This window comes from Streptomyces sp. NPDC037126 (genome assembly GCF_055605965.1).
Genome location: NZ_JBVJTD010000008.1, coordinates 213,171 through 270,841, shown reverse-complemented (window position 1 = coordinate 270,841; position 57,671 = coordinate 213,171). Strand labels below are relative to the sequence as shown.

The 57,671-nt window shown below is 72.2% G+C and carries 29 protein-coding genes and 2 pseudogenes (1 of these 31 only partly in view); 13 read left to right on the top strand and 18 right to left on the bottom strand.

The window, feature by feature from the left end; all coding sequences use genetic code 11:
* From ACZ7FF_RS20250 to ACZ7FF_RS20240, 3 genes are all read left to right on the top strand, one after another.
* Positions 1-1,214, top strand: partial view of a ribonuclease D gene (locus ACZ7FF_RS20250; protein WP_470813604.1) — the 3' portion only. 82 nt of this gene lie to the left of the window's left edge; the window shows 1,214 of its 1,296 coding nt (coding positions 83-1,296); its start codon lies beyond the left edge, outside the window; it ends in the stop codon at positions 1,212-1,214.
* 616 nt (positions 1,215-1,830) lie between these two features.
* Positions 1,831-3,048, top strand: coding sequence for a thiolase family protein (locus ACZ7FF_RS20245; protein WP_470813603.1), 1,218 nt, complete (start codon positions 1,831-1,833; stop codon positions 3,046-3,048).
* Positions 3,045-5,174, top strand: coding sequence for a 3-hydroxyacyl-CoA dehydrogenase NAD-binding domain-containing protein (locus ACZ7FF_RS20240; protein ID WP_470813602.1), 2,130 nt, complete (start codon positions 3,045-3,047; stop codon positions 5,172-5,174). The genes ACZ7FF_RS20245 and ACZ7FF_RS20240 overlap by 4 nt, the downstream gene beginning before the upstream one ends.
* Before the next feature lie 51 nt (positions 5,175-5,225).
* Here ACZ7FF_RS20240 and ACZ7FF_RS20235 read toward each other — a convergent pair whose 3' ends face one another.
* Positions 5,226-6,242: a DUF8189 domain-containing protein gene (locus tag ACZ7FF_RS20235; protein WP_470813601.1), complete on the bottom strand. Its 1,017-nt coding sequence runs from the start codon at positions 6,240-6,242 to the stop codon at positions 5,226-5,228.
* 167 nt (positions 6,243-6,409) lie between these two features.
* Between ACZ7FF_RS20235 and ACZ7FF_RS20230 the strand changes: the two genes are divergently transcribed.
* Both ACZ7FF_RS20230 and ACZ7FF_RS20225 read left to right on the top strand, forming a co-directional pair.
* A complete protein-coding gene (locus tag ACZ7FF_RS20230; protein WP_470813600.1) occupies positions 6,410-7,375 on the top strand; it encodes a hypothetical protein in 966 nt (321 codons plus the stop codon).
* A 22-nt stretch (positions 7,376-7,397) separates the two neighbouring features.
* Complete coding sequence (locus tag ACZ7FF_RS20225; protein WP_470813599.1) at positions 7,398-7,805, top strand: NTP pyrophosphohydrolase; 408 nt, start codon at positions 7,398-7,400, stop codon at positions 7,803-7,805.
* 14 nt (positions 7,806-7,819) lie between these two features.
* Here the strand turns inward: ACZ7FF_RS20225 and ACZ7FF_RS20220 are convergent, their stop codons facing one another.
* From ACZ7FF_RS20220 to ngcE, 9 genes are all read right to left on the bottom strand, one after another.
* Positions 7,820-9,334, bottom strand: a complete 1,515-nt coding sequence (locus tag ACZ7FF_RS20220) for an amino acid permease (RefSeq protein ID WP_470813598.1) — start codon at positions 9,332-9,334, stop codon at positions 7,820-7,822.
* 152 nt (positions 9,335-9,486) lie between these two features.
* Positions 9,487-11,415, bottom strand: coding sequence for a 1-deoxy-D-xylulose-5-phosphate synthase (gene dxs / locus ACZ7FF_RS20215; protein WP_470813597.1), 1,929 nt, complete (start codon positions 11,413-11,415; stop codon positions 9,487-9,489).
* 126 nt (positions 11,416-11,541) lie between these two features.
* Positions 11,542-12,834, bottom strand: a complete 1,293-nt coding sequence (locus tag ACZ7FF_RS20210; protein WP_470813596.1) for a sugar ABC transporter permease — start codon at positions 12,832-12,834, stop codon at positions 11,542-11,544.
* Entirely contained in the window at positions 12,831-13,622 is a 792-nt protein-coding gene (locus tag ACZ7FF_RS20205; protein WP_470813595.1) for an ATP-binding cassette domain-containing protein, read from the bottom strand. Before ACZ7FF_RS20205 ends, ACZ7FF_RS20210 begins: the two co-directional genes overlap by 4 nt.
* A gap of 190 nt (positions 13,623-13,812) precedes the next feature.
* The gene (locus tag ACZ7FF_RS20200; RefSeq protein WP_470813672.1) at positions 13,813-14,910 is read right to left on the bottom strand and encodes a sugar ABC transporter substrate-binding protein; all 1,098 of its coding nucleotides are present in this window, start codon (positions 14,908-14,910) and stop codon (positions 13,813-13,815) included.
* Positions 14,911-15,044: 134 nt separating this feature from the next.
* Positions 15,045-16,244, bottom strand: coding sequence for an ROK family transcriptional regulator (locus ACZ7FF_RS20195; protein ID WP_470813594.1), 1,200 nt, complete (start codon positions 16,242-16,244; stop codon positions 15,045-15,047).
* Between the two features lie 185 nt (positions 16,245-16,429).
* Positions 16,430-17,350, bottom strand: coding sequence for a carbohydrate ABC transporter permease (locus ACZ7FF_RS20190; RefSeq protein WP_470813593.1), 921 nt, complete (start codon positions 17,348-17,350; stop codon positions 16,430-16,432).
* Positions 17,351-17,365: 15 nt separating this feature from the next.
* Positions 17,366-18,301, bottom strand: a complete 936-nt coding sequence (locus tag ACZ7FF_RS20185) for a carbohydrate ABC transporter permease (protein WP_470813592.1) — start codon at positions 18,299-18,301, stop codon at positions 17,366-17,368.
* 121 nt (positions 18,302-18,422) lie between these two features.
* The gene (gene ngcE, locus ACZ7FF_RS20180) at positions 18,423-19,868 is read right to left on the bottom strand and encodes an N-acetylglucosamine/diacetylchitobiose ABC transporter substrate-binding protein (protein WP_470813591.1); all 1,446 of its coding nucleotides are present in this window, start codon (positions 19,866-19,868) and stop codon (positions 18,423-18,425) included.
* A 340-nt stretch (positions 19,869-20,208) separates the two neighbouring features.
* Between ngcE and ACZ7FF_RS20175 the strand changes: the two genes are divergently transcribed.
* Entirely contained in the window at positions 20,209-24,012 is a 3,804-nt protein-coding gene (locus ACZ7FF_RS20175) for a GH92 family glycosyl hydrolase (protein WP_470813590.1), read from the top strand.
* 63 nt (positions 24,013-24,075) lie between these two features.
* On the opposite strand, the gene ACZ7FF_RS20170 is transcribed toward ACZ7FF_RS20175, so the two are convergent.
* Positions 24,076-27,330: a GH92 family glycosyl hydrolase gene (locus ACZ7FF_RS20170; protein WP_470813589.1), complete on the bottom strand. Its 3,255-nt coding sequence runs from the start codon at positions 27,328-27,330 to the stop codon at positions 24,076-24,078.
* 407 nt (positions 27,331-27,737) lie between these two features.
* Here ACZ7FF_RS20170 and ACZ7FF_RS20165 point away from each other — a divergent pair, with 407 nt between their 5' ends.
* Positions 27,738-30,449, top strand: coding sequence for a SpoIIE family protein phosphatase (locus ACZ7FF_RS20165; protein ID WP_470813588.1), 2,712 nt, complete (start codon positions 27,738-27,740; stop codon positions 30,447-30,449).
* Between the two features lie 60 nt (positions 30,450-30,509).
* Here the strand turns inward: ACZ7FF_RS20165 and acnA are convergent, their stop codons facing one another.
* Positions 30,510-33,227, bottom strand: a complete 2,718-nt coding sequence (acnA, locus tag ACZ7FF_RS20160; protein WP_470813587.1) for an aconitate hydratase AcnA — start codon at positions 33,225-33,227, stop codon at positions 30,510-30,512.
* Between the two features lie 360 nt (positions 33,228-33,587).
* Between acnA and ACZ7FF_RS20155 the strand changes: the two genes are divergently transcribed.
* Positions 33,588-35,117 (top strand): helix-turn-helix domain-containing protein, encoded by a 1,530-nt coding sequence (locus ACZ7FF_RS20155; RefSeq protein WP_470813586.1) that lies wholly within the window; start codon positions 33,588-33,590, stop codon positions 35,115-35,117.
* Positions 35,116-35,430: pseudogene (locus tag ACZ7FF_RS20150) on the top strand (DUF7008 domain-containing protein); the annotation flags it as partial. The gene ACZ7FF_RS20155 and the pseudogene ACZ7FF_RS20150, both read left to right, overlap by 2 nt.
* A 64-nt stretch (positions 35,431-35,494) precedes the next feature.
* Here the strand turns inward: ACZ7FF_RS20150 and ACZ7FF_RS20145 are convergent.
* Positions 35,495-35,704, bottom strand: coding sequence for a DUF397 domain-containing protein (locus ACZ7FF_RS20145; protein WP_470813585.1), 210 nt, complete (start codon positions 35,702-35,704; stop codon positions 35,495-35,497).
* Positions 35,686-36,528 carry a helix-turn-helix domain-containing protein gene (locus ACZ7FF_RS20140; RefSeq protein WP_470813584.1) on the bottom strand — a complete coding sequence of 281 codons (843 nt, stop codon included), beginning with the start codon at positions 36,526-36,528 and terminating at the stop codon, positions 35,686-35,688. The genes ACZ7FF_RS20145 and ACZ7FF_RS20140 overlap by 19 nt, the downstream gene beginning before the upstream one ends.
* 200 nt (positions 36,529-36,728) lie before the next feature.
* On the opposite strand from ACZ7FF_RS20140, the gene ACZ7FF_RS20135 reads away from it, so the two are divergent.
* The 3 genes and pseudogenes from ACZ7FF_RS20135 to ACZ7FF_RS20125 all read left to right on the top strand — a co-directional run.
* Complete coding sequence (locus ACZ7FF_RS20135; protein ID WP_470813583.1) at positions 36,729-37,019, top strand: hypothetical protein; 291 nt, start codon at positions 36,729-36,731, stop codon at positions 37,017-37,019.
* Positions 37,016-37,267 (top strand): hypothetical protein, encoded by a 252-nt coding sequence (locus ACZ7FF_RS20130; RefSeq protein ID WP_470813582.1) that lies wholly within the window; start codon positions 37,016-37,018, stop codon positions 37,265-37,267. Before ACZ7FF_RS20135 ends, ACZ7FF_RS20130 begins: the two co-directional genes overlap by 4 nt.
* 210 nt (positions 37,268-37,477) lie before the next feature.
* Positions 37,478-37,695: pseudogene (locus tag ACZ7FF_RS20125) on the top strand (ATP-binding protein); the annotation flags it as partial.
* Positions 37,696-37,769: 74 nt separating this feature from the next.
* Here ACZ7FF_RS20125 and ACZ7FF_RS20120 read toward each other — a convergent pair.
* The 4 genes from ACZ7FF_RS20120 to ACZ7FF_RS20105 form a co-directional block, all read right to left on the bottom strand.
* The gene (locus ACZ7FF_RS20120; RefSeq protein WP_470813581.1) at positions 37,770-38,909 is read right to left on the bottom strand and encodes an alpha/beta hydrolase; all 1,140 of its coding nucleotides are present in this window, start codon (positions 38,907-38,909) and stop codon (positions 37,770-37,772) included.
* Positions 38,906-41,359: a thioester reductase domain-containing protein gene (locus ACZ7FF_RS20115; protein WP_470813580.1), complete on the bottom strand. Its 2,454-nt coding sequence runs from the start codon at positions 41,357-41,359 to the stop codon at positions 38,906-38,908. The genes ACZ7FF_RS20120 and ACZ7FF_RS20115 overlap by 4 nt, the downstream gene beginning before the upstream one ends.
* Positions 41,360-41,486: 127 nt before the next feature.
* On the bottom strand, positions 41,487-55,175 hold the full coding sequence (locus ACZ7FF_RS20110) for an SDR family NAD(P)-dependent oxidoreductase (protein ID WP_470813579.1): 13,689 nt from the start codon (positions 55,173-55,175) through the stop codon (positions 41,487-41,489).
* A 147-nt stretch (positions 55,176-55,322) separates the two neighbouring features.
* Positions 55,323-57,044: a fatty acyl-AMP ligase gene (locus ACZ7FF_RS20105; RefSeq protein WP_470813578.1), complete on the bottom strand. Its 1,722-nt coding sequence runs from the start codon at positions 57,042-57,044 to the stop codon at positions 55,323-55,325.
* A gap of 386 nt (positions 57,045-57,430) precedes the next feature.
* Here ACZ7FF_RS20105 and ACZ7FF_RS20100 point away from each other — a divergent pair.
* A partial coding sequence (locus tag ACZ7FF_RS20100; protein WP_470813577.1) for a PAS domain-containing protein occupies positions 57,431-57,671 on the top strand: 241 nt, incomplete at its 3' end.

The window sequence follows — 57,671 nt, the reverse complement described above, 5'->3', positions numbered from 1 at the left end:
TGATGGGGGCGCCGACTCCGTTGCTCGAACCGCGCGAGGGCATTCCGCCCGTGGTCACGGACGCGGCCGTCCTCGCCGAGGTGACCGCCGCGTTCGCCGCCGGCTCCGGTCCGGTCGCCGTGGACGCCGAGCGCGCCTCCGGCTACCGCTACGGCCAGCGCGCCTACCTGGTGCAGCTGCGCCGCGAGGGCGCCGGCACCGCGCTGATCGACCCCGTCGCCTGCCCCGACCTGTCCGGGCTCGGCGAGGCGCTGTCCGGCGTCGAGTGGGTGCTGCACGCGGCCACCCAGGACCTGCCCTGCCTGCGCGAGATAGGCATGCTCCCCACCAGCCTGTTCGACACCGAGCTGGCGGGCCGGCTCGCCGGGTTCCCCCGGGTGGGCCTCGGCGCCATGGTCGAGGGCGTCCTCGGCTTCGTCCTGGAGAAGGGCCACTCCGCCGTCGACTGGTCGACGCGCCCGCTGCCCGAGCCGTGGCTGCGCTACGCGGCCCTGGACGTGGAGCTCCTGGTCGACCTGCGGGACGCCCTGGAGAAGGAGCTGGACCGCCAGGGCAAGCTGGAGTGGGCCCTGCAGGAGTTCGACGCGATCGCGACCGCGCCGCCGGCCGAGCCCCGCAAGGACCCCTGGCGCCGGACGTCCGGGATGCACAAGGTGCGGCGGCGCCGGCAGCTGGCCGTCGTCCGGGAACTGTGGGAGACGCGGGACCGCATCGCCCAGCGACGGGACGTGTCGCCGGGCAAGGTGCTGTCTGACGCGGCCATCGTGGAGGCCGCGCTGGCGCTGCCGGTCAACGTGCACGCGCTGGGCTCGCTGAACGGCTTCGGGCACCGGACCGGGCGGCGACAGCTGGACCAGTGGCAGGCGGCCGTGGACCGGGCCAAGGCCCTGCCGGACACCTCGCTGCCCCAGCCGGGCCAGCCGGTGACCGGTCCGCCGCCCCCGCGGGCCTGGGCCGACAAGGACCCGGCCGCCGCGGCGCGGCTGTCGGCCGCGCGGGCCGGCGTGTCGGCCCTGGCCGAGCGGCTCACCATGCCCCAGGAGAACCTGGTGTCGCCGGACACCGTGCGGCGCCTGTGCTGGGAGCCGCCCGCCGTGGCCGACACCGCTTCGGTGGGGGCCGCGCTGGCCGGATACGGCGCACGGCCGTGGCAGGTGGAACTGGTCACGCCGGTGCTCGTCGCGGCACTGACCGGAACCGGCACGGGCGCCTAGGACGCGGGCGCCCAGGGCGCGGAAGTCCAGGGCGCGGAAGTCCAGGGCGCGGAAGTCCAGGGCGCGGAAGTCCAGGGCGCGGGCGCCGGGCCCTGACCGGCGGTTCCCGCCGCTGCGGGGCCGCCGCGCCCGCCCACGCCACGACCGCCCGCCGGGTCCGCCACGCCGGGCCCACCGGCCCCGTGCCCGTGACACGCCGTCGTTCTCCCGCGACCTGGCCCGGCCTGGGCGCTCCGGCCCGACCCGGGGTGCTCCGGCCCGGCTGCCGCCCGATCAGGGGCCCCGGGCGCGCGCCTGGGTGCCTCGACCGGACCAGGGGTGCCCCGGGCTCGATCAGGGGCGCCCCGGCCAAGGGCGCCTTGGCTCGATCCTGAGGTACTCCGGCCCGGTCCTGGGTGCCTCGGCACGTTCTGGGTACCTGCGGTCCGGCCGGGGTGCCGGCGGCCCGTCGAGATCTCGCCAAGATGGTCGGCCGCTACGCCGTTCGGTGTGACGTTCGCCGCTCCCCCCGGCAGGACTGTGCAGCTACGTTACTCATAAGTAGCATGGGTCCTGAGCGCGCGCTCAGCGCAGCGCCGCGCAGCAGTGCCATCCCGCACCCTGGAGGAGAGCCATCGTGCCTCGTACCGTCAGGGACGTCGTCTTCGTCGACGGCGTCCGCACCCCGTTCGGCAAGGCGGGCCCGAAGGGCATCTACCACGAGACCCGCGCCGACGACCTCGTCGTGAAGGCGATCCGGGAGCTGCTGCGCCGCAACCCCGGTCTGGACCCGAAGAAGATCGACGAGGTCGCCATCGCCGCGACCACGCAGATCGGCGACCAGGGCCTGACCCTCGGCCGCACGGCCGGCATCCTCGCGGGCCTGCCGCAGTCCGTCCCCGGCTACTCCATCGACCGCATGTGCGCCGGCGCCCTGACCGCCGTGACGACCACCGCCGGTTCGATCGCCTTCGGCGCCTACGACGCCGTCATCGCCGGTGGCGTGGAGCACATGGGCCGCCACCCGATGGGCGAGGGCGTGGACCCGAACCCGCGCTTCGTCAGCGAGAAGCTGGTCGACGAGTCCGCCCTGTTCATGGGCATGACCGCCGAGAACCTGCACGATCGCTACCCGAGCATCACCAAGCAGCGCGCCGACGAGTACGCGGTGCGCTCGCAGGAGAAGGCCGCCAAGGCGTACGCCAACGGCAAGATCCAGCAGGACCTGGTGCCGATCTCGGTGCGCCGCACCAGCCCCGAGGCCGGCGAGACCGGCTGGGGCCTGGTCACCGCCGACGAGCCGATGCGCCCGGGCACCACGCTGGAGAACCTGTCCGGCCTCAAGACGCCGTTCCGCGTGCACGGCCGGGTCACCGCGGGCAACGCGGCCGGTCTGAACGACGGCGCCACCGCGTCGATCATCGCGAGCGAGGACTTCGCCCGCGAGAACGGTCTGCCGGTCAAGATGCGCCTGGTGTCGTACGCCTTCGCGGGCGTCGAGCCCGAGGTCATGGGCTACGGCCCGATCCCGGCCACGGAGAAGGCGCTGGCCCAGGCGGGCCTGTCCATCTCCGACATCGGCCTGTTCGAGGTCAACGAGGCCTTCGCCGTCCAGGTCCTGGCCTTCCTCGAGCACTACGGCATCGCCGACGACGACGCGCGCGTCAACCAGTACGGCGGCGCCATCGCCTTCGGTCACCCGCTGGCCTCCTCCGGCGTCCGTCTGATGACGCAGCTGGCCCGCCAGTTCGAGGAGCAGCCGCAGGTCCGCTACGGCCTGACCACCATGTGCGTCGGCTTCGGCATGGGCGCGACGGTCATCTGGGAGAACCCGCACTTCGAGGGGGACAAGTGAGCACCACCGCTGAGCTTTTGAAGGGTGCGGCCGAGCTGTTCCCCGACGAGGTCGTGACGTCGGCGCACGTACGCCACTTCGACCTCCCGTTCGGTGCCGGGCGCTTCGCGCTCATCACGCTGGACAACGGCCTGGACCACACCAAGCCGACCACCTTCGGACCGGCCTCGCTGGCGAACCTCAACGCCGCGATCGACCAGGTCGAGAAGGAGGCGGCCGAGGGCACCGTCGTCGGTGTCGGTGTCACCGGCAAGCCGTTCATCTTCGCGGTCGGCGCCGACCTCAAGGGCGTCGAGCTGCTGAAGAGGCACGAGGACGCGCTGGCCATCGGCAAGGGCGGCCACGAGGTCTTCAAGCGCCTCGCGAACCTCGCCGTGCCGACGTTCGCCTACTACAACGGCGCGGCGATGGGCGGCGGCGTCGAGGTCGGCCTGCACTGCACCTACCGGACCGTCTCCAAGGCGATCCCCGCGTTCTCGCTGCCCGAGGTCTTCCTCGGGCTGGTCCCCGGCTGGGGCGGCTGCACGCTGCTGCCGAACCTGATCGGCGCCGACAAGGCCGTCTCGGTCGTCATCGAGAACTCGCTGAACCAGAACAAGCAGCTCAAGGGCAAGCAGGTCTTCGAGCTCGGCATCGCCGACGCCCTCTTCGAGGGCGCCGACTTCCTGGAGCAGTCGCTGCTGTGGACCGCGCAGGTCCTCAAGGGCGACGTCAAGGTCGAGCGCCCGGCGGTCGACCGCGGCGAGGCCTGGGACCAGGCCGTCGCCCGGGGCCGTTTCGTCGCGGACTCCAAGGTGCACGGCGCCGCCCCGGCCGCCTACCGCGCCCTCGACATCATCGAGGCCGCCAAGAACGGCGACCTGCAGCAGGGCTACGACGCCGAGGACCAGGCCCTCGCCGACCTCATCATGGGCGGCGAACTGCGCGCGGGCATCTACGCGTTCAACCTCGTGCAGAAGCGCGGCAAGCGCCCGGCCGGCGCCCCGGACAAGAACCTGGCCCGCCCGGTCACCAAGGTCGGCGTCGTCGGCGCCGGTCTGATGGCCTCGCAGCTGGCCCTGCTCTTCCTGCGCCGCCTGGAGGTGCCGGTCGTGCTGACCGACATCGACCAGGAGCGCGTCGACAAGGGTGTGGGCTACGTCCACGCCGAGATCGAGAAGCTGCTCGGCAAGGGCCGGATCAACCAGGACAAGGCCAACCGCCTCAAGGCGCTGGTGACCGGTGTGCTGGACAAGGCCGAGGGCTTCGCGGACGCCGACTTCATCATCGAAGCGGTCTTCGAGGAGATGGGCGTCAAGCAGAAGGTGTTCGCGGAGGTCGAGGCGGTCGCCCCGGCGCACGCGATCCTCGCGACCAACACCTCCTCCCTGTCCGTGTCGGAGATGGCGTCGAAACTGCAGCACCCCGAGCGGGTCGTCGGCTTCCACTTCTTCAACCCGGTCGCGATCCTGCCGCTGCTGGAGATCGTCCGCGGCGAGCGGACGGACGACGCCTCGCTGGCCACGGCGTTCGCCGTCGCCAAGAAGCTGAAGAAGACCGCGGTCCTCACCAAGGACGCCCCGGCGTTCGTCGTGAACCGCATCCTGACCCGCTTCATGGGCGAGATCCAGAACGTCATCGACGAGGGCACCCCCGTCGCGGTCGCCGAGAAGGCGATCGAGCCGCTGGGCCTGCCGATGTCCCCGCTGGTCCTGCTGGAGCTGGTCGGCCCGGCGATCGGCCTGCACGTCTCGGAGACCCTCAACCGGGCGTTCCCGGACCGCTTCACCGTCTCCTCGAACCTCGCCGCGGTCGTCAAGGCCGGCAAGCGCGGTTTCTACGTGTACGACAGCGGCAAGCCGGAGCTGGACCCGGAGGTCGCCGCGCTGCTGGAGCAGGGCGACGTCGTCCTGACCGAGGAGCAGGTGCGGGCCCGGGTGCTCGACGCGGTGGCGCAGGAGATCGGGCTCATGCTCGACGAGGGCGTCGTCGCCGAGGCCCAGGACATCGACCTGTGCCTGATCACGGGCGCCGGCTGGCCCTTCCACCTGGGCGGCATCACGCCGTACCTGGACCGCGAGGGCGTCTCGGAGCGCGTGAACGGCAAGAGGTTCCTGGCCCAGGGCGTGGCCGGCGTTCCCGCGTGACACCGGTGACATGAGGAAGGGCCCCCGCGGCGGCGGGGGCCCTTTCGCATGTCAGACGGGCTGCCACGCCTCCAGTGCCAGCCCCGGTTCGTCCTTGCGGCGGGTCAGGAGGAGTTTGCCGGTGGAGGTGGACAACGTTGCCGCGACGACCCGGCCGTCCTCGTCCGTCGTCAGGGCGACCGCCGCGTCCACCGGCAGTTGCGGGCCGGACTCGGTCCACCAGGCGCCGGCCGACTCCAGCTCGGTCGGATAGGCGGCGAAGGCGACCCGGCCGTCCGCCGAGCGCTGGGCGAGCAACGTGCAGTCGTGGCCGTCGAGTTCGCAGCGGACCGCGGCGACCGGGCCGTGGCCCGCGGAGGGCAGCACGACGACGGGTCCGGTGCCGGGCCGCCAGGCGCTGACGTCACCGCCGGTGCCGGTGTAGAAGACGGTCGTGCGGTCCGCGGACGTGGCGAGGGCGTGCAGGGTGCCCGGGCGGACCTCGGCCCGCAGGGTCTCCCGGAGGACCGGCTCGGCGCCCGGCTCCTCCTGGCGCCAGTGCGCGATGCCGTCGGGCACGGCCGCGTACAGCTCGACCCGGCCGGACTCCCCCGTCAGCGCCGCCAGGCCGTCGCGCACCCCGCGGCCCCCGAGGTCCCGCCAGGGCTCCCAGCCGCCCTTCTCCTTCTGCGCGAGCAGGCTCACCCCGCCGTCGGATCCGGGGACGAAGACGTGTGCGCGGCCCTGTGCGTCGACCGCCACGGCGGGCGTGCCCGTCCGGTCGCCCTTCTGGTGCGGGTGGCCGATCGGGTGCCAGTCCAGGGCCGCGAGGTGGGGGCGGAAGTGGGTGGAGTGCACCAGCCCCGACTCGCCCTTGGCCGTGGGCCGCCAGGACACCAGGTGCGCGTAGCCGTCGGCTCCCTGACCGAGCGCCAGGACGGGGTGCAGGCGCTGCTCCCCGCCGATCCTGCGGGCGGCGGACCAGGGGCCGCCGGGCCCGCGTTCCGCCCGGCACAGTACGGCGTCGCCGGACAGCTGGTAGACACTGAGCCGGCCGTCTCGGCCGCGAAGGAGCCAGTCGCCGTTCACCGGATCACTCTAAGCCGGGGCCGCCGGGCCCCGGCCCGCCCCCTCCCCCGAGCCGCTGACGGCCGCTTCGCACCCCGGGACAACCGGGGCCGGCAGGGACAGCGGGGGCAGCAGTGTCAACAGGGCGCGGCTGAGGCGTCTGTTCACCGGGATATCTTGATGACACCATGAGAGCCACCCGCCCACGCACCCTGACGATCGCAGCAGTCCTGCTGGTTCTCGCCGCCCTGGCCGGCGGGCTCACGGTGCTGCTCCAGCACACCCGCGGCGGCTCCGGCCGGGCCGACCCGAAGGGACCCGAGCGCATCGACCTGGCGAGCACCGTCGCGCAGTTCACCAGCCGGTTCGGCCCCGGGTACGGCTACCGGCAGCCCGGCCCGGCCGACCGCCAGGCCATCGCGCAGGCGGTCGGGCAGCTGCTCGACGGACACCGCGCGCAGGCCGAGAAGCTGCTGGCGCGTGAGGACTTCAGTCTGCGCACCGTCGTCGACCGGGTCTCCGGGCGGCACCTCGCCGAGGTGGCCGACCGCACCGACGGCTCCGCGTCGCCGCGCGGCTGGGGGCGCGTCTACCTCGATCTCGACCACCGCCCGCGCTGGTCGGTCCAGGTCCCGCACCCCGTGTTCGACCGGGGCACGGAGCAGCTGGGGGTGCGGGTGCTCCGGGGCACCCCCGGTGGCGTTCTGATCATCGCTGGAGCGCACCGCAAGGCCGGAGTGGGCAACTCCGCGGACGTGGCGCACCGCGCGGACTCCGTCTTCAGCGCCGTCTGCGCCGAACTGGCCCGCCGGGGCATGCCCGGCGTCCAGCTCCACGGCTTCGCGGCCTCCGCCGCCCCGGACTACGACGCGATCACCTCCACCGGCACCGGGACGACCGGTGTCGAGGACGGCCGCAGACTCGCGGACGCCCTGACCGCGCACGGCTTCTCGGTGTGCCGGGCCTGGGCGCGTACCTGTCCGCTGGAGGGCACGCTGAACGTGCAGGGCCACATCGCCGACGCGGATCACGTGTCGTTCCTGCACGTCGAGCTCTCCCCTGTGGTGCGCGCCGGCGGGGAGGCCGCCGAACGGGCGGTCGCCGCGATCGGCGAGATCACCCGCGGGTGGGACGGGTCCAGCGGAACTCGGTGAGCCGGGGGGGAACATGGCAGGCATGACGGACGCCGCTGACACCCCGCACGCCCCGCACCCGCCGCTGCCGCTGCTCGTCGTCGACGGCGCGAACGTCGTCGGGTCGGTGCCCGACGGCTGGTGGCGCGACCGGCGCGGGGCCGCCGAGCGGCTGCGCGACCGGCTGGTGCCGTACGCGGGCTCCGGCGCGGCGGGCCTGCCGGGACCGGTGGAGCTGGTGCTGGTCGTGGAGGGTGCCGCCCGGGGGGTGCCCTCGGTTCCCGGGGTGCGCGTCGAGGAGGCACCGGGCAGCGGCGACGACCGCATCGTGGAACTCGCGGCGGCCGCCGCCGACCGCGCCTGTCTGGTCGTCACCGCCGACCGCGAGCTGCGCCGGCGGGTGGGGGAACTGGGCGCGGAGGTGGCCGGCCCGCGGGCGGTGCTCGGCTGAGGGCCTAGCGGGCCTCAGCCGGCGGGCGGCTGAGGGACGTCGGCCGCCGGGCTCGGGTCGCGCCGGGCCAGACGGCTGTGCGTGCGGCCGTAGAAGAAGTAGACGAAGAAGCCGATCACCATCCAGATGGCGAACCGCAGCCAGGTCTCGGCGGGCAGGTTGAGCATCAGCCACAGCGTGGCGCACACCGACACGATCGGCACGACCGGCACCCAGGGGGTGCGGAAGGCGCGCGGCAGGTCCGGGCGGGTCCTGCGGAGGATGATCACGCTGATCGCCACGACCACGAACGCGAACAGGGTGCCGATGTTCACCAGCTCGGCCAGCTCGGCCAGGCTGGTGAACCCGGCGACGATCGCGATGATCACGCCGAGCAGGATGGTCGGCCGGTGCGGGGTCTTGAACCGCGGGTGCACCCGTGAGAAGAAGCGCGGCAGCAGCCCGTCGCGGCTCATCGCGAAGAACACCCGGGTCTGGCCGAGCAGCAGGATCAGGCAGACCGTGGTCAGGCCGATGGCGGCGCCGAAGCTGATCACGCCCGCGAACCAGGGGTGCCCGATCGCCTTGAAGGCGTCGGCGAGCGGCGCCTCCACGGACAGCCGGGTGTACTTCTCCATGCCGGTGACGACGATGGACACGGCCACGTAGAGCACGGTGCAGACGGCCAGCGAGCCGAGGATGCCGCGGGGCATGTCGCGCTGCGGGTTGCGGGTCTCCTCGGCGGCGGTGGCGACGATGTCGAAGCCGATGAACGCGAAGAACACCACGGAGGCGGCGGTGAAGATGCCCATCACACCGAAGTTGGCGGGCGCCCAGCCGAACATCAGCTGGATGAGCGGCGCCTTGAGGTCGCCGCCCGCCGGTACCGGCTGGGGCTTCGGGACGAAGGGGCGGTAGTTCTCGCCGCGGACGAAGAAGGCACCGGCGATGATCACGATGAGCACGACGGCCACCTTGATGGCCACGACGAGCGAGGTGATCCGGGCCGAGAGCTTCATGCCGAGGACGAGGATGCCGGTGAGCACCAGCACCAGGGCGGCGGCGAGGATGTCGAAGCCGAAGCCGTGGGCGTTGTCGCGGCCCGACAGGTACGCGGGCAGGTGCCAGCCCGCGTTGTCCAGCAGGGAGCGCATGTAACCGGACCAGCCGACCGCCACCACCGCCGTGCCGAGGGCGAACTCCAGGACCAGGTCCCAGCCGATGATCCAGGCGGGCAGCTCGCCCAGGGAGGCGTAGCTGAACGTGTACGCCGAGCCGGCCACGGGGACCGTGGACGCGAACTCGGCGTAGCAGAGGGCGGCGAGGGCGCAGACCACGCCGGCCACCACGAAGGCGAGCGCCACCGCCGGACCGGCGTTGTTCTTGGCGACCTGTCCGGTGAGGACGAAGATGCCGGTGCCGATGATGACACCGACGCCGAAGACGGTCAGATCGAGCGCGGAGAGGGTCTTCTTGAGCGAGTGCTCCGGTTCCTCGGTGTCCCGGATGGACTGCTCGACGTTCTTCGTCCTGAAGAGCGAGCTGCTCACGTTCCTGCCTCCCACGCTTGTGAGACCTCGATATGGCTCAACATGATCGAGAGGGTCGGGGTGCGTATGCCCCGGCACAGGCAGGTTCACGCAGACGGGCCGGTTCCGCCACCTGGAGAAGCGGCGGAACCGGCCCGTACTTGCAAGCCGTCCTAGTCGCGCGCGGGCTCCACGGAGTCCACCGTGTCGGCCGTACGGTCGAACCGGCCGTCGAGCCGCGCGACCAGCCCGGTGACCTGACGGGCGATGTCCGGAGCGGTCAGCCCGATCTCGGCGAGCACCTCGGCGCGCGAGGCGTGGTCGAGGAAGCGCGGCGGGATGCCGAAGTCGCGCAGCGGCACGTCCACGCCCGCGTCGCGCAGGGCCTGGGCGACCGCGGAGCCGACACCGCCGACCCGGCTGTTGTCCTCGACGGTGACGACGACCCGGTGCCGCTCGGCGAGCGGTGCCATGGCCTCGTCGACGGGCTTGACCCAGCGGGGGTCGACCACCGTGGTGGAGATGCCCTGCCTGTCGAGCAGGCCGGCGATCTCCAGGCACATCGGCGCGAGGGCGCCCACGGAGACCAGCAGCACGTCCGGCCGGTCGGTGCCGGGCTCGCGCAGCACGTCCATGCCGCCGACGCGGCCCACGGCCGGTACGGCGGGGCCGACGGCGCCCTTGGAGAAGCGCACCACGGTCGGCGCGTCGTCGACGGCGACGGCCTCGCGCAGCTGCGCCCGCACCTGGTCGGCGTCGCGCGGCGCGGCCAGCCGGAGCCCCGGCACGACCTGGAGGATCGACATGTCCCACATGCCGTTGTGGGAGGCGCCGTCGGTGCCGGTGACACCGGCGCGGTCCAGCACGAACGTCACCCCGCACTTGTGCAGGGCAACGTCCATCAGGACCTGGTCGAAGGCGCGGTTGAGGAAGGTGGCGTACACCGCGAAGACGGGGTGCACCCCGGCGTGGGCGAGACCGGCCGCGGAGACGGCGCCGTGCTGCTCCGCGATCCCAACGTCGTACACCCGTTCGGGGAATCGCTTGGCGAACCTGTCCAGGCCGACCGGCTGGAGCATGGCCGCCGTGATGGCGACGACGTCCTCCCGCTCCTCGCCGAGGCGGACCATCTCGTCACCGAAGACGGAGGTCCAGTCGGCGCCGGAGGAGGCGATCGGCAGACCGGTGTCCGGGTGGATCTTACCGACGGCGTGGAAGCGGTCGGCCTCGTCCTGGAGGGCGGGCTGGTAGCCGCGTCCCTTCTCGGTGAGGATGTGCACGATCACCGGGCCGCCGAACCGCTTGGCGCGGGCCAGCGCGGACTCCAGGGCCTCGATGTCGTGGCCGTCGATCGGGCCGACGTACTTCAGGCCCAGGTCCTCGAACATGCCCTGCGGGGCGATGAAGTCCTTCAGCCCTTTCTTGGCGCCGTGCAGGGTCTCGTACAGCGGCTTCCCGACCACCGGGGTGCGCTCCAGCACCTCCTTGGTGCGGGCCAGGAAGCGCTCGTAGCCGTCCGTGGTGCGCAGCGTCGCCAGGTGGTTGGCGAGCCCGCCGATGGTGGGCGCGTACGACCGCTCGTTGTCGTTGACGACGATGACCAGCGGGCGGTCCTTGGCGTCGGCGATGTTGTTGAGGGCCTCCCAGGCCATGCCGCCGGTCAGCGCGCCGTCGCCGATGACGGCGGCGACGTGGCTGTCCCGCTTCATCAGCTGGTTGGCCTTGGCGATGCCGTCGGCCCAGCCGAGCACCGTGGAGGCGTGGCTGTTCTCGATGACGTCGTGCTCGGACTCGGCCTGCGAGGGGTAGCCCGACAGGCCGCCCTTCATTTTCAGGCGGGAGAAGTCCTGCCGGCCGGTCAGCAGCTTGTGCACGTAGGACTGGTGGCCGGTGTCCCACAGCACCTTGTCCTTGGGGGACTCGAAGACGCGGTGGAGGGCGATGGTGAGCTCGACCACGCCCAGGTTGGGACCGAGGTGGCCGCCGGTCTTGGAGACGGCGTCGACGAGGAAGGTCCGGATCTCCCCTGCCAGCTGGTCCAGCTCCTCCAGGCTGAGCCGGTCCAGATCGCGCGGTCCCCTGATGCGGGTCAGCAGCGGCACCCGTGCCTCCTTGCGTTGAGCTGATCGAGCTTTGCCGGGCCCGTCGAGTCTAATGTTCATGCTTTGCGCGACACGACAGCGCCCGGCGCCTTTCCGGCACCGGGCGCTGTCTCGAAACCGGGGGCGCTACGCGCGACCAGCGGTCTTCTGGGTCTTGCGGGTCACCGCGTCGATGACGACTGTGGCGAGCAGAACACCACCGGTGATCATGTACTGGACCGGCGAGGCGATGCCCTCCAGGGCGAGGCCGTACTGGATCGAGACGATCACCAGCACACCGAGGAGCGCGTTCCAGGTGCGGCCGCGGCCGCCGAAGAGGGACGTGCCACCGATCACGGCCGCCGCGATGGCGTTCATCAGCAGGTCACCGCCGCCGGCGCCCTGGTTGGCCGAGGCGATCTTGGAGGCGATGAAGAGACCGCCGATCGCCGCGAAGGTGCCCGAGATCGCGAAGACCGAGATCCGGACCCAGGCGACGTTGATACCGGCACGGCGGGACGCCTCGACGCTGCCGCCGAGCGCGAAGATCTTGCGGCCGTACGCGGTGCGGCGCAGCACGAAGTCCGTGAGGATCAGCACGCCGACGAAGATGACGACGGCCAGCGGCAGGCCCTTGTACTGGTTGTACACGGCGGCGGCGGCGAACGACACGATCGCCAGCAGCACGGTGCGCAGGACGGTCTCGCTCAGCGGGCGCGACGGCACGCCGGCCGCCTCGCGGCGCTTGTTGCCGAGGAAGGAGGTGAGGAAGAACAGCACGGTCACCGCGGCCGCGAGCCCGTAGGCGGCGGCGACGTCGGAGAAGTAGTAGCTGGTCAGCTGGGCGACCAGGCCGTTGCTGTCGAGGTTGATGGTGCCGCTGTCGCCCAGGATCTGGAGCATGAAGCCGTTCCAGAAGAGCAGACCGGCCAGGGTGACGGCGAACGCCGGGACACCGATCTTCGCGAAGAAGAAGCCGTGGATCGCACCGGCGGCCGTGCCCACGAGGATGGACAGCACGAGGGCGAGCCACGCGGACATGCCGTGGGTGACGCTCAGCACCGCGTACGCGGCACCCGCGACACCGGAGACCGAGCCGACCGAGAGGTCGATCTCGCCGAGCAGCAGCACGAAGACGATGCCGACGGCGATCATGCCCGTGCCCACCATGGCGACGGAGATGTCGGACAGGTTGCCCGCGGTGAGGAAGTTGGAGTTCAGGCTCTGGAAGATGATCCAGATGACCGCCAGACCGATGACGACCGGGATGGAGCCGAGGTCACCGGCCTTGATCTTGCGCTTGAACTCGGTGATGTAGCCCGCGAAGCCCTGTTCGCGCACCAGCAGGCGGGGGTCGACGGCGACATCGGCGCCGCGTGCCGCCTCGGGGTTCTCCACAGGGGTGTCCTCGGGAGGCGTGGAGGTCTTGTCGATGCTCACTTCTTGATCTCCCCATTGGTGCGCGCCGCACGACGGGTCACGGCGTTGTCCGTGGCGCCGGTGATGGCGGAGATGATCTCTTCCTGCGAGGTCGACTTGACCTCGAAGACGCCGTTGTTCCTGCCGAGACGCAGCACGGCCACCTTGTCGGCGACCGCCTTGACGTCGGCCATGTTGTGGCTGATGAGGATGACGGCGTGACCGCGCTCCCGCAGCCGTTCCACCAGGTCGAGGACCTGGGCGGTCTGCTCGACGCCGAGCGCCGCGGTGGGCTCGTCGAGGATGACCAGCTTGGGCTCTCCGAGCATGGAGCGGGCGATGGCCACGACCTGGCGCTGACCGCCGGACAGCGAGGCGATCGGGATGCGCACGCTGGGGATGCGGATGGAGAGCTGGTCCAGCAGCTCGCGCGAGCGCCGCTCCATCTCGACCTCGTCCAGCACCCCGCGACGGCGGAGCTCCCGGCCGAGGTAGAGGTTGCCGACGACGTCGATGTTGTCGCACAGCGCGAGGTCCTGGTACACCGTCGCGATGCCCAGGTTCTGGGCGTCGTGCGGCTTGTTGACCTGGACGGTCTTGCCTTCCCACTCGATGACGCCCTCATCGATGGGGTGCACGCCGGCGATCGTCTTGACCAGCGTGGACTTTCCGGCACCGTTGTCGCCCACCAGGGCGACCACCTCACCGGCGTGGACCTCAAGCTCTACGTCGGTGAGCGCCTGAACGGCACCGAACCGCTTGTGGACCCCGCGCAACGCCAGCACGGGCGTAGCGGACACGTGAACCATCTCCTTCGCCGCCTGACCCGGCGGGAGGTTGTGCAGAAGTTTGGGGGGGGGAGATCCGTCCGGCGCCCCGCGCCCGAGCTTGCGGGGCTGTCTGATTGCGCGGGGCACCGGAGGAGCTGTTGGGGCGCCTTCCTCCCGCTAGGGAAATTCAAGAGTGAATTCCCCTAGTTGGAAAGGCACGTGCGGCTGCTTACTTCAGACCGATCTTGTCGCAGGCCGCCTTGTACTGCGCGGTGCAGATGTCGGCCACCGTGTAGACGCCGTCCTTGATGACGGTGTCCTTGATGTTGGCCTTGGTCAGCGCGGTGACCGGGACCAGCACCGAGGGAACCTGCTTGGTGGTCGGGCTGTCGACCTTGTCCTTGGCGACGGAGTCGAGCGACTTGCCCTGGGCCAGGTCCACGGCCATCTCGGCGGCCGCGTCGGCCTCGGGGGCGTACGGCTTGTAGACGCTCATGTACTGGTCGCCGGCGACGATGCGCTGCACACCCGCGAGCTCCGCGTCCTGGCCGGTCACCGGCACGTTGAGGCCCGCGGCCTTGAGGGCGGTGATGATACCGCCGGCCATGCCGTCGTTGGCGGAGTAGACGCCGATGACGTTCTTCTTGCCGAGAGCCGAGATGGCCGCCTCCATGTTGGAGTTGGCGTTCTCCGGCTTCCAGTCCTTGGTGTCGTACTCCTTGCCGACGTTCACCTTGCCGTCGAGCACCTCGTGGGCGCCCTTCTTGAACTGCGCGGCGTTCGGGTCGGTCACGGAGCCGTTCATCATGACGATCTTGCCGGACTTGGCCTTGGAGCCGAGCGCCGTGAGGAGGGCCTGGCCCTGGGTCTTGCCGACGGTCTCGTTGTCGAACGAGGTGTAGGCGCTGATCGGGCCCTGCGCCAGGCGGTCGTAGGCGACGACCGGGATGCCGGCGTCCTTGGCCTTCTGGACCGAGCTCTGGATGGCTGCGGAGTCCACGGCGTCCACGATGAGCACGTCCACCTTGTTGGTGATCATCGTCTCGACCTGCTGGTTCTGCAGGGTCGCGTCCTGCTTGGCGTTGGCGTAGACGACCGAGCCCTTGCCACCGGTGAGGTCCTTGACCTTCTTCTCGATCAGCGGGCGGTCGAACTTCTCGTAACGGGCGGTCTGGTTCTCCGGCAGGAGCAGACCGACCTTGATGGCGTCGCCCTTCTTGGAGCCGGCCGACGACTTGGAGCCGCCGCCGGACTCCTTCGCGCTGCCACAGGCAGCGAGCGAGACGGCCATGGCACCAGCAGCAACGGCGAAAGCCGCACGACGCATACGCGTGTTCACTTCTAGGAACCTCCCTGACGAGGCCGCGTCGTTGCGGCCGAGGTGGCTGGAAGTCAACTCGGCCGCACGTGCGACGTCAAGAAGTAAATCCTTAACGAGATGGCAACGGTGCCATCCGTTCTCTAAGTGAAGGCAGGTGCCGCCACCGGAAGACTTCCATCCAAAAGGGTCGAATCGCCCATCTCGCTGAGAGCGAGGGCGAGCGCTCCGAGCACCTCCGCACGGCCGCCAAGTGCCCCGGGGAGAACGGAGAGTTGACGCGCCGCACTGGGGATCGCGTAGCGGCCGACGGACTCCCTGATCGGCCCGAGGACCAGCTCACCGGCCTCGGCGAGATCACCGCCGAGGACCACCCGGCTCGGGTTCAGCAGGTTGCAGAGATTGGCCACCCCACTGCCGATGTGGCGGCCGACGTCGGCGATCACCCGACGACAGCCCGGGTCTCCGTCCCTGGCCAGCCGTACGACGCCTTCCATGGTCAGGTCGGGGCCGTGGCTGGGCTGGAGCAGCGGGAGCACGTAGCGCGCGGCCGCGAAGGTCTCCAGGCAGCCACGGTTCCCGCAACGACAGACCGGGCCGGATTCATCGAGTGTAATATGCCCTATTTCCCCCGCTGTGCCGCCCGGGCCGCGGTAGATCTTCCCCTCGATGACCAGACCGGCGCCGACACCGCTCGCGACCTTGATGTAGGCCAGGTCGCGCACGCCCTTGCCGCTGCCCCAGACCAGCTCGCCGAGGGCGCCGAGGTTGGCGTCGTTGTCCACGTGCACGGGCACGCCGAGCCGCTCGCGCAGCTCCTCGGCGGGCTTGGTGCCGCCCCAGCCCGGCAGGATGGCCGTGGACCCGAGCGTCCCCGACTCCACGTCGATCGGGCCCGGCACGCCGAGCCCCACGCCGGCGATCTTGGACCGGTCGACCCCGGTCGCCGCGATCAGGCGGCTGACCAGCTCTTCCGCTCGGTCGAAGCCCTGGGCCGCGGAGGCGTCGACGTCCAGCGGTTCGGCCTCCTCGGCCAGCACCTGGTGGGCGAGGTTCCCGACCGCGACGCGCAGATGGGTGTGTCCGAAGTCGACGCCGATCACGATGCCGGCGTCCCCGCTCAGGCTGACGCTGCGGGCCCGCCGCCCGCCCGCCGACGTGGGCGTGACCTCGACGGTTCCGCCGTCCTTCAGCTCCCGCACGATGTTGGAGACGGTCGCGGCGGACAGACCGGTCGTCCGCGCGATCTCCGCCTGCGTGAGTGACCCTGCCAGGCGTACGGCCCGGACGACCCGCTCCAGGTTGGCTCGGTGCAGCGATGACTGCGACCCTGGAGTCTCCACGACGACCTCCTGAGCGCGGGGCCGCTTCGGCGAGGCCCCGTGTATCCAACTAGTGAACTCTAAGCTGAGCCGTTCGGGTTGCCTTCCGTCAAGAGGTTGAACCGTTTCCGGGTGCTCGGACACACGTGTGCACGCCGTCCCGGAGCCCGGAACGGCGTGCACACGGTCGGTCGCGCTGTGTCCCGCTACTTCAGGGTCGCCGAGGTCAGACCCGCTTGCACCTGACGCTGGAAGGACAGGTAGACGACCAGCATCGGGATCATCGCGATCGTCACACCCGCGAACAGAACCGGCAGGTCGGAGGCGTATCCCTGCTGTTGCTGCAGCTGGATGAGGCCCTGGGTGAGGACGTAGCGCTCGGGGTCGGATCCGCTCTGCGGCTGCATCAGCACCGTGGGCAGGATGAACTGGTTCCACTGGCCCAGAGTGTTGAAGATCCCGACGCTGATCAGGCCGGGCTTGGCCATCGGCAGCATCACCTGGAAGAAGGTCCGGGTGTGGGAGGCGCCGTCCAGGACCGCAGCCTCGAAGACCGCCGTGGGCAGGGTCCGGAAGAAGGCGTGCATGAAGAACACCGTGAACGGCATCGAGTAGGCGACGTAGACCAGGATCAGGCCCTGGTAGGTGTTCAGCATGTCCAGCCGCTTGACCATGAAGAACAGCGGGACGAGGGCCAGGAAGACCGGGAACATGGCGCCGGCGACGAAGAAGTAGTACAGCAGCCGGTTGCCCCAGAACCGGTACCGGGCCAGCACGTAGGCCGCCATCGACCCGAAGAGCATCGTCAGCGGCACGGAGAACACCAGTACGATCACGGTGTTCAGGAAGTAGTCCCCGATGCCCTTGTTCCAGGCCCGCCGGAAGACGCCGAGGGACCAGTCGTGCGGCCACCCGAAGGCGGAGCCGCCGATCTGGGCGTCGGTCTTGAAGGAGCTCAGCACCAGCCACAGCAGCGGCAGCACGATCAGCAGCGCCCACAGGGCGAGGAAGCCGTGCGAGAAGACGTTCAGGACCACACCCTCGCCGCGCCGGTCACCGGGGCCGGCGGGCGCCTTGGCCGCGGGCTCCTCGGCCGGAGCGGGGATGGTCTCCTTGAGTGCACTCATCGTCGATACTCCCGCTCAGAACTCGATGCGCTCGCGGCGGGTGGCGCGCAGCGTGACCACGGACAGGACGAGGGTGAGCAGCAGCATGACCACGCCCATGGCGCAGGCATAGCCGCTCTTCCCGTAGTAGAGGAAGTTGCGCATCATCACCGTCGACATCACATCGCTGTGATGGTCGGGACCGCCGCCGTACGCGCCCATGTTCTGGGTCATGGAGGACACCAGTACGAACATGTCCATGGCGACGATGCCGAGATAGACCCAGGCGGTCTGAACGGTGTCCCACAGCAGCGGCAGGGTGATGCGGAAGAAGGACTGGTTGCGGCTCGCGCCGTCGATCAGGGCGGCCTCGTAGATGTCCTTCGGAATGGACTGCATCGCGGCCGAGAACAGCACCAGATAGAAGCCGACACCCTGCCAGATCACGGCGACCATCAGTGCCCACAGCACCAGGTTCGGCTCGTTCAGCCATTCCACCGGATTCTGTGCGTCGACCAGTCCGACCTTGATCAGCACACCGTTGAGAAGGCCGCCGCCGTCACTGCGGTACACCGCGTTGAAAAGCACGGCGAGAATCGCCAGCGACAGCACCTGCGGGAAGAAGTAGACGATTTTGTAGAACGAGGATCCGGCGACCCCCCGCACCCCGCCGGCCCTGCTGCGCCCGCCCGCGTTCAGCATGAAGGCGAAGAACAGGGCGAGCAGGATCGTGATCACCGGGATGAAGATCAGGAACAGGACGTTGTGCCAGATGGCCTCCAGGAACACGTCGTCCTGGAACAGCGCCTTGTAGTTGTCCAGACCGACGAAGCTGAAGGTCTGCGACTGCCCCTTCCAGTCCGTCAGTGAATAGCCGAACGTCTGGATGTACGGCCAGATCACGAAGATCAGATAGAGCGCCACGGGAACGAAGAGGAACCCCGCGACGAACCGGTACTGCCCTTTGCGCATACCTGCCCCTGTGTTTCCGGTCAGCACCGACGCCCCGAAGGGGGCGCGGGGTACCGCGCGACGAGCCACTGCGGACCCTCACACGCAATCACACCCGCGCCCCCACGGCGCCCGGGCGGATCTACTCGTGCCGGTTCTTCTTGGACGCCGGATCCTTGGCCTGCTTGTCCACGGCCGCCTGACACCGCTTCAGCCACTCCTTCGGCTGAATGCGCTTCGCCATCAGCTCATTGGACGCGTTCTGGAGCGCCGTGTCCATCTCGCTGTACCAGTCGGGGTACAGGTACCGGAACGTGTTGGAGCCGGCCGCCTTGGAGGCCTCGACCGTGGACTGGGTGCCGGGCCGCAGCTTCACGCTGGGGTCGACGCCGTCCTGCAGGATGGTGAGGGAGTTCGCCTCCTTGGCGAACAGCGTCGACCACTCCTTGGAGAGCATGCGCCGCATGAACTCCTTGGCGCCGGGCAGGTTCGCCGCCTTGGCCGGGATGATGAAGGGCTCGCCCGAGCCGGCCCGGATCGCCTCGAACGGCATCTTGCTGCCGGACAGCAGCGGCATCGGCAGGAACTTCATGTCGAAGTCGGTCGGCGTCTGCTTCAGCTGCTCGTTCTCCAGCCAGGAACCGCAGGTGATGAACGCGGCCTTGTACTGGTTCCAGCGGGTCTGCGACTCGGTGTGGGTCAGGCCGTTGGTGCCGGGCATCAGCAGGCCCTTCTCGACGACCTCGTAGATCGCCTCGATGCCGGCCTGGGCCGCGTCGGAGCCGACGAACGCCTTCGGGTCCAGGTTGTCGATCGCCTTGACGGCGTCGATGCCGCCCTTCTTGGCGATCATGTCCATGATGGCGACATTGATGTAGTAGGGATACTTGCCCTGGTGGGCGAGACCGCCGATGCCCTGCTTCTTGGCGTCCTGGCAGATGGTGAGGAAGTCGTCCCAGGTCTTCGGCGGCGTCCAGCCCTTCTCCTTGAAGAGCTTGCCGGAGTACCACAGGCCCCACACCGTGTAGATGTAGTTGAGGGCGACGACCTTGCCCTCCTGGACACCCGGGTCGAGGGTGCCGGGGATCAGGGTGTCGCGGACCTTCTTGCCCGGGTCGTCCACGGACGGCGCGTCGAGGACCTCGGAGAGGTCGAGCAGCGAGTCGTTCTTGTACAGGACGTCGATCTTGATCTGCTGGGCGCCGGAGTCGTCGACGATGTCCGGCGGGTTGCCGGCGTTGAAGCGCGGCTGCAGCTTGCCGGTGATCTCCTGGGTGCCGGTGTGGGTCGAGGTGATGCCGAGCTTCTTGCTGAAGTCGGCCTCCCACGCCCGCGCGTAGTCGTCGCCGTAACCACCCTTGAAGACGACGACGTCGAGCTTGCTGCCGCTCTTGGCGCCGAACGGGTTGTCCTTCGACGCCTTCCCCTTGGTGTTGCCCTCGTCCGAGTTGCCGCCGCCTCCGCCGCCGCTCGCACAGGCGGACAACAGGCCCATTCCCGGCGCGGCGACCAGGCCGAGCGCGGCGGACCGCTTGATCAGATCACGGCGGCCGACGCCCTCGCCGTCTTGGTGCGCAGTGGATCCCATGCTCAAGTCCTCGCCTTCTCCAGGACTCAGGCGGTGAACCGGATCCTCCCGGCACCGCGGTCGGGTAGTGCTGGGTCGTGCAGGAAACGCCGACAGGTATAGTCCACTTCCCGCCAGCTGAGCAAGATCGAATACAGGGTTCGCGATGGGTCTTTTCCGAGTTGAGACCTCGCGGAAATATGAGCGGCCTGTGCGCGGCCCGAAGAGGAAAGTCGCACCATGAGTGCCTGAATGCCACGCCCAACACCCTTGACACAACCGGCTACTTGACCACCTACTGGTTCCTGCGCCCCGCATCTGACAACGTTGTCCACTGCCGGCGCAGGGAGGGAATCCGTAGATGCAGCGGAGATCTCGGCACAGATGGGGTCCGGCGGTCGTCCTCACGGCCGCCTTTGTCATGGCCGCCGGTGCACAGGGCGCGGCGGTCGCGCTGCCCGCCAAGGCCCCGGCCGCCGACCGGGAGTTCGCATCCTCGTTCGAGGCGGGGGATCCGGCGCCGGACTGGCTGAACACGGTGGACACCGGGCCGGACGGCGCCAAGCGCGCCTCGGGCGTCGACGGCGGCTACAGCACCGGCATACCGGGGAACGTCGACGACCATGTCACCGAGGTCCGGGCGAGCGGCGAGAACACGGGCGCGGGCGAGGTCAAGGAGAACCTCGTCGACGGCGAGCCCGGCACCAAGTGGCTGACCTTCGAGCCCACCGGATGGGCGGAGTTCGACCTCGACAAGCCGGTCAAGCTGGTGACCTACGCGCTGACCTCGGCCAACGACGACGACCAGCGCGACCCGCGGGACTGGACCCTGCTCGGCTCCACCGACGGCAAGGACTGGAAGACCGTCGACACCCGCTCGGGAGAGAACTTCACCGAGCGGTTCCAGACCAAGTCCTACGACCTCGCCCAGCCGGCCGAGTACCAGCACTTCCGGCTGGAGGTGACGAAGAACAACGGCGCCCCGGACATCCTGCAGCTCGCCGATGTGCAGTTCTCCACCGGCGGCGGGGGCGGCCCAGTGCCGCAGGACATGCTGACGCTCGTCGACAAGGGCCCGACCGCCTCGCCGACGGCCAAGGCGCACGCCGGGTTCACCGGGGAGCGGGCCCTGCGCTACGCCGGCCGGCACACGGCGGGCGGCCGGGCGTACTCGTACAACAAGGTCTTCGACGTGAACGTGAAGGTCGGCGGGTACACCCAGCTGTCGTACCGCGTCTTCCCGTCGATGGCCGACGGCGACCGGGACTACGACGCCACGAACGTCTCCCTGGACCTCGCCTTCACCGACGGCACCTATCTCAGCGGCCTGGGGGCGCTGGACCAGCACGGGTTCCCGCTGTCGCCGCGCGGGCAGGGCGAGTCGAAGTCGCTCTACGTCAACCAGTGGAACGACGTGGTCTCGCGGATCGGCTCGGTGGCGGCGGGCAAGACGGTCGACCGGATCCTGGTCGGGTACGACTCCCCCGACGGCCCGGCCAAGTTCCGCGGCTGGATCGACGACGTGGCCCTGCGGCCCGTGGCGCCGGAGCGGCCCAAGGCGCATCTGTCGGACTACGCGCTGACCACCCGGGGCACCAACTCCAGCGGAAGCTTCTCGCGCGGCAACAACTTCCCGGCGACCGCGCTGCCGCACGGCTTCAACTTCTGGACCCCGGTGACCAACGCCTCCTCGCTGAGCTGGCTGTACGAGTACGCGCACGCGAACAACGACGACAACCTGCCGACGATCCAGGCGTTCAGCGCGAGCCACGAGCCGAGCCCGTGGATGGGCGACCGGCAGACCTTCCAGGTGATGCCGTCGGCCGCGTCCGGCATCCCGGACACCGGCCGCGAGGCACGGGAGCTGCCGTTCCGGCACGAGAACGAGACCGCGCGCCCGTACTACTACGGCGTCCGGTTCGAGAACGGCCTCAAGGCGGAGATGACGCCGACCGACCACGCGGCGGTGCTGCGGTTCACCTACCCCGGCGACGACACGAGCGTGCTGTTCGACAACGTCACCGAGCAGGCGGGGCTGACCCTGGACAAGGAGCACGGGATCGTCACCGGCTACTCGGACGTGAAGTCGGGGCTGTCCGCGGGCGCGACCCGGCTGTTCGTGTACGGCGAGTTCGACAAGCCGGTGACGGACGGCGGATCGAGCGGGGTGAAGGGCTATCTGCGCTTCGACGCGGGCGCCGACCACACGGTCACCCTGCGCCTCGCGACCTCGCTCATCAGCGTCGACCAGGCCAAGGACAACCTGCGCCAGGAGATCCCGGACGGCACCTCCTTCGGCACCGTCGAGGCGCGCGCCCAGCGCGTCTGGGACACGCTGCTGGGCAAGGTCGAGGTGGAGGGCGCGACGCCCGACCAGCTGACCACCCTGTACTCCAGCATGTACCGGCTCTACCTGTACCCGAACTCCGGCTTCGAGAAGGTCGGCGGCACCTACCGGTACGCCTCCCCCTTCTCCCCCATGCCGAGCCAGGACACCCCGACCCACACCGGCGCCAAGATCGTCGACGGCAAGGTGTACGTCAACAACGGCTTCTGGGACACCTACCGGACCACCTGGCCCGCGTACTCCTTCCTGACACCCAGTCAGGCGGGCGAGATGGTGGACGGGTTCGTGCAGCAGTACAAGGACGGCGGCTGGACCTCCCGCTGGTCCTCACCCGGCTACGCCAACCTGATGACCGGGACCTCCTCGGACGTGGCGTTCGCCGACGCCTACGCGAAGGGCGTGAGGTTCGACGCGAAGGCGGCGTACGAGGCGGCCGTGAAGAACGCGACCGTCGTCCCGCCGATGTCGGGTGTCGGCCGCAAGGGCATGACCACGTCGCCCTTCCTCGGCTACACCAGCACCGACACCGACGAGGGCCTGTCGTGGGCGATGGAGGGGTACATCAACGACTACGGCATCGCCAGGATGGGCGAGGCGCTGTACCGCAGGACGGGCGAGAAGCGGTACCAGGAGGAGTCGGAGTACTTCCTGAACCGCGCCCAGGACTACGTGCAGCTGTTCGACCCCAAGGCGGGCTTCTTCCAGGGCCGCGACGCCCAGGGCCACTGGCGGGTGAACTCGGCCGAGTACGACCCGCGCGTGTGGGGCTACGACTACACCGAGACCAACGGCTGGGGCTACGCCTTCACCGCCCCGCAGGACAGCCGGGGCCTCGCCAATCTGTACGGCGGCCGGCAGGGCCTCGCGGACAAGCTCGACGCGTTCTTCGCGACGCCGGAGACCGCCTCGCCCGACTTCGTCGGCTCCTACGGCGGTGTCATCCACGAGATGACCGAGGCCCGGGACGTCCGGATGGGCATGCTCGGGCAGTCCAACCAGCCCGCGCACCACATCGCCTACATGTACGACGCGGCCGGGGAGCCCTGGAAGACGCAGTCGACGGTCCGCGAGATCCTCTCCCGGCTCTACACCGGCAGCGAGATCGGGCAGGGCTACCACGGCGACGAGGACAACGGCGAGCAGTCGGGCTGGTACCTGTTCTCCGCGCTCGGCTTCTACCCGCTGGTGATGGGCAGCGGTGACTACAGCATCGGCTCGCCCCTGTTCAAGCAGGTCACGGTCCATCTGGAGAACGGCCGCGACCTGGTGGTCAAGGCACCGCGGAACAGTGCGAAGAACGTCTACGTCCAAGGCGTGACCTTCAACGGCCGTCCCTGGACGTCGACCTCGCTCCCGCACTCGATGCTGTCCAAGGGCGGGGTGCTGGAGTTCTTCATGGGTCCCAGGCCGTCGACCTGGGGCACGGGCAAGGACGCCGCCCCGGTCTCGATCACGCAGGACGACAAGGTGCCGGCGCCCCGTGCGGACGTGCTGAAGGGCGACGGCGCGCTGTTCGACAACACCTCGGCGACGAGCGCGACGGTCACCTCGGTCGACCTGCCGGTCGACGGCGCGGTGAAGCCGCTCCAGTACACGCTGACCTCGTCGGACGACCACACGAAGGCACCCACCGGCTGGACCCTGCAGGGCTCCTCGGACGGCACCACCTGGCAGACCCTGGACCGTCGCTCCGGCGAGTCGTTCACCTGGGACCGCCAGACCCGGGCCTTCTCGATCGCCACGCCGGGCACCTACGCCAGGTACCGCCTGGTCCTCGACGGCGAGTCGACACTGGCGGAGGTGGAGCTGCTGGCCTGACCCGGACAGCGAACAGGAAAAGGGGGCGGGCCCGGCCGGGTCCGCCCCCTCTCGCGTGCCCGCTCAGCCGGTGGCCAGGGCGAACACGCGCAGGCCGGGGGCGTCGGGAAGCGTGACGCTCCTGATCCGCCGGCCCGCGGGCGCCTCGTGGGGCCTGGTCGCGAAGACGTACGCGGCGACCGGGTCCTTCCCGGCGCCGGCGAGGTTGCGGTAGGCGGCCCGGGCGACGATCTCGTTGCCGTACCGGACGGTGCCGCCGCCCCCGCCGCCGACGGTCCAGTCGGTGAGGGACAGGTCGGCGGTGCCGGTGGTGCCGTCGGTGTAGGTGACGGTCGCCGTGCCCCGCCGGTCGCCGTCGACCGCGCTGCCGATGAAGGACAACCTCGCCGCGGGCTGCGGCAGTTGGATGGTCCGGCCGTTCGCGGAGGCGTTGTCCGGGCGTCCGTCGGGCGAGTCGGGCCAGGTGAAGGCGAGGCCGCCGGGTGTGCTCCGCCTCCCCGGGGCGAGGCCGGCCGCGGCCAGGGCCTGGCGGGAGTAGCTCCAGCCGCCGCCGTCGTAGTCGGCCTCGTCGTGGTCGCCCGCGTCGTCGGAGATGCCGGTGCCGTCGTACGCGGCGAGCAGGGTGCCCGGGGCGGCCACGGTCAGCGTGATCGGCTGCCGGGCGGCGGTGCCGCCCGCGGTCACCGTGACCGTGACGTCGGCGAAGCCCTGGCGGGCGTCCCGCGCCGCGGTGAGGGTGATCTCCCGGGCGCCGCCGGTCACCGTGCCCTCGGCGGGGGTGGCGGTGACCCCCGCCGGGGTCCGCACCCGAAAGCGCGCCCCGGGCCCGGCGCCGCCGTTCAGGGACAGCGCGCGGACGACGGCCTTCGTGCTGCCGCCGGGCGCGAGGGTGGCGCTGGTGGGGCCGACGCCGACCTGGTACGGCTGCTCGCCCTCCCGGAAGGACGGCGGCGGGCTGTCCGCCCCCCAGCGGCGGTTGGGGACGGCGGACAGCGTGTAGTCGAGCCGGCCGCCGTCGCGCACGAAGGACGCGGGCAGCCAGGGCCGGTCACTGCGGCGGCCGTCGACCTCCAGGGCCTGGACGTAGGGAGCACCGGCCGCCGCCCGGGGAGCGCGCACGGAGATGTCGTTGCCCCGCGGGCGGTGGATCTCGATGCGCCGGAACAGCGGTGAGGCGAGGACCAGTTCGGCGCGGGAGGGCACCTGCGGGTACATGCCGAGGGCGGCGAAGACGTACCAGGACGACATCGCGCCGAGGTCGTCGTTGCCCGGGATGCCGCCGGGCCCGGTGGACCACAGTCTCCGCATCGCCGCGCGGACGGTCTCCTGCGTCCGGTAGGGGGCGCCCGCGTAGTCGTACAGGTAGGGGACGTTGATCGACGGCTCGTTGTCCAGCTCGGCCCTGGTGCCGCCGCTGCCGGTGAGGGCCCAGCGGCCGTCCGCGTCGTGGAAGAAGCCGTCGAGGCGGGCGAGGGCCTTGTCCCGGCCGCCGAGCGCGGCGAACAGGCCCGCCAGGTCGTGCGGCACCATCCAGGTGTACTGGGCGGCCGTGCCCTCCACGAAGCCGCCGCCGGTGCCGGGGGTGAAGCCGGGGACCCAGCTGCCGTCGGCCCTGCGGTCGGCGGCGTAGCCGCCACCGGGGTCGGCCGCGACGTCGAAGCCGTTCTGCCACCACTGGGCGCGGCGCGCGAAGACGGCCGCCGTGGCCCGCTCCCCGGCCGCCCGGGCGAGCTGGGAGAGCGAGAAGTCCGCGGTGGACATCTCCAGGGTCTCGGCGGCGCCGCCCCAGGCGTGGGACACGCTCGGCATGTAGTGCAGGCGGAGGTACTCGTCCAGCGAGGGGCGCTGGCCGGCGGAGAGCACCGGCCGGCCGGCCCCGGACAGGTCCTGCGGGGTGGGCACGGTGGCCGCCCGGACCAGGGACCGCAGGGCGCCCCTCAGGTCGAAGCCGGTGCCGCCGAAGGCGTGGATGCCGGCCAGCGCGGTCGGTGCGGGGTCGCCGTTCATGACGTGGGTGCCGCTCGCGCCGTGCAGCCAGCGGTCCCAGGTCCCCCCGTTCTGCCGGGCCAGCCCGTACAGGGACTGGGCGATGTCGGAGCCGGTGCGGGGGTCGAGCAGGGTGAGGAGCTGCACCTGGTCGCGGTAGACGTCCCAGCCGGAGAAGGTGCCGTACTGGGCGCGGTGGCCGCGGCCGGTCCGGTGGACCCGGCCGTCGGCGCCCCGGTACCCGCCGTCGGCGTCGCTGATGACGTCGGGGTGCAGCAGCGAGTGGTAGAGCGCGGTGTAGAAGGTGGTGCGGTCGGCGTCCGTGCCACCGCCGACGCGGACGGCGGCGAGGCGGTCGCGCCAGGCGCGGCGGCCCGCGTCCCGTACGGCGTCGAAGGAGCGGCCCGGCGGGTTCTCCGCGGCGAGGTTCGCCTCGGCGGCCGCGCGGCTGACGTAGGAGATGCCGACCTTGACGTTCACCGGGCCGGTACCGGGCGCGAAGCGGACGTACCCGCCCGCGCCCCTGCCCGCGACGGGCCGTCCGCCGTGCGCGAAGCCGCCGGTGCCGCCGGACGTCCCCCGGGACCCGGGGCTGAGCGTGCCGTCCCGCCAGGTGCCGGTGGCGCGGAAGGGGCGGTCGAAGTGCGCGGTGAAGTAGAGGGTGTAGTAGGCGCGCCGGCCCTCGGGGTCGAGGTAGCCGCAGAAGTCCCCGGAGGTGACGGAGCCGGAGACGGTCCGGGTCGCGGGGTCGATGGTGACCGTGGAGTCCTGCGAGCCCAGTTCGGCGTTGGCCGTGCGCACCAGCAGGGAGGCGGGCCTGCCGGCCGGGAAGGTGAAGCGGGCCGAGCCGGTGCGGGCGGTGGCGGTGAGGTCGGCGGTGACACCGGAGGAGAGGCCCACCCGGTAGTGGCCGGGCGCGGCGGTCTCGTCGGCGTGGGAGAAGCCGGCCGCGTAGACGGCGTCCCCGGTGTCGCTCGCCGGGGAGGAGGTGACCTCGCCCGCGTACGGGAAGAAGGGGATGTCGCCGCTGCCGCCCGCGCAGCCGGTGCCGGACATATGGGTGAGGCTGAAGCCGCGGACGCGGGTGGCGTCGTACCGGTAGCCGCCGGGCGCGACGGTTCTGGTGGCGTCGCCCTCGGTGTTCTCCGGGCTCCAGGAGAGCATGCCGAACGGCACGACGGCGCCCGGGAAGACGTTGCCGCCGTTCCCGGTGCCGATCAGCGGATCGACGTAGCGCGTGGGGTCGTCGACGAGATCCGGGGAGGCGGGCGGTGCGGCGCCGGCGGTGGTGAGGAGCGCGGCCAGCAGCAGGGACGTGGGTCCGAGGCGCATGATGCGGCCCTTCCTCCTCACGGACGGGCGCGCACCACAGGTCGCACAGGCCCCGGGGACAGTAACGTGCGCCACCGGTACCACAGGAGACCACTTGCGCCTCGGGGGCCCCACCGCCGGTTCACCCGACCGGAGTACCCCAAGTCGGTTGACATCGTTGTCGGTTGCCGCGGTAAAGTCATGTACAGGGCAACGACAACGTTGTCCGGCATTTTCGCCGAAGACGGTTCGAACTCGCCTCCGACAATTCCCTCCGTGCAGGTCTCTCAACCCCCCTCACCTGCACGGCTCGCGGACCCGGTGTGCACCGCCACCGGGTCCGCCCGAGGGGTTTTCTGGGCGGAACTTCTGTCCATCTCGTGGAACAGCCGTAGCCACCCGGGAAACGCCGGTGCTACAAATGCGGCATGTCGGACAGCATTGCCCGATTCAGACGCCTTCTGCTGCGATCTGTGATCGGCAAGAGCCCGCGGAGCGTCGCCGGACAGGTCTTCCTGCTCCAGGTGGCCCTCGTGGTCCTGCTCGTGCTCTGCGCCGTCCTCGCTCTCGTCGTGCAGTCGGAACGGGACACGGGTGCCGAGGCCAGGCGCCGGTCCGTCGCCGTCGCCGAGACCTTCTCCCACTCCCCCGGCATCCTGCAGGCACTGAAGACCCCTCACCCCTCGAAGGTCCTGCAGCCGCTCACCGAGGCCGGGCGCAAGGCGGCGGGCGTCGACTTCATCGTCGTCATGGACACCAAGGGCATCCGCTACACCCACCCCATGCCGAGCAAGATCGGAAAGCGGTTCGTCGGCCGGATCGGGCCGTCACTGGCCGGGAAGCTCTACACCGAGGAGGTGCACGGCCCGCTCGGGCACGAGATGCAGGCGACCGTTCCCATCGACGACGCGCACGGCCATGTGGTCGCCCTCGTCTCCGCCGGGCTGAAGGTCAAGAACGTCACCAACGAGGTGGACCGGCAGCTGCCGATCATCTTCGCCGCCGGAGCCGGAGCGTTCGTGCTGTCGACCGGCGGCACCGCGCTGGTGGGCCGGCGGCTGCGGCGCCAGACCCACAGCCTGGCCCCGGCCGAGATGACGCGCATGTACGAGCACCACGACACGGTGCTGCACTCCGTGCGGGAGGGGGTGCTGATCGTCGGTGACGACGGACGGCTGCTGCTGGCCAACGACGAGGGCCGGCGCCTGCTGAGCCTGCCCCCGGAGGCCGAGGGACGGCACGTGTCCGAGCTGCCGGGCCTGGACCCCGAGACGGTGGAGCTGCTTACCTCCGGGCGCGAGGCCACCGACGAGGTGCTCTTCGCCGGCGAGCGGCTGCTGGCCGTCAACCAGCGGCCCACCGACGCCGCCGGAGGCCCCACGGGCACCGTGGTGACCTTGCGGGACACCACCGAGCTCCAGGCACTGTCCGGCCGCGCGGAGGTCGCCCGGGAGCGGCTGAAGCTGCTCTACGACGCCGGCCTGGGCGTCGGCACCAGCCTCGACGTGGCCCGCACGGCGGAGGAGCTGGTGCGCGTCGCCGTCCCGCGTTTCGCCGACTTCGTCACCGTGGACCTGGCCGACGGCGTGCTGCACGGCGAGGAGCCGCCCCCCACGGCGACGGACCTGCGCCGCGTCGCCGTGCACGGCGTCCGGGACGACCACCCGCTCTACGAGAAGAACCGGCTGATCGACTTCCTGCCGTCCACCCCGCAGGCGCGCGGCTACGACACCGGGCGCGCCGAGCTGGTGCCCGACCTGTCCGCGGCGGACGGCTGGCGGGCCCAGGACCCGCAGCGCACCCTGGACATCCTCGACTACGGCATCCAGTCGCTCATCGTGGCCCCGATCCGGGCGCGCGGTGTCGTCCTCGGCATGGCCAACTTCTACCGCGCCAAGCGGGACCCCTTCGACGAGGAGGACCTGTCGCTCGCGGAGGAGCTGGTGGCCCGCGCCGCGGTCAGCATCGACAACGCCCGCCGGTACACCCGCGAGCACACCCTGGCGGTCACCCTCCAGCGCAGCCTGCTGCCCCGGGCGCTGCCCGAGCAGAGCGCGCTCGACGTCGGCTACCGCTACCTGCCCGCCCAGTCGGGCGTGAGCGGCGACTGGTTCGACGTGATCCCCCTGCCGGGCAGCCGGGTGGCGCTGGCCGTGGGCGACGTGGTCGGGCACGGCCTGCACGCCGCCGCCACGATGGGCCGGCTGCGGACCGCGGTGCACAACTTCTCCACCCTCGACCTGCCGCCCGACGAGCTGCTGAGCCACCTGGACGACCTGGTCGGCCGCATCGACCAGGACGAGGCCTGCCCGGAGACCGCGGGCGAGATCGTGGGCGCCACCTGCCTGTACGCGATCTACGACCCCGTGACGCGCCGCTGCACCATGGCCAGCGCGGGGCACCTGGCTCCCGCCCTGGTCCACCCCGACGGCAGCGTCGTCTTCCCCGATATGCCGGCCGGGCCGCCGCTCGGCCTCGGGGGCATGCCGTTCCAGACGGCCGAGCTGGAGCTCGCCGAGGGCACCCAGCTCGTGCTGTACACCGACGGTCTCATCGAGGACCGCACCCGCGATCTGGACGAGGGCATGGAGCTGCTCCGCCAGGCGCTGGCCGGCCACCCCGACCGCTCGCCGGACGCCAGCTGCCAGGCGGTGCTGGACGAGCTGCTCCCGCACGGGCCCAAGGACGACGTCGCCCTGCTCGTCGCACGCACGCGGGCGCTCGCCCCCGCACAGGTCGCCGACTGGGACGTGCCGCGCGATCCGGCCGCCGTGTCGGGGATGCGCCTGGCCGTGTCCGAGAAGCTCGAGGAGTGGGGCCTGGCCGAGCTGGGCTTCGGCATGGAACTGGTCCTCAGCGAACTCGTCACCAACGCCATCCGCTACGGCTCCGACCCGATCCACCTGCGCCTGATCCGGGACCGCACGCTGATCTGCGAGGTGGCCGACGGCAGCAGCACCTCGCCGCACCTGCGCTACGCCGCGACGACCGACGAGGGCGGCCGCGGCCTGTTCCTGGTGCAGCAGATGACCGAGCGGTGGGGCACCAGGTACTCCCCGCAGGGCAAGGTCATCTGGGCCGAGATGGCGCTGGGGCAGGTCCCCGACCTGCCGCTGCCGGACATCCCGACGGACTGGTGACACGGCGAAGGGCCGCACCCCCGGCCGGGGGTGCGGCCCTTGGCCGCTGTGCCGTGGCGCCTACTTGCGGATCAGGCTGCGCAGCACGTACTGCATGATGCCGCCGTTGCGGTAGTAGTCGGCCTCACCGGGGGTGTCGATGCGGACGACCGCGTCGAACTCGACACCGGTGTCGGTGGTGACCTTCACCGTGCGCGGGGTGGTGCCGTTGTTCAGCTCCTCGACGCCGGTGAAGGAGAAGGTCTCCTCGCCGGTCAGGCCGAGGGAGGCCGCGGACTGGCCCTCCGGGAACTGGAGCGGCAGGACGCCCATGCCGATGAGGTTCGAGCGGTGGATGCGCTCGTACGACTCGGCGATGACGGCCTTGACGCCGAGGAGCGCGGTGCCCTTGGCGGCCCAGTCGCGGGACGAGCCGGAGCCGTACTCCTTGCCGGCCAGGACGACCAGCGGGATGCCGGCGGCCTGGTAGTTCTGCGAGGCGTCGTAGATGAAGGAGACGGGGCTGTCGGCCTGCGTGAAGTCGCGGGTGTAGCCGCCCTCGGTGCCCGGCGCGATCTGGTTGCGCAGGCGGATGTTGGCGAACGTGCCGCGGATCATGACCTCGTGGTTGCCACGGCGGGAGCCGTAGGAGTTGAAGTCACGACGCTCCACACCGTGCTCGGTGAGGTACGTGCCCGCCGGGGTGTCGGCCTTGATGGCACCGGCCGGGGAGATGTGGTCGGTGGTGACCGAGTCGCCCAGCTTGGCGAGCACGCGGGCGCCGGCGATGTCCTCGACCGGGGCCGGCTCCATGCCCATGCCCTCGAAGTACGGGGGCTTGCGGACGTAGGTCGACTCGGCGTCCCACTCGAAGGTGTTGCCGGTCGGGACCGGGAGCGCCTGCCACTGGGCGTCACCGGCGAAGACGTCGCTGTAGGACTTGGAGAACATGTCCTCGCCGATGGCGGCGGCGACGACCTCGTTCACCTCGGCCTCGGAGGGCCAGATGTCCTTCAGGAAGACCGGGTTGCCTTCCTGGTCGGTGCCGAGCGCCTCGGTGGTGATGTCCACCTTCATGGAGCCCGCGATGGCGTACGCGACGACCAGCGGCGGGGACGCCAGGTAGTTCATCTTGACGTCGGGGTTGATGCGGCCCTCGAAGTTCCGGTTGCCGGAGAGGACCGAGGTGACCGCGAGGTCGTGGTCGTTGACGGCCTTGGAGACCTCCTCCGGCAGCGGGCCGGAGTTGCCGATGCAGGTGGTGCAGCCGTAGCCGACGAGGTTGAAGCCCAGCTTGTCCAGGTACGGCGTGAGGCCCGCCCGCTCGAAGTAGTCGGTGACGACCTTGGAGCCCGGGGCGAGGGTGGACTTGACCCACGGCTTGCGGGTCAGGCCCTTCTCGACCGCCTTCTTGGCGACCAGGGCGGCGCCGATCATGACGTACGGGTTGGAGGTGTTGGTGCAGGAGGTGATGGCCGCGACCGTCACCGCACCGTGGTCCAGCTCGTAGGTCGTGCCGTCGGGGGCGGTGACCTGGACCGGGTTGGAGGGGGCGCCGTTCGGGTGGACGGCCGGGGCGTCGGAGGCCGGGAAGGACTCCACGCCCGCCTCGTCGACGACGTCCACGTAGTTGCGCACGTCCAGCTTGAACTGCTCGGCGGCGTTGGCGAGGACGATGCGGTCCTGCGGGCGCTTCGGGCCGGCGATGGACGGGACGACCGTGGACAGGTCCAGTTCGAGCTTCTCGGAGAAGTCCGGCTCGGCCTTCGGGTCCAGCCACAGGCCCTGCTGCTTGGCGTAGGACTCGACGAGCGCGACCTGCTGCTCGGAGCGGCCGGTCAGGCGCAGGTAGTTCAGGGTCTCGTCGTCGATCGGGAAGATCGCGGCGGTGGAACCGAACTCCGGCGACATGTTGCCGATGGTGGCGCGGTTGGCCAGGGAGGTGGCGGCCACGCCCTCGCCGTAGAACTCGACGAACTTGCCGACCACACCGTGCTTGCGGAGCATCTCGGTGATGGTGAGGACCAGGTCGGTGGCGGTCGTGCCCGGCGGCAGCTCACCGGTGAGCTTGAAGCCGACGACGCGCGGGATGAGCATGGAGACCGGCTGGCCGAGCATGGCGGCCTCGGCCTCGATGCCGCCGACGCCCCAGCCGAGGACGCCGAGGCCGTTGACCATGGTGGTGTGCGAGTCGGTGCCGACCAGGGTGTCCGGGTAGGCCTTGCCGTCGCGGACCATCACGACACGGGCCAGGTGCTCGATGTTGACCTGGTGGACGATGCCGGTGCCCGGCGGGACGACCTTGAACTCGTCGAAGGCGGTCTGGCCCCAGCGCAGGAACTGGTAGCGCTCCTTGTTGCGGCCGTACTCCAGCTCGACGTTCTGCTTGAAGGCGTCATTGGTGCCGAACTTGTCGGCGATGACGGAGTGATCGATGACCAGCTCGGCCGGGGCCAGCGGGTTGATCTTGGCGGGGTCGCCGCCGAGCTCCTTCACGGCCTCACGCATGGTCGCGAGGTCCACGACGCAGGGAACGCCGGTGAAGTCCTGCATGATCACGCGGGCCGGCGTGAACTGGATCTCCTGGCTGGGCTGGGCCTGCGAGTCCCAGTTGCCGAGCGCGCGGATGTGGTCGGCGGTGATGTTCGCGCCGTCCTCCGTGCGGAGCAGGTTCTCCAGCAGGACCTTGAGGCTGTACGGCAGCCGGGCCGAGCCCTCCACCTTGTCCAGCCGGAAGATCTCGTACGACTCGTCGCCCACCTGCAGCGTGCTGCGGGCGTCGAAGCTGTTCGCCGACACGACAGTCTCCTTCTTTGATGTGCGCGTACCACCGACAATCGTGCCGCCACGCCGGCTGGGCCGATCCGCTAAGGTAAGGCTAAGTTAGGTAGCCCTTACTGCGTGGCGGCCGCGGTGCGCCTCGGCAGATATCTCGATGTCGAGATAACTCTAGTACATGGCCGCCGACTGGTCATGCCCGGCCGGGCCCGGCCATGCCGTTTTTCGCCTGCCGCCCGAGTGACCGGACTCTCGGCCACCTATCGGGCGAATCACCCGCAGGTGGGACATCCGCCGTGAACCCGCAGGTCACTGACGCGCCGTCACCCGAATGGCCCCCTCGAACGGGCGCCATCTCATATCTGAGATAACCTCAACCTCATGGCAGACGATTACCTCGTACGCATCGGCAAGCTCATCCGCGACGCCCGGCAACACCGCGGCTGGACACAGACGCAGCTCGCGGAGGCGCTGGGCACCAGCCAGAGCGCGGTCAACCGCATCGAGCGGGGCAACCAGAACATCAGCCTTGAGATGATCGCCCGCATCGGAGAGGCCCTGGACAGCGAGATCGTGTCGCTGGGCTACGCCGGTCCGATGCATCTGCGGGTCGTCGGCGGCCGCCGGCTGTCCGGCGCCATCGACGTGAAGACCAGCAAGAACGCCTGCGTGGCGCTGCTGTGCGCCTCGCTGCTGAACAAGGGCCGCACGGTGCTGCGCCGGGTCGCGCGGATCGAGGAGGTCTACCGCCTGCTGGAGGTGCTGAACTCCATCGGCGTCCGCACCCGCTGGATCAACGACGGCGTCGACCTGGAGCTGGTCCCGCCGGCCGAGCTGGAGATGGCGGCGATCGACGCCGAGGCGGCCGTGCGCACCCGGTCGATCATCATGTTCCTCGGCCCGCTGCTGCACCGCATGGACCAGTTCAAGCTGCCGTACGCGGGCGGCTGCGACCTCGGTACCCGGACCATCGAGCCGCACATGATCGCGCTGCGCCGGTTCGGCCTGGAGGTCGCCGCCACCGAGGGCCAGTACCACGCGCAGGTGGACCGCGCGGTCCGCCCCGACCGCCCGATCGTGCTGACCGAGCGCGGCGACACCGTGACCGAGAACGCGCTGCTGGCCGCCGCGCGGCACGACGGCGTGACGGTCATCCGCAACGCCTCCTCGAACTACATGGTCCAGGACCTGTGCTTCTTCCTGGAGGCCCTGGGCGTACGGGTGGAGGGCATCGGCACCACCACCCTCACCGTGCACGGCGTGCCGAACATCGACTCCGACGTGGACTACTCCCCCTCCGAGGACCCGGTCGAGGCGATGAGCCTGCTGGCCGCCGCCGTGGTGACCGAGTCGGAGCTGACGGTGCGCCGGGTACCGATCGAGTTCCTGGAGATCGAGCTGGCGGTCCTGGAGGAGATGGGCCTCGACCACGACCGCAGCCCCGAGTACTTCGCGGACAACGGCCGCACCCGGCTGGTGGACCTCACGGTCCGGCCGTCCAAGCTCGAAGCCCCGATCGACAAGATCCACCCCATGCCCTTCCCGGGCCTGAACATCGACAACGTCCCGTTCTTCGCGGCGATCGCGGCGGTCGCGTCCGGCCAGACCCTGATCCACGACTGGGTCTACGACAACCGGGCGATCTATCTGACCGACCTCAACCGCCTCGGCGGCCGTCTGCAGCTGCTCGACCCGCACCGGGTGCTGGTCGAGGGCCCGACCCGCTGGCGCGCCGCCGAGATGATGTGCCCGCCGGCCCTGCGCCCCGCCGTGGTCGTCCTGCTGGCGATGATGGCGGCCGAGGGCACGTCCGTGCTGCGCAACGTGTACGTCATCAACCGCGGCTACGAGGACCTCGCCGAACGACTCAACTCCGTCGGGGCGCAGATCGAGATCTTCCGGGACATCTGAGCTGATGACGACCGAGCACGTGTCCTTCCTCGCTGCCCTGCGCTACAAGCCTGCCGGGCTCAAGAAGCGCGCGGACTGGGAGCAGGTCCGGGATCTCCAGCGGCAGGAGGACGCCGCCCCGGACGAATCGGCCAAGCGGAAGATCCGGGACACCATCCCCGTGCCGCCGAAGTACACCTCGGCCGACTTCCTGCATCCCTCCTACTGGCGGGCGCGCGGCAAGCGGTTCTTCGAGGGTGACCGGCAGATGGAACAGGGCAAGCACGGGCTCACCGACGACGACCTGCGCGGCCGGCGTCCGGCCAAGAAGTAAGCAGGGCGGCAACGGAAACGGCCCTCGCGGTAACAGTCACCGCCAGGGCCGTCGACGTTCCGTGTCAGCCGCGCAGGCTACCGCTCTTGATGGCCGCCACGAAGGACGACCACCCGCCAGCCGGAAACACGAGAACCGGCCCGTGCGGAACCTTGCTGTCTCGCACCGGTACGGCAGCCGCGAAGTTGTCAGAGACCTCGATGCAAGCGCCACCGTCCGAGTTGCTGTAGGAGCTGCTGCGCCAGGTCAGGGCACTCACGTCGATGGTTCGCACGGTACTTCCTCCAACATGCGCAGGACGAACTTCCGCGACTCGGCTGGGGACAGCGCCAGGTCACGCACTGCATCGTAAGCGCCCTGCAGCTTCTCAACCGCCAAGCTTTCTTCGATCAGTTCGCCCCGGTGCGCGTTCTCTGTGTACGCCACCGTACGTCCATCCGGCAGCCGCAGGAACCACACGTCAGTGCTGTCCAGGCCGTACGGGCCCGCGCTGAACGGCAGCACCTGAACAGCGATGTTCGGCTGCTCTGCCATTTCGGCCAGGTGCTCTAACTGCCCGCGCCACTCGCCCAAGTCCAGCAGCGCCATACGTAGCACCGCCTCGGACAGGATCGTCCGAAACCTCGGCGCATCCTCCCCCTCCAACAACTCCCGCCGTCCCATCCGAGCCTCGACCTGCTGCTCCAGTTCCTTCCCCTTCAGCCCACCGGCCGCCAGCACCTCGCGCGCGTACCCCGGCGTCTGCAGCAGTCCCGGCAGGACGCTCACCGCGAAGTGCCACAGGCTCACCGCCTCCGCCTCCAGCGCCATGTACCGCCGGTACCGCTCCCGGAACTGCGTATGGTCCCCGGCCGCCAACTCCCAGAGCGCTAGCAGGAGTCCCGGCGTGCCGTAGTGCGTGTCGAGGGCCTGGACGACCTCCGGGCTGCCCAGCGTCTCGCCCTTCTCCATCTTGCCGAACAGGGACCAGTCCCAGCCCAGCCGTTCCCCGAGCTGCCGCAGGCTCGTCCCGCTGCCCGCCCGCAGGGTGCGCAGTTCCTCGGCGAAGCGCTGACGTGGTTCCTGGCTGCGACCGGTGATGACGCGTCGTTGCGGCATACGGCTGGCTCCCCTCCGAAAAGCTCGGTGGACGGTGTGGAAGGTGTGGAACGACCTCCGGGACGCGGGGAAGCACGACCCCGTCCACGGCCCGGCCGCTCAGATCCCGGCGCATCCTCGTAACGCCCGGACTACGCAGAGTAATCCACCCAGCGCAGCCGGGTCCTGGAATCCGTAGGACTGGACCGACGAGGACGACGATGACCCCCACACCGCGACACCCGGACCACGCGACGGCGATCGACCACCCAGCCGTCGCGGACGGCCCGCCACCCACCGCTCCGAAGGTCCAGGAGGCCCTCGACGCCCGTGACGCCCTCGCCTCCGCGCTCAGCCGGGCCGGTATCCAGCTTCCGGCGATGGACATCCGCACCCCGTGGGTGGACGACCGCGAGGACGACGCCCGGTACGCGCTCGTTCACCTCGGGGTGTGCTCGGCGCCCGTGGCCCTCATGCTCGCGGACGTGATCCTGAAGGGGATCAGTACGTGACGGAGGACGACGACCGGGGTGGAAGCCCGAGCGGGGTCCCGGCAGTGGGAGAGGCCGTACGGGACACCGCCCGCGACCGGGTCGGCCGGGTCATGGGCCACGAAGGTCCGTACCTCCAGGTCCGGCCGCTCGGCGGCGGCCGCGAGTGGGATGCCGACCCGCGTCACGTCCGCACACTGAGCCAGGACGAGCTGCTGAGCGCTCTCCTCGCCGAGGTCAACGCCCGCTCTCGCCAGAGCACCAGGTGACCCTGCCGTCCGTCACCGGACGTGGCCGAACCCGTACGGAACCCCCTCCTCTTGATCGCCGCGCTCACCTAGGATGTCGAGACAACATCTCAGCGGCCCGACGGGCTTCCTGATCCGCCATCGCACCCGCTCCACGGCGGCGCGTGGCGGACGCCGGAGGACATGCCCCCACCCGCACGAGTCTTCTTCGTGCTGCCTGGGGGCATTTCCTTGCTGTTCCGTGAGTCCGCGGCGTCCGTGGCCACCCGCATCCTCGAAGGGTCGCTCGCGCTGCATCTGACCGAGAACCTCCGCCATCTGCACGGGCACAGGCCCGCACAGGCGGAGATACGGTGCGCGCCGACGCCGTCCTGGCCGGAGTGCACCCGACGACGGGGCAGCCGTCGTGCGTCGTCGTCGAGTTGAAGCAGTGGAGCGAGGCCCACCCGGGGAGGCGCCCGCGCTCGTGTAGTCGGAAATGTACGAAAAGTGGTCATCTGTTGTCAGTGGTACGCCATACGCGTCACCGCCGTGCGGCGAGGAAGTCGAGGATGTGACCGAAGACGTCCAGCGCGGCGCCCCGGCCCAGGAACGTGTCCAGGTGGCCGTAGCCGGGGATCTCGGTGTAGGACACGTCCAACTGGGGCTGCCGGTGGGCGAGTACCTCGTGGCAGAGCCGCTGGGAGTCCAGCCACAGCCCGTTCTCGCTGCCCGCGAGCAGCAGCACGGGGGTGTCGATACGGCCGGCCGCGTCCAGCGCGTTGGGCGGCAGGGCGCGGTAGCGGTGGTCGGTGTCGCGCCAGCGGACCACGCTGCGGGCCAGCTCGATGCGGCGCAGGTGGGGCAGGATCCACAGCGGGGCGGGGCCGAGGAGGTCGGCGAGGCGGTCGTGGGTGGACTCGGACAGGTTCTCGTGGACGAACAGCGAGGCCCCCGTGCCCCAGGCGGAGTTGTGCAGGATCTGGCAGGTCGGGTCCGGGCAGCTCGCCTTCCGTGACGCCAGCGCGAACAGCGGGGTGTACTTCGACCACAGGCCCACCTTGCGGAAGTCGACCGGGATGTGGTCGATCCGCGTCTTCAGCAGCTCTCCCGCCAGCGACATCCGCAGCGACGTCCGGCCGGCGAGCTTCGGCGTCAGGAACACTCCCTGGGACACCACGCCGGCGAGGCCCGGCACCAGTCCCGCCGCCATGCTCAGGGACAGCGTGAGCGAGCCGATGCAGTGGGCGACCACGAACAGCGGGCGGTCGCCCGTGCGCGCCCGGACGTACGAGACGGCCGCGGGGATGTCGTACAAGGCCACGTCGTCGTACGTGTACCTCCGGCCGGTCTCGTTGTACGGCAGCCGGCAGCTGCCCCGCCAGTCCAGCAGCCAGGGCTCGTAGCCCTCGTCGAGGAGGACGTCGACCAGGTTGCGGGTCTCCGGCAGCAGGAACATGTCGGCGGACGCGGTGTGTCCGTGCAGGAGCAGCACGGCGGGGCGGTCCGCGGCGTCCGTGCGGATGCGGGTCAGGCCGAGGCGGAGGCCGTCGTCCGCCCGCAGGGGGATCTCCTCGACGCGGGCCGGGTCGAGGCGGTGGTGCAGTGGGCGCGGGGTCGCGGTGGTCCTGACCCGGGGCAGCCCGGGCCCGCCGGCGCGGGAGGCGGTCGTCCTGAAGATCATCGGTGGTGCTCCACGGGGGTCGGGGTGCGGCGCAGGTCGAGCAGGTCACCGGCGGCGCGGGCGAAGGGGCCGAGCAGGCCGCGCCCCATCTCCAGGCCGAACCAGGCGAGCCAGGTCAGCTTGGCGGCCCGCTTCTCCTGGGGGGTCAGGCGCGGGTCCACCTCGATGCCGTCGATCTGGTCGCGGACGTAGGAGTCCGCGGGCACCACGACCTCGCCCGCCAGGCTCGCCGGTTCGCCCTCGCGGCCGATCCGCACGGTCAGCGCGCGGGTCTGCCGCCACAGGTCGCGGCGGGCCCGGGCGTACTTGTGGCCCTCCAGCCACCAGTGGCCGCCGTCGGCGTCGCGCAACCGCAGCCGGTAGCGCAGGAGTTGGTGCCTGAGCCCGTGCTGCTGGGGGATCCCCTCCTCGGGACGGACCCACATGTCGCCGCGCTCGACGGTCAGCGGCTCGCGATGTGCGGCGGTGCAGACGACCTCGCCGCTCACGTCCACCCGGCGCTCCTTGACCAGTTGGTACATGCTCGCGATGGAGAGGGTGAGCGCCATGGAGCAGGGGCTGTCGGCGGGGGAACCGACCGGTCCCACGCCGCCCTCCGTCGTCTCGGAGAACCACAGGTAGGGCTGGTCGTCCCGGTGCGGCAGCCTGGCGAGGCCGTCCTCGGCGAGCCGCTCGAAGGTCCTCAGCTGGGCCCGCGCGTCGTAGCGGGCGGCGGGCGGCAGCCCGAGCGCCTCGACCAGCGCGGTGGTGCGTGCGCCACCGGCCGCCGGGCCCTGCAGGGTCGCCTCGCACAGTCTGAGGGCGGTGGGGCTCCGCAACACCCTGGTCAGGAAGGCGAGTTCGGGAACCGGTTCGGCCTCCAGGCGGGCCAGGACGTCGGTGCGCCACTCGTCCCAGTCCTGGACCCGCACGTGCATGCCTCCGAGCGCCATGTCACGGACGACGTCGTCGAGGGTGTTGGGCACGCCGGTGAGGTTGTAGTCGTAGCCCCAGGCGTCCGGCTCGCAGATCGCGGCGACGGCGACCCGGCTCACCCAGTCCACCGGGGCCGCGTTCAGGCAGCGGAAGGCGGGGACGGTGCGGAACCGGCCGAAGGCCGAGATCAGGCCGCTGCTGAGGTCCTGCGGGTTGTGAGCGCCGGTCTTCGTGTGGCCGCCGATGCCGCCGGGGCGCAGCGCGGTGACGACCAGGCCGTGGTCGCGGGCGCGGCGCAGGGCTGCCTCGGCGGCCCACTTCGACTGGTCGTAGCCCGAGACGAGCCGGTCGACGTGGGCGAGTGGGTCGTCCTCGCCCATGGACGTGATGCCGACCTCGTTGAACACGGCGATCGAGGAGATGTGGTGCAGCGGCTTGGGACGGCCGGTGGCGGCGAGTTCGGCGAGGGTGAGCGCGCCGAGGACGTTGCTCGCCCGCAGCGACTGGTAGCCGCGCAGGAAGTCCACGGCCGCGGCGACGCCGACGACGCTGTCCAGTTCGTCGGCGAGCGCGTGCCACCGTTCGTCGGACAGGCCGAGCCGGGGCCGCCGGATGTCGCCGGGCAGCACGGTCACCCGGCGCCGCACCTCCGAGGACCAGGGCAGCCGGTGCCTTTGCAGCGCCTCGCCGAGCCGTGCGACGGCCGCCTCCTCGTCCTCCGCGCGCACCAGGCAGTGGACGTGCGCGTCGCTGTGCCGGAGCAGGTCGAGCAGCATGTGACTGCCGAGGAAGCCGGTGACGCCGGTCAGCAGGATCCGGCGGGGCGGCAGCGGCTCGGGCACGTCGACGAACGGCAGGCGGTCGGCGAGGGCCAGGTCGGCGAGGATCTGGCCGAGGGTCTCCGGGTGGGCCCCGGCATACCGGTCGTCGCCGCTGCCGGTACGGGGGCGGAGCGCGGGTGGGACGCGCGGCCCGGGGGCCGCGGGAGCGCCCGCTACGGCGGGTGAAGGGCTGCCGGGGAAAGCCGGTGCCTCGACGGCACCCGCGCCGGAAGCCGGCTGCGTGCCGGCGGGCGGGGCCGGCGCGATGCCCCGGGTGGTGGGCGCCGGGGTGCCCGCGCCCACGGCCGGCGGGGCGGCCTCGCCCGACGCCCCGGCCCCGGTCGCCCGCAGCCGGCGCCGGGCGAGACCGATCGGGCGCGCGTCGGCGAACACCTCGTCCAGCTCGAAGCCGATGCCCAGCTCGCGCTCCAGCTCCGCGACCAGTTCCACGGCGTGCACGGACGTGCCCCCCGCGTCGAAGAAGTCGGCGTCGGGCGCCAGGTGTCCCGCGGGCAGGTAGCGGCCCGCGGCGGCGGCGATGGCCGCGGCCAGGCCGTCCACGTCCGGGGGCGGCGGTGCGGGCGCGCCGCCGGAGTCCGAGCCGGTGGCCGTCCGCGCCACCCTCGCCAGCAGTTCGTCCACACCGAGCCCGCCGCCGCGCTCGATCGCCTCGGCGGTCGCCCGCTGCCCGGAGTCCTCCGTCACGTCACGCATGAGAGCCCTTCACGATGTGTGCGTCCTTGTCCCTTGCTTCCGGCAAGGCCCTTGCTTGCGGTGCATGCGCTGCTTGCGTTGAAGCCGCTCGCCCGGCAGGAGGTCCACCCGCTGCCGTGGGACGTCCTCATCGCTGCGTCCAGGACCGGAAGGCCCGCAGGCGGTCCGGCGTGACCACGGCCTCCAGGCGCTCGTCGTCCTGGTGGCCGCCGCCCAGCGCGGCCAGCAGACGCCGGGCCGGTACGTTGCGCTCCGTGCGCTCCGCCGTCAGCCGGACCGTCGCGCAGCCCCGATCCTCGGCACGGTCGGCCAGCCACTGCAGCAGGCGTTCCTCGACCCCTCGGCCGAGTGCCCGGCAGCTCATGAGCCAGCCGAGGACGTCGAGCCGGTCCCCGTCCGCCCGCAGAGCGAGAAGGGCGATCTGGCCGTAGTCGCCGAACCGGTCCCTCGCCGACGCCGTCCACACCTCGCCCCGCTCCCGCCACCGGGCGACGTCGCCGCCGTCGGCGGACCGGGCGCGGAGCGTGAACTGGTTGGTGCGGTGGACGAGTTGCTCGGCCCGCCGGACGTCCGCCTCGGACAGGGCCCGGATGTCGACCTCCAGCCGCAGCTCGGCGAGGAACTCCTCGAACCCGGCGGCTTCGCGGACGGCCTCCCGCTCCCGGTCCTGCGCGTAGAACCTGGCCCGCAGCGCGTCCTCGGCGGTCGCCGGCGCGGGGACCAGGGGCCACAACCGCGCCAGGAAGTCCTCCAGCCGGTCCGCGGACGGGCAGGTCACCGACAGCACCCGCGGCAGCGCGGAGCGCACCTTGGCGATCTCGGCGGGGTTGTCGTCCAGGAACAGGAAGCTGTCCAGGCCGAGATCGAGGGTGCGCGCGGCCTCGGCCAGGCGGCCCGGTTTGGGTGCCCAGCCGGCCGACAGCACACTGAAGTGCCCGGCCTTCAGCAGGCTGTCCGGCCGGTCGAGGACCGCGCGGACCGTGGCCTCGTCGTTGTTGCTGACCAGCACCAGCAGCGCCCCCGCCGCGCGCCACTGCAGCAGACTTCGCGCGAGCAGGGCGCGCGGGCCGTCCAGGTCGACGGCCTCGGGGCCGATCTCGCCGGCGACCCCGCCCCACAGGGTCTCGTCGCCGTCCACCGCGATCACCTTCGGCGCCGGGCGCAGCACCGCCCGTACGACCTCGGCGAGCCGCAGCGCCACGGCCGCCTGGAAGGCCGGGGTGAAGGGCAGGTGGGCCAGCCGCTCGGTCCGCTCGTCGAAGGGTTCCGCGACGGGGTGGTGACGGGTCCAGTCGTCGGGGCCGAGCACCGCGACGCCGGGCAGACCGCTCAGCCCGGCGGCGACCTCGCGCTCCCATCGGCTCAGCCTCTCCTCCGGGCGGGCCGCGGGCAGGAACCCGACGATCAGCGGCTTGCGGGTGCGTTCGGACAGGGCTTTCAGCGCGGCCGGGTAGGCGGTGCGCAGCTCGGCGAGCAGCGCGTCGTCGACCGGGCCGAAGCGCTCCAGGTCCGCCGCGCGCAGCAGTACCGCACCCACCGCCGTCGCGGGGTCGGTGAAGACGCCCGAGGGATCCCGCAGGCTCGCGAGCACCTGGTGGTAGGGCGCCTCGGCGATCGCCGGTGCGCCGTCCCCGGCCCCGTCCCGCACGGCCACCTCGCACATCTTCGGGAGGTCGCCCAGGGCGAAGGTGGCGGCGAGGGCCAGCGACCGGCCGGGGGCGGGCTTCGTACCGGCGGGGGCCCGGGCGGCTGCGCGGGCCGGGACCGCCGGGTCCTCGGCCGTCTCCCCGAGCAGCCGCAGGAACTCCTCCGCGAGTTCGGCGGTGGCCGCGGCGTCCAGGATGTCCAGGTTGTGGTCGAGCCGGACGCGTGCCGCGTCCGGGCTCATGGTGATCATCAGGTCGAGGTCCGACCAGCCGGTGCCGGCGGGCAGCACCTCCAGCCGGGTGAGGCGGCGCGAGGACCGTACGTAGTTGAAGTAGACCTCGACGAGCGGCGCCTCCTCCCGGTGCAGGCCCTGCCGGGCCAGGGTGGCGAGGACGTCGGAGAACATGGCGCCCTTGGCCAGGACGCGTTGCAGGCGGGCGTCGGTGCGGCGCAGCACCTCGGCGACCTGTTCGCCCGCGCGGGCCTCGGCCGGGAACGGCACCGGCACGCCGAAGAAGCCCACCGCGTCGAACGCGTCCGCGTGGATGCGGGTGTCCACGGGCACGGCGATCACGAACCGCTCCCGTTCCCGCATCCTGGCCAGCAGCACCGTCAGGGTGCCGAGGCAGAAGGCGGCGGGGGTGACGGCCAGCCTGCTCGCGGCCGCCGCGACCCGTTCCGTCAGCCCGTCGGGAATCGTCACGGTCACGCTGCCGGCCCGGTACGACCGGGTCGCCGGGCGCGGCCTGGTCAGTTCCAGGTCGAGCCGTTCGCTGCCGTGGAAGTGCTCGCGCCACTCGGCGCCCGCGCCCTCACCGCCCTGCTGGGCCTCGATGAGCAGGGCGATGTCGCGGTTCGTGACGGCTGCGTCCAGGGGGGTGCCCGACAGTTCCGCGTCGATCTCCCCGGCGACGAGCAGGAGCGACTGCAGGTCGCCGACCGCGTGATGGGCGCCGAACACCAGGACCTGGCCGTGCGCACCGCCGTCCACCAGCTCGAACCGCCACAGCGGTGTCGCCTCCAGGTCGAACGGCGGCGCGAGGAGGGTGCGCAGCCGCTCGGCGCCGTCGGGTGGGCCGTCGACCGCCGTGCGGCGCAGCACCGGCTCGGCCGGCACCCGGTCCACGCGCAGCCGCCGGACGCCTTCGCCCGTGGTGACGATCGCGGTACGCAGGGCCGCGTGCCGCGCGACGAGCCGGGTCAGGACGCCGGTGAGCGTCTCCGGGGTGGTCGGCTCGGTCAGCCGTACGGCGAGGCCGATCGCGTGTGCCGCGTCCGGCATGCCCGGCCGGGCGCTGCGCAGCAGTCGTACGACGTCGCGCGTCGCGGGCCGCAGTTCGGTCTGCGGAACCTTCTCCGCCAGGTCGCCGGGGTTCTGCCGCGCCACCGCCTCCCGTGGTGGCAGGCCCTTGGCCAGCACCTGGGCGAGGCCGCGGACGTCGGCCGCCGTGAACACGTCCGCGGCCGGGAGCTCCACGCCCAGTTCGCGGACGAAGGCGTTGCGCAACCGCACCAGCATCAGGGAGTCCAGGCCCAGTTCCTTCAGGGCGCTGGTCGCCGACACGTCGGCCGCTCCCCCCGAGACCTCGCCGACCCGGGCCCGGACGTACGCCTCCAGCCAGTCGGCGCGGTCCTGGTCCGTCGTCGCCGCGAACACCTTCCTGACCAGGTCGTCGGAGGCGGCCGTGCCCGCCGGGACGGTGACCAGGTCGCCCAGGATCGGGCGGGTGCGCACGGCGTCCGGGACGAGCGTCAGCATCTCCCGGTCCAGGGAGATCGGCGCGAGCTGGCGGCGGGTGGTGGCCAGTACCCGTTCGAACAGCTCGCCGCCCTCCTGCGGCGAGAAGGCGGCCATGCCCGAGCGGCCGGTCCCGGCGGACCGGGCGTCGGACCCGGCGACCATGCCGACACCGGCCCAGGCACCCCAGTCCAGGCTCAGCGCCCGGCGGCCGGCGTGGGAGAGGTGGTGTGCCCAGGCGTCGAGGAAGGCGTTCGCCGCCGAATACGGGCTCTGCCCGGCCGACCCGAGGAGTCCGGCCGCGGAGGCGAACAGGACCAGGTTCGAGGCCTCCGGGGTCAGCTCGGTGAGAAGAGCGGTGCCGAGGACCTTCGGGGCGAGGACGCGCAGGACGCGTTCGTCGGTCAGGTTCGCCACCGTGGCGTCGTCGAGCAGACCGGCCGCGTGCACGACCGTGCCGATCCGGCCGCAGGCGTGCCGTACGGCGTCCAGGGCGGCCGTGAGACCTTCCCGGTCGGCGACGTCGGCACGGGCCAGGTGCACGGTGACACCCCGCTCTTCGAGACCCCTGATCCAGTCCCTGGCCTCCGCGTCGGGCGTGCCCCGGCTCATGAGGGCCAGCCGGCGGGCCCCGCGGCGGACCAGCCGTTCGGCGGCGACGCGGCCGAGGCCGCCGAGGCCACCGGTGATCAGGTGCACGCCGTCCACGCCCTCCGCGCCGTCCGCTCCGTCCGCTCCGTCGTCCAGGCGGGTGGGCGCCAGCCTCGGCACCAGGCGTCCGGTGCCGCGCAGGGCGACGAGCCGTTCGTCGTCGGCGTGCCTGAGCTGGGTCCACAGCGCGTCGACGCCGTCGTCGGGCGGCAGGTCGATCAGCGTGGTCGACAGCTCCGGGTACTCCTGCGCCACCGCGAGGCCGAAGCCCCAGGCGAGCGCCTGCTGCGGGTCGGTCACCCAGGTGCTGCCCCCGGCCGCCTGGCTGCCGCGTACGACGACGAACAGGCGCGGCGGGCGGCCCCCCGGGCGGTCCGCGAGGGCGCGCACCAGGTGCAGGGTGTTCAGACAGCACAGCCGCGCCGCCCGCTCGGCCGATCCGGCGTCACCGATCGCCGGGGCGTCGAGGGCGGTCAGCTGGACCACCTGCTCGGGCCCGCCGCCCGCGAAGGCCTCTTCCAGCAGCCGGGTCAGCTGCCGCGGGTCGGCCGGGTCGAGGACGTAACGCCCGGGCCCCTCGGCGGCGAAGGCGCTGCCCGTGCGGGCGACGACGTGCGGCACCGAGGAGCCGAGCCGTTCGGCGAGCGCGGCCGCCACCCCGGTGTCGTCGGCCAGGATCAGCCAGGTGCCCCGGGCCGGCGGTTCCTGCGCGGCCGGGCGCGGGTGCCAGCGCGTCTCGAAGAGGGCACCGTCCAGCGGCGAGAGGGCGGCCAGCCGGAACTCCGTCACCTCGAGGATGAGTTGCTCGTCCTCGTCCCAGATCCTCAGGTCCAGGGTGGCGGTGTCCCCGGACACGGAGCGCAGTTCGCAGCCGGCCCAGGCGGGCGTCGTGCGCAGGCCCGTGAAGCGCAGGTGTCCCACCCCGGCGGGCACGAACGCCCGGCCCTCGGGGGCGTTTTCGGGCAGGGCGGCCGTGTGGAACGCCGCGTCGAGGACCGCGGGGTGCAGCAGGTGCCCCGCGGCCGGCCTGGCGGCCAGCCGGCCCAGGGCCGCCGAGCGCCCGCGGCGGCCCTGCTCCAGGCCCCGGAAGGCGGGCCCGTAGTCGATGCCGAGGGCGGTCAGCCCGGTGTACAGCGCCGGCAGGTCCACGTCCTGCGTGCACCGCTCACGCACGGGGGCCGGCGACGCGCCGGCCGGGGGCTGTTCGCCGGTCACCGCGACGCGTCCGCCGACGTGCCGCTCCCACCGCGGGCGCCGCCCGCCCGCGGCCGCGGAGGCGACGGTGAAGGACCACGAGCCGTCCTCGGCGGGCCGCAGCACCAGCTGCACCCGTACGGGCCGTTCGGGGTCCAACCGCAGCGGTTGCACGAACTCGACGTCCCGCAGGTGTACGTGGCGGCCCTCCTGCACCGCGCGGGCCGCTTCCAGGGCCATGTCGAGGAAGGCGGCGCCGGGCAGCCAGACCTCGCCGTCCACCCGGTGGTCGCCCAGATAGGCGAAGCGGCCGTCCCGCAGGTCGATGTCGCTCTGGAAGAGGTGCCGGCCGGGCTCGTCGCTGGACTCGACGTGCGTGCCGAGCAGCGGTGAGGAGCCCGTGGCGGTGGCCGGGGCGGGCGTGAGCCAGTGACGTTCGCGGGCGAAGGCGTACGTCGGCAGATCGACGCGACGGCCTCGCGGGAACAGCGCCGTCCAGTCGGGCGTGTGGCCCGCGACGTACAACTCGCCGGCCCCGCGCAGCAGGGCGTCGGGGGCGTCCTGCTGACGGCGCAGCGAGCCGACCGCGGCCACGTCGATCCCCGCCTCGGCGGCCACCGACTCGATGGCGGACAGCAGCGAGGGATGCGGGCTGAGCTCGACGAAGTAGCGGTAGCCGTCGTCCAGCAACCGCCGGACGGTGTCGACGAAACGGACGGGCAGCCTGAGGTTGTCGTACCAGTGACCGGCGTCCAGCCGGTCGCCGGGGACGGGTTCGGCCAGCACCGTCGAGTACAGCGGGGTCGGCGCCGGTGCGCCCCGGACGCCGCGGAAGCGGTCGAGCAGCTCCTCTCGCAGGGGTTCCATGAGCGGGGTGTGCGAGGCGAACGGCGTGGACAGCCGCCGTACGGCGACCCCTCGCTCCTCCAGGTGACGGCTCAGCTCGGCCAGCGCGTCGGCGGCGCCGGACACGGCCGTGGAGCCGGGGCTGTTGACCGCGGCGACGAACAGCCGGCCGCCGTGGTCGGCGAGCAGTTCCTCGACCTGCGCCCGCGGCAGCTCCACCGCGACCATGCCGCCCTGCCCGACCAGCGGGACGACGGCCGCGGCCCGCCCGGTCACCACGGTCACGGCGTCGTCCAGGCCGAGGGCGCCCGCGCTGTACGCGGCGGCGATCTCCCCCAGGCTGTGCCCGAGCACGGCGTCCGGGGTCACGCCGAGCGCCCGCCACCCCGCGGCCAGAGCCGCGCCGACCGCGAACAGCACCGGTTGCAGGCAGTCGGTGCGGTGGAGCGGGGAGGACTCCTCCGGCGCCCTCAGCGCGTTGAGCACCGACCAGCCGACGCGCCGCCGCACCGCCTCGTCGATCCGGCTCAGCTCCTCGCGGAACGCGTCGGACCCGGCCAGCAGCTCCAGCCCCATGCCGGGCCACTGACCGCCGTGTCCGGAGAAGACGAAGGCCACCTTGCCCGCCTGGTCCTCGCGCGGCCGGGCCGGCCGCGTCCGTCCGCCGCCCACCGCGTCGAGCGCTGCGCGCAGTTCGTCCCGGTCCCCGGCCGTGACCGCGGTCCGCCACGCGAAGTGGCTGCGGTGCCGGGCGAGCGTGTGGGCGACGTCCCCGAGCGCGGTGTCCCCGGCCAGCTGCCGGGCCAGCCGCGCGGCCTGTCCGCGCAGCGCGGCCTCGCTCCGCCCGGACAGGACGAACAACCGCCTGGCGGAGGGGTGTTCACGGGCGGGCCGCGGCTCCGGCGGGCAGGGGGGCGCCTCCTCGACGATCACATGCGCGTTGGTCCCGCTGATCCCGAAGGCGCTGACCCCGGCCCGCCGGACGCGCTCGTCCGACGCCGGCCAGGGCACGGACTCCCGCAGCAGGTGCAGACCGCTGCCGTCCCACTCGACGTGCCGGCTGGGTGTGCCGGCGTGCAGGGTGGCCGGCAGCGTCCGGTGGCGCAGCGACTCCACCACCTTGATCAGCCCGGCGACGCCCGAGGCGGCCTGGGTGTGCCCGAGGTTGGACTTGAGCGAGCCCAGGTGGAGCGGGCGGTGCCGGGCGCCGGAACCGCCGAAGACCTGCGCGAGGGCGTTCGCCTCGATCGGGTCGCCCAGTGTCGTGCCCGTGCCGTGCGCCTCCACGTAGTCGATGTCGGCGGGTTCGAGGCCGGACAGCTCCAGGGCCCGCCGGATCACCTGCTCCTGCGCCGGGCCGTTGGGCGCGGACAGGCCCTGGCTGCGGCCGTCCTGGTTGACGGCTGTGCCGCGCAGCACCGCCAGCACCTCGTCGCCGTCCCGCCGCGCGTCGTCCAGCCGCTTCAGTACGAGCATGCCGGCGCCCTCGGCCCAGACGGCGCCGTCGGCGTCGTCGGCGAAGGAGCGGCAGCGGCCGGTCGGGGACAGGCCCCGCAGCCGGCTGAACTCCACGAAGGTCTGCGGGGTCACCATGAGGGTCACGCCCCCGGCGAGCGCCAGGTCGCACTCGCCCGCCCGCAGCGCCTGCGCCGCCAGGTGCACCGCGACGAGCGACGACGAGCACGCCGTGTCCACCGTCAGCGCCGGGCCGTGCAGCCCGAGCGCGTACGCCAGGCGGCCCGAGGCCACGCTCAGCGCCGATCCGGTGCCGACGTAGCCGTCCAGCTGGTCGAGCCGGGAGCCCGTCAGGTAGTCGCTGCCGAACATGCCGACGTAGACGCCGGTGGTGCTGCCCGCGAGTGCGGCGGGCACGATCCCGGCGCGCTCCAGCGCCTCCCAGGCGGTCTCCAGCAGCAGCCGTTGCTGCGGGTCCATGGCGGCGGCCTCCTTCGGGGTGATGCCGAAGAAGCCCGCGTCGAAGGACTCGATGTCGTCCAGGAAGCCCCCTTCCCGGGCGTACGACTTGCCCGGGGCCTCCGGGTCCGGGTCGTACAGCGACTCGACGTCCCAGCGCCCGGCCGGGAACGGGCCGATCGCGTCCCGGCCCTCGGCGACCAGCTGCCACAGCTCCTCCGGGTCGCCGACGCCGCCCGGGAGGCGGCAGGCCATGGCCACCAGGGCGACCGGCTCGCCGGGCGCGGCCGCGGGGGTGGGCGCGGCGGGCGCGGGACGGGCGGGGCCGCCCGTCGCGAGAGCGGTGGCCAGCAGGTGCTCGGCGAGGCGGGCCGGGGTGGGGTGGTCGAACAGCAGGGTGGCGGGGAGCCGGGAGCCGAGGCGGGCGCCGATGCGGTTGCGCAGCTCCACCGCCGTAACGGAGTCCATGCCGAGGTCGCGCAGCGGCTGTTCGGGGTGGACGGACTCCGCCGAGCGCAGGCCGAGGGCGCGGGCGGCCTCCTCGCGGACCAGTTCCAGGGCGCGGTGGGCGCGCTCGGGCTCCGGCAGCCGGGCGAGGCGGTCCGCCAGTGCGTCCGTGCCCTCCTGTCCGGTGCGGGGCGCGGGCAGCAGTGAGCGCCACAGCGCGGCCGCGGGGCCGCCTGCGCCGGCCGTGGTCCGCCGCAGGCGGGGCAGGTCCAGCGCCCAGGCGACCAGGTGCGGGGCTCCCCGGCGCAGCGCGAGTTCGACGAGGTCGCGGCCCTGTTCCGGGGTGAGGGCACGGTGGCCGAGGCGCGCCATCCGCTCCGGGTCGGCGTGTTCGGCCGCGAGGCCTTCGCCCGCCCAGGCGCCGAAGGAGACGGACACGGCGGGCAGTCCCAGGCCGCGCCGGTGGTGGGCGAGCTGGTCGAGGAAGGTGTTGGCGGCGGCGTAGCCGGCCTGGCCCGCGTTGCCGACGACACCGGCGGCGGAGGAGACCAGCAGGAACAGGTCGAGTCGCGCGTCGGCGGTGAGCCGGTGCAGGTGGGCCGCGCCGTCGGCCTTGGGGCGCAGCACCCGGGCGAGGCGTTCGGGAGTCAGTTCGGTGACCACCCCGTCGTCCAGGACGCCCGCGCAGTGCACGACGCCGCGGAGTTCGCCGGCGACGGAACCGACGAGGCCGGCCAGGGCGGCGGCGTCGGCGACGTCGCACGCGGCCACGTCGACCTCGGCGCCGAGCGCCGTCAGTTCCGCGGTGACCTCGGCCGTGCGCGGGTCGTCGGCTCCGCGCCGGGACGTCAGCAGCAGGCGGGGCACGCCCCGTTCGGCGAGGAGCCGGGCGATGTGGCGTCCGACGGCGCCGAGGCCTCCGGTGATCAGTACCGTGCCGTCGGCGGGCACGGTCGCGCGGCCGGTGTCCGCCGCGTGGGCGCGTACAAGCCGGGGCACGAGCAAGGTGCCCGCGCGTCCCGCCAGTTCGGGCTCGTCCCCGTGGGCGACGGCGGCGAGCAGGGCGGCCGCGGGATCGGTGTCCTCCAGGTCGAGCAGCGTCAGCCCGAGGTCCGGGTGCTCGGCGCGGGCGCCGCGGGCCAGGCCCCACAGGGCGGACTGGACGAGGCCGGGCACGGTGTCCCGGTCTGCGGCCGAGACCGCGCCGCGGGTCACCCAGACGGTCCGGGCGGGGGCCTCCTCCTGTGCGACGAGCCGTTGCAGTTCGGCCAGCGCGTCTTCCGTCACCTCCCGGACGGCGGCGGCCGTCGCGGCGTCCCCGGCTGGTTGTGGCCAGAACCGTACGAGCACGTCGCGCCCCGTGTCGCCGCACCGGATCCCCGCCGCCTCGAGGCCGCGCAGGGCGGCGGCGACGTCCGGGTCGGACGGGTCGCCGACGACGGTCCAGTCACCGGCCGGCTTCCCGGCCGGCGGTTCGGGCGCGGCCGTCCAGGCCACCTCGTACAGGTGCCGTCCGTTGCCCGATCCGCCGGCGAGATCGGCCGGGTTCGCGGCCCGCAGCCGCACCCCCTCCAGCCGGCCCCGGAGGATGCCGTCGGCGTCCCACAGCGTCACGTCCAGCGTGGGATCCGTGTCGGCGGCGCCGGTGCGCCGCACGGACACGGTCAGGTCGTCGGTGCCGCCGTGCGGCAGCGCGGCGCGGCCCACGGCGACCGGGAGGAGCACCCGGCCGTCGGAGGCGGCACCCCCTTCGAGGGCGGCGGCCACGTGCAGCGCGGCGTCCAGCAGCGCCGGGTGGACCGGGTAGGGGTCGGCCGGGTCGCGGGCGACGGACGGCAGCGACAGCCGGGCCAGCAGCTCGTCCGCGCCGGTGACCACCGCCTGCGCTACGCCCTGGAAGGCCGGACCGTAACCGAGGCCGGCCGCGGTCAGCCGCTCGTAGGTCTCCGTGGTCCAGGCGGGTTCCGCCGCGTTCGGCCATTGCGGCGGCCGCCCCGTCGCCGGGGCCGCCCCGGCGGCCGAGGCGGTGGCGTGCGGGGTCCAGCCGGTGTCCTCGTGGCCGCGCGGGCGGCTGTGCACGGTGATCTCCGGTGCCGGGCCGGTGGTGACGACCTCGACGGACACCTCGACCGTGCCGGAGGCGGGCAGCACGAGGGGGGTGAGCAGCATCAGGTCGGTCACGTCGGCCGGGTCGTCCGGGCGGGCCACGGCGAGGGCGGCCCGGCACAGCTCCAGCAGGGTCGTGCCGGACACCACGGTCCGGCCGAACACGGTGTGGTCGGCGAGCCAGCCGGCGGTCGCCGGGGACCACTCGTTGCGGAAGGTCCAGCGGGTCTCGTCGGCCGACCGCAACTGGACGCCGAGCAAGGGGTGCGCGGCCCGGTCGAACAGGCCGGGGCCGCCCGGGGCGGACCGGGGTTCGATCCAGTGCCGCCGGGTGTCCCAGGCGTAGGTCGGCAGGTCCACCCCGGTGGTGGCGGCGACCAGGTGCCGCCAGTCCATCCGCCGTCCGAGGACGTGCAGTTCGGCGGCGGAGCGGTCCAGGCAGGCGGGCCCGTCCTCGGCGCGGCGCAGGGAGCCGACGGCGACCAGCTCGTGGCCGCAGTCCTCGCCGATCGTGTGCAGGGCGGTGAGCAGGGACGGGTGGGGGCTGAGTTCGACGAAGTGGCGGTAGCCGTCGGCCGCCATGCGCTCCACGGTGGGCGCGAAGCGGACGGGCCGGCGCAGGTTGGTGTACCAGTACCCGGCGTCCAGCTCCTCGGTGACCGGCTCGCCGGTGACGGTGGAGTACCAGGCGACCGGCGTGGGGTACGTGGACACTCCGTCGAGCTCTTCGAGGACCTCCGCGCGGACCGGCTCGACCCCTGCGCTGTGGGAGGCGTAGTCGACGTCGAGGCGACGGACGAAGACCTGTTCCCGGTCGAGGTCCGCGAGCAGGCCCTCCAGCGGCTCCACGTCACCGGCGACCACGGTCGCGCGGGCACTGTTCACGGCGGCGACGCAGACCCGGCCGCCGAGACCGTCGAGACGGGTGACCACGTCGGCGTGCGGCAGGGCGACGACGGCCATGGCGCCGGTGCCGGACAGCCCGGCCAGGGCCCGGCTGCGCAGGGCGACCACCGCCGCCGCGTCGTTGAGGCTGAGCGCGCCGGCGACACAGGCCGCGGCCACCTCGCCCTGGCTGTGCCCGATCACGGCGTCCGGCCGGACGCCGCGGACCCGCCACACCGCGGCCAGGGACACCATCACCGCGAAGAGCACCGGCTGGACGACGTCCACGCGGTCCAGGGACGGGGCTCCCGGCCCGCCGCGCAGGACCGCCGCCACGGACCAGGCGGTGAAGGGCCGCAGGGCGGCGTCGCAGCGGTCGAGTTCGTCGGCGAACACGGGGTCGCCTTCGAGCAGGTCACGGGCCATGCCGGCCCACTGGGCGCCCTGGCCGGGAAAGACGAAGGCGACCTTGCCCGGGGGCGGTGTCCGCCGGGGGCCGGTGGTCGGGCCGGTGTCGGGCCTGCCCTCCGCGAGGGCCTCCAGCGCGGTCAGCAGCTCGTCGCGTCCGGCCGCCTGGACGACGGCACGGTGCTCGAAGTGGGTGCGCCGGTGGGCCAGCGTGGCGGCCACGGCGGGCAGCGGCGACTCCGGCCGCGCTGCGAGACGTGCGTGAAGGCGACCGGCCTGTGCCTGGAGCGCGGGAAGCGTGCGGGCGGAGAGCGGGAAGAGCGTCGGGCCGGGCAGTTCGGCCTCCGCTCCGGCCTGTGCGGCGGCGGGCGGTGCCTCCTCCAGGACGACGTGCGCATTGGTGCCGCTGATGCCGAACGCGCTCACCCCGGCCCGCCGCACGCGGTCGCCGCCGCCCGGCCATGCGCGGGCGCTGCCGTACAGGGCGAGGCCGCCGCCCGCCCAGTCGACGTGCTCCGTGGGGGGCTCGGCGTGCAGGGACGGCGGTATGAGCTCGTGCCCGAGGGCGAGCACCGTCTTGATCACGCCGCCGATGCCCGCGGCGGCCTGCGCGTGACCGATGTTGGACTTCAGCGAGCCGACGCCGAGGGGCCGGCCGGCGGGGCGGCCCGGTCCGAAGACGGCGGCCAGTGCGCGGCCCTCGATGGGGTCGCCGAGCCGGGTGCCGGTGCCGTGCGCCTCGACGTAGTCCACGTCGTCCGGTGCGAGTCCCGCGTCGTCGAGCGCGGCGCGCAGCACCCGTTCCTGCGCGGGCCCGCTGGGGGCGCTCAGCCCCTGGCTGCGGCCGTCCTGGTTGACGGCGGAGCCCTTGACCACGGCGAGCACCCGGTCGCCGTCGCGGCGGGCGTCGGCGAGCCGCTTGAGCAGCACCACACCGCAGCCCTCGGCCCACACCACGCCGTCCGCTCCGGCGGCGAAGGGGCTGCACCGCCCGGACGGCGACAGTGCGCGCAGCCTGCTGAACTCCACGTGTCCCCGCGGGGTCACCAGCAGGCTCGCGCCGCCCGCGAGCGCGAGGTCGCACTCGCCCGCCGCCAGCGCGCGGGCCGCCAGGTGCAGGGCGACCAGGGAGGAGGAGCAGGCGGTGTCGACGGTGACCGCCGGGCCCTGCAGGCCGAGGGTGTAGGCGATGCGCCCGGAGGCCACGCTGGGCGCCGAGCCGGTGCCGACGTGCCCGTCGAGCTGGTCCAGCGGGGCGGAGGCGAGGTATCCGCTGTCGTACAGGCCGAGGTAGACGCCGGTGGAGCTGCCGTGCAGCGTCGCGGGGACGATCCCGGCCCGCTCGATCGCCTCCCAGCTGGTCGCCAGCAGCAGCCGTTGCTGCGGGTCCATGGCGTCGGCCTCACGCGGCGAGATGCCGAAGAAGGAGGCGTCGAAGCGGTCGATGCCGTCGAGGAAACCGCCGCGCAGCGTGTACGCCCTGCCGGCGGCGTCGGGGTCGGGGTCGTGGAGGTCGCGGGTGTCCCAACGGCCGGCCGGTACCTCGCGGACGGCGTCCTCGCCGGCGGCGAGCAGCCGCCACAGCCCCTCGGGGTCGTCGGCGCCGCCGGGGAAGCGGCAGGCCATGGAGACGATCGCGATGCCGTCGTCCGCCGCCCGCGGCGAAGCCCCGGCGGGGGCCCGCTCGGCCGACGGGGCGGGCGGTTCGCCGAGGACCGCGTCGGCCAGCGCGGCGATCGTGGGATGGTCGAAGATAAGCGACGGCTCCAGCGGCCGTTCGGTGCGTGCGGAGAGTTCGGCGGCCAGCGTCACCAACTGCCGTGATCCCAGACCGAATTCGGCGATCGGCCGGTCCGGGTCGACGTCCGGCCGATCGAGCCCGGCCGCCTCGGCGACGGCCGAACCCAGCCAGGCCCGTACGTCCTCGGCGGTGGTGAGGGGTGTGGTGGAGGACTGCTTCCGGGGCTCGTTCGCAGGCATCTGGTGAGGTGTCCTCAAGCAGTGGTGACGCGGGCGGATTCCGCACGACCGCATGCGGCAGCGGCGTACGGCTGGAATCGGGTGACGTACGGCCGCCCGGGGAGGTACGGGCGACTCGCGCCGGTGCGGACGGGCACCGGCGGCGGGTCATCCCGTGACGGGCGCGCCGACCGGGGCGAGGGTGCCGTCGAGATAGGCCGCCCGGGAGGCGCGGCGCTGGATCTTCCCGCTGGAGGTCTTCGGGATGGTGCCGGGGTGGACCAGCACCACGTCCCGCACCGGCAGGCGATGGGCCTCGCCGATCGCGCCGCGCACCATGTCGGTGATCTTCTCGGCCTCGCCGGCCGCCTCGGGCGCCACCTCGGCCACGAGGACGACCTGTTCGCCCTCCGCGCCGGCGTCCACGGAGAACGCGGCGGTGCAGCCGGGGCGCAGCGCCGGGTGGGACAACTCCGCGGACAGTTCGAGGTCCTGCGGATAGTGGTTGCGCCCGTCGACGACGACGAGGTCCTTCAGGCGGCCGGTGACGAACAGTTCGCCGTCACGCAGGAAGCCGAGGTCGGCCGTGCGCAGGAAGCGGTCCTCGCCGCCGGTCAGGGTGGCGCGGAAGGTCTCGCGAGTGGCGAGGGCGTTGCGCCAGTAGCCCTTGGCCACGCTCGCGCCGGACACCCAGATCTCGCCGACCTCGCCCTCGGGCAGCGCCTCCCGCCTCTCGGGATCGGCGATCACCACGGTGGTCCCGGTCCCGGGCAGGCCGCAGCCCACGGCGGCCGCGTCCGCCTCGCCCGCGTGCGGGCCGGCGGCGGCTTCCAGCAGGGTGGGCGGCGCGCCCACCGTGCCACCGGTGACCATGAGGGTGGCCTCGGCCAGGCCGTAGCACGGGTAGAAGGCCTCGCGGCGGAAGCCCGCCGCACGGAAGGTCTCGCCGAACCGCCGCAGCGTGGCCGCGCGCACCGGTTCGGCGCCGTTGAAGGCGACCTTCCACGCGCTCAGGTCGAGGCTGTCGACCAGGTCGGCGGTGGCGTGCTTCAGGCACAGCTCGTAGGCGAAGTTGGGGCCCCCGCTGGTGTGCGGCCGGTAGCGGCTGATCGCGGTCAGCCAGCGGTCGGGGCGCTGCAGGAAGTGCAGCGGTGAGAAGAGCGTGGCGGTGGCGCCGAGGTACAGCGTGTTCAGTACGGGGCCCATGAGGCCCATGTCGTGGTAGACGGGAAGCCAGCTGAGGAGCAGTTCCCCGCCGTGCTCCGCCAGGGCCTCGGGGGTGTGCCCCATCCTCTCGGTGATGATCCGCTGGTTGTCCAGCAGGTTGCCGTGGGTCACCACCACACCGCGCGGGGCGGAGGTGGAGCCGGAGGTGTACTGGAGGAACGCCACCGAGTCGGCGGTGAGTTCGGGGGCGTGCCAGGAGCCGGCCGCGTCGTCGGGGATGTCCTCGGTGGCGACGCGGGCGACCGCGTCCAGCTCGGGCAGGTGCTCGGTCCATGTGCCCAGGGCGTTGATGACCTCGCGGCCGCCGAGGATCACCTGGGCGTCGGAGTCGGCCATCAGGCGCTTCATCCGGATCAGGGCGCGGTGGTTCTGCGACCGTCCCTGCGGGGGCACGCCCGGCACGGCGACGACGCCTGCGGCGAGGCAGCCCAGGAAGGCGGAGACGAACTCGAGGCCGGGCGGATGGAGCAGCAGGGCGCGCGAGCCGGCGAGGCCGCGGTCCTGGAGCCAGGCGGCGACGGCGCGGGTCCGGCCGGCCAGTCGTGCGTAGGAGATCTGCTGGACTTCTCCGTCGCAGTCACCGGTGAGCAGGTACCTGTAGGCGGTGCGGTCGGGCTGTTTCTGGGCGTGTACGGTCAGTAATTCGACCAGGGAACGAGCCATGTGAAGAGTCTCACCTGTCCGGGTCAGCGGTGAGGGGACTGGAGTACGGCGGCTGTGTGCGCGCACGCGCAGAAGCCGTCGGCCCGGCCCCCTTGCCGGTCGTCCGTCTCGGCCGTTCGCCCGATGGCGATATGGCCGCAGGTCCCCCCACTCGGCTTGCTACCAACGAGTAACACCATAGCAAGTACCCTCCCGCCGACGGGGCGAACGCATGTAAACGCTGGGTGTCCAAAGGGAGTTGGCGGCCCGCGGGCGTCCGCGCCAGGAGGCCGAGCGGGCCGAGGCGGGCAAGATCCGGTCAGCCCGATCATCGTGGGCGACAAATTTCGGGCGATGTGGCGCCACTAAAGGACAAGGCGTCGTGTCGCCGTGCGGATCGCACTGGAATGGCCCGTCTCATGGTGAGCCTGGGGGCGAGCATGGCGATGCGCGACTTGGCGGTACCACCGGATCCCGCCGGTGCGACGGCACGGGAGCCGTGCCGGTGCGGAGCACCGGCACGGGCAGGAGCTCCGGGAGCCGCCGAGGAGAAGTTCCGGGGGCTGCTGGAGGCGGCGCCGGACGCCATGGTCATCGTCGACGACGGCGGACTGATCCGGCTCGTCAACGCCCAGACCGAAGCACTCT

Bases quoted from the DNA above. Each gene is read 5' to 3' on its own strand.
- ACZ7FF_RS20230 (WP_470813600.1), top strand. From the start codon at position 6,410: ATGAGAGCCACCCGCCCACGCACCCTGACGATCGCAGCAGTCCTGCTG.
- ACZ7FF_RS20225 (WP_470813599.1), top strand. From the start codon at position 7,398: ATGACGGACGCCGCTGACACCCCGCACGCCCCGCACCCGCCGCTGCCG.
- ACZ7FF_RS20205 (WP_470813595.1), bottom strand. From the start codon at position 13,622: ATGGTTCACGTGTCCGCTACGCCCGTGCTGGCGTTGCGCGGGGTCCAC.
- ACZ7FF_RS20200 (WP_470813672.1), bottom strand. From the start codon at position 14,910: ATGCGTCGTGCGGCTTTCGCCGTTGCTGCTGGTGCCATGGCCGTCTCG.
- ACZ7FF_RS20190 (WP_470813593.1), bottom strand. From the start codon at position 17,350: ATGAGTGCACTCAAGGAGACCATCCCCGCTCCGGCCGAGGAGCCCGCG.
- ACZ7FF_RS20185 (WP_470813592.1), bottom strand. From the start codon at position 18,301: ATGCGCAAAGGGCAGTACCGGTTCGTCGCGGGGTTCCTCTTCGTTCCC.
- ngcE (WP_470813591.1), bottom strand. From the start codon at position 19,868: ATGGGATCCACTGCGCACCAAGACGGCGAGGGCGTCGGCCGCCGTGAT.
- ACZ7FF_RS20175 (WP_470813590.1), top strand. From the start codon at position 20,209: ATGCAGCGGAGATCTCGGCACAGATGGGGTCCGGCGGTCGTCCTCACG.
- ACZ7FF_RS20170 (WP_470813589.1), bottom strand. From the start codon at position 27,330: ATGCGCCTCGGACCCACGTCCCTGCTGCTGGCCGCGCTCCTCACCACC.
- ACZ7FF_RS20165 (WP_470813588.1), top strand. From the start codon at position 27,738: ATGTCGGACAGCATTGCCCGATTCAGACGCCTTCTGCTGCGATCTGTG.
- ACZ7FF_RS20155 (WP_470813586.1), top strand. From the start codon at position 33,588: ATGGCAGACGATTACCTCGTACGCATCGGCAAGCTCATCCGCGACGCC.
- ACZ7FF_RS20140 (WP_470813584.1), bottom strand. From the start codon at position 36,528: ATGCCGCAACGACGCGTCATCACCGGTCGCAGCCAGGAACCACGTCAG.
- ACZ7FF_RS20135 (WP_470813583.1), top strand. From the start codon at position 36,729: ATGACCCCCACACCGCGACACCCGGACCACGCGACGGCGATCGACCAC.
- ACZ7FF_RS20120 (WP_470813581.1), bottom strand. From the start codon at position 38,909: ATGATCTTCAGGACGACCGCCTCCCGCGCCGGCGGGCCCGGGCTGCCC.
- ACZ7FF_RS20115 (WP_470813580.1), bottom strand. From the start codon at position 41,359: ATGCGTGACGTGACGGAGGACTCCGGGCAGCGGGCGACCGCCGAGGCG.
- ACZ7FF_RS20110 (WP_470813579.1), bottom strand. From the start codon at position 55,175: ATGCCTGCGAACGAGCCCCGGAAGCAGTCCTCCACCACACCCCTCACC.
- ACZ7FF_RS20105 (WP_470813578.1), bottom strand. From the start codon at position 57,044: ATGGCTCGTTCCCTGGTCGAATTACTGACCGTACACGCCCAGAAACAG.